Source organism: Pedobacter rhodius, assembly GCF_027213645.1.
Classification (GTDB): Bacteria; Bacteroidota; Bacteroidia; order Sphingobacteriales; family Sphingobacteriaceae; genus Pedobacter; species Pedobacter rhodius.
The window spans coordinates 173,015-230,685 of the sequence record NZ_JAPWGL010000006.1 but is presented as its reverse complement, the minus strand read 5'-3'; the positions used below and the strand labels follow the sequence as shown (position 1 = coordinate 230,685).

Here is a 57,671-nt window from a genome sequence, read left to right as displayed (position 1 = left end):
ACAATTCCTATCTTCATTATAAATGCATTGTTGTCACAGCAAATGTAACCCAATTATATCTAATTTATATGTAAGGCAATTGCAATAAAAACATGCCCATTCTTTGAAATATTAGCCGTAAGATTTACAGATTATCTAACTTCTAATTTTGATATTGTTAAATAATTATTAATCTGCAAATCTGTAACAACTCAAACCGATTAAACCAATCCGATGATATGCTTCACAGAAGATTTTCAAGGCTATCGGCGAGGAATAATAAGGCATGTATGCTAATTTTCGAGGAAAAGTCCCTGCCTGCGTGAATTACTTAGACTTTTTCATCTCCTCTTTTATCACAAGAAATAACTCATTTGGCCGTTGGGTACCAATGAAATATTCAAGCCCATCACGATCGGTCAAAACAACAGCATCTTTCCCGGAAGAATAAAAACGGATGGTACCTTTTGTATGTAAATTATAGACAGGATTATTAAAAAAATACCTGCTATAGGTTGCTTTTTTAACATCAACAATGCTATTTAAATCGATTTTAACCCGTTTGGTTGTCCACAGCCCGTCGAGAATTAAACTGCCATTATCGACCACAATTTTATATTGAATTAAAAAAAGCAGCAACATGGAAACCCCAATGATGCCGAAGCCAACCACCAGGAATAAATCCTGCGTATTATCCCGGTCGCGTTCGTATACATAAGCCGCAAAACAGAATGCAGCCAGTATGAGCCTGATGAAAATGCGGACATAATCTCTGCCTATGTACTGTTTTTCGATATATGCGTACCTGCTTTCCACTTATTTAATTTTTGAGTTCGAATATAGCAACTTTTTTTGTTGACTTGGTTAATTTGTAACGGTTATCCTGCCGCATCCCTGCAATCCAAATGATTTCTCCGTTTCCATTAACCAAAATCGGAATATTTGTTTTTAAATGCAAAGGCACTTTCTCATCGATAAAAAAATCGCTCAGCTTTTTAAACCCTTCCATTCCTAATGGTATAAACTTATCTCCGTTTTGCCAGCTTCTTACAATTAACGGGAATTGTAAAACACCTGCATCAATAAAAATCTTATTCTTATCTGTTTCAAACTTCAAATCTTCAGAAAAAATAAGCTGAAATTTATAATCATTAAATTCGAAACCGGAATGGTTTGAATGAATAATTTTATGCTGATGTATTTCAAAATTCAGCTTACTGATAATTAAATTTTCGCGGTCTATTGTTGCCTGATGACTTGTGCTAATAAATTTAATCCCACTTTGCTTATCGAGCGAATTGATAATTTCTTCGACCACGCTTTCCATAAAATCATACTTTTTAAGCAGTTCGAAAAGCAATAGCTTTTGCGGGGTTAATAATTTTATTTTTTCTAAAGAAATGTAAACTGCATCTGCCTTTTTAACAATAAGCTCTTTGGCAATTTGTTTTACCTGCAAATTCAAAAACGTTTCAATTTCTGCAAATCGTTTAATATTTTGATTAAACGTATTTTCCAGATTGGGATTAATATTTTGAAGATGCGGAATGACATGCAGCCGCAATTTATTTCTGATGTAATTCGAACTGAGATTAGAACTATCTTCAACAAAGTCAAATTTGTTTTCTTCAACCAGCTGGTTTATTTCTTCTCGATTTAAGAAAAGCAGCGGCCTTATCAACTTATCACGCTTGGGCAAAATACCATGTAAACCGCTAATTCCGGTTCCTCTGACTAAATTAATCAGCACGGTTTCTACCGCGTCGTTCTGATGGTGCGCTAGAGCAATAAAATCATAACCTTTGTCAGCTCTTATTTGTTCGAACCAATTGTAGCGCAAATCTCGGGCGGCCATTTGGGTAGATATTTTATTTTCAGCAGCATATTTTTTTGTATCAAAATGCGTTACATAAAATGGCAGATTCAGGGAAAAGGCAAGCATTTTAACAAAGAGTTCATCCCGTTGCGCTTCATCTGCCCGTAGATTAAAATTACAATGTGCTACACCAATATCAACTCCCAAAGCTTTAAAAAGATGCAGCATTAAAACCGAATCTTTTCCTCCGCTTACGGCTAATAGAATTTTGTTACCCATAGCAAACAGCTGTTGCTGTTCAATAAAATCCTGAAATCTGATTACGGGTAACATCCACCAAAAATATTTAATTTTAACCGGTTTCCAACCTTCGGAACAAAAAACTAACTTTGTAAGGTGCAAAAAATATTTGTCTTTCTTCTTTTCCTGGTTTGCCCCCTGTTATTATTCGGCCAGCAGAAAGGTTCCATTATTAAGATTGTTTCCTCTGACAGGATTACCGGAAACATGAAGTTAAAAGTTTCATATTTAAAAAATCCTGTTTTTCAGCAAGACAATGCAACTTTAACCTGTGATAGTGCCGTTTTTTATACGGAACGAAACTATTTTGAAGCTTATAAAAATGTTCATATCCATCAGCTAACAACCGATATTTATTCGGACGAACTTCAATATGACGGCAATAAAAAACATGCTCATTTAACCGGTAATGTTAAAATGGTTGATCCGAAAACGACTTTAACAACCAATGTTTTAGATTACGATATGGTTGCCAAAATCGGGACGTACACCAATGGCGGCAAAATAGTAACCCAGGATCAGGGCGTAGTGTTAACCAGTAAAAACGGCTATTACTTTAACAACAGCAGCGACGCCTATTTCAGGTATAATGTTGTTGTGGTTACACCGCAAAGTACCATTAAATCGGATACGATGCGGTACAATGTTGATTCAAAATGGACTTATTTTTATGGACCAACCAACATTAAAGGGAAAGACGACAATTTGTATACCGAAAATGGCGCCTATAATACGCTGAGTGAAGATGCTTATTTCGGAAAAAAGAACTTATACACGCAGGATACCAAGTCGCTGAGAGGCGATAGTTTATATTACTACGGTAAAATTGGTTATGGTAAAGCGGTTAAAAATATCGTTTTCACAGACAAAAAAGATGGTACAAAAATGTTCGGAGATTTGGGCTTCTACTATAAGATAGATCAACGGACACTTGTTACCAAAAATGCTTACGTAGATTTAATTTCAGGAGATTCTGTAACAGTTAACAAGAAAAAGCGACCTGATACCTTACGCCTTGGTGCCGATACATTGGAGACTCAAATGGTGCTGCAAAAAACATTAAAGCTCATTCCTAAAATATCCATTAAAGCAGATAACGAGGTCGGAGAAGATGAAGATGAAACGCCTAAAACACAGAAAAAAGCAAACCCGGCCGTACTAAGTAACGCCGATAATAAGGCGAAGAAAACTGCTGTTCGCAGCGGAAAAGAACCTAAGCGAAAACGTGATGAAAAATCACCTGAGCAGAAGTCTTTGGATATTCCCGATAATTTAAAGGATAGCATTAAAACTAAGATCGATTCTGCGTCCTTAAATCAGGGTAAGGCAAAGGCAGATTCACTTCTTAAAAACGCTTCAAGGGCAGTCGATTCCTTAAAGAAAAAGGCTATAGGCAATCTTCCAAATAAGTTGCCAAAAATTAGTCCTGATAGTTTACTAAAAAAACTACCAAAAAATTCTAAAGACAGCTTAAACAAACAAATTAAAAATTTGAAACCTGATACGACTGTTTTTAATCCCGCCGATACGGTTACGACTCGTGTAATCAGGGCCTATCATAATGTAAAAATTTTTAAGAGCAATATCCAGGCAAAAACCGATAGTTTATTTTACACAAGTGCCGATTCCACGCTGCGCTGTTATGGAAGTCCAATTATTTGGTCGGAAGGTTCTCAAGTTGTTGGTGATACCATTTATGTTCAGTTTAAGCAGAATAAATTAAATAACCTGCAGGCTTTCCGAAATGCATTTTTGGTGAATACGCCTGCGGATTCGCTCCGGTTTAATCAAATTAAAGGCCGGTATATGACCGGTTTTTTCACCGACGGAAAGCTTAAAAACCTATATGTAGATGGAAATGCAGAAAGTATTTATTATACTCAGGACGACAGTACAAAGGTTTATAAAGAAATGAATCAAACTTTAAGCAGCCGGATTAAATTTGTTTTCAAGGATAATGATATAGATGATATTATTTATATAAACAGTATTGAAGGCGCGCTTAATCCTGAAAATAAAGTTTCGAAAGATAATGTACTTAAAGGTTTTTCATGGAAACCTAAGGAAAGGCCAAAATCTAAAAAAGAAGCTATTGGCGCTTCAGGAAATAACAAACCTAAAGCGAAACCTAAAGTTCCTGTGGTAAAAACACCTGCAAAAACAATAGCGGGAAAAACTGATGCCGGTAAAATTCCAGCAATTGTAAAACCAGCCATCCCTAAAGTTGTTTCAAAAGCAGATTCTATATTAAACAATAGTATTAAACCGATTCTTCCGAAAAAAGACTCTACGAAGGTAATGCCAACAGGTTTGATTAAATGACATAAAAATCTAGGGAGATAAAACGCTGTGGATCTCGTCCTTTCGATCCGATAGCTATCGAATCGGGAGGATGATTCGGTTAGTCGTCTTGTCGAGCGAAACCGGGAAATCTTGAAAATAAATTGATGATATGTGACGACACAGATTACGGAATGAGCAGTGATCTGTATGAGGCGGAACAACAAAGCAATCTTTCCTGTTGTATCTGATTGCTAACCCTTACGAAAAAGAACGTTTCACGCCAGTGCACAAAATCCAATGCTTCATTTTGCTGGAGTAATCCACGATATCATTTCAAAAAAACCATCATTTTTTGAAGTGCTAAAGCTCTATGACTGATTTTGTTTTTCTCAACCATATCCATCTCTGCAAAGGTAATTGTATATCCATCAGGTTGAAAAATCGGATCGTAGCCAAAACCTTTAGCACCGGATAATTCCGTTCTGATGGTGCCATTGATTACACCCTCAAACAAATGATTTTTTCCGTTCTGCATCAGAGAAATAACCGTTTTAAATCTTGCCTTCCGGTTGCTGATGCCTTCGAGTTTTGCCAGCACCAGGTTAATATTTTCCAAGCTATCGCGGCTACCGGAATACCTGGCAGAATAAACGCCCGGCTCGTTGTTTAAAGCCTCTATTTCCAGACCGCTATCATCCGCAAAACAATCCAGGTGATAATGCTCAGCAACATAGCTGCTCTTTAGTGTTGCATTCCCTTCGAAAGTATCGGCCGTTTCAGGAATATCTGTAAAACAACCAATATCTTCCAGATTTAAAACTTCATATTGACCATTCAAAGCCAGGCGGATTTCTTCCGTTTTATGTTGATTATTTGTTGCAAAAACGAGTTTTTTCATAAAAAGGTAAAGGGATTATGTATGATGGAAAATGTATAATGGGAAATGGAAATCAGACCCAACATCTAAATGCTTGATACTCATACCTTACTACTTGATACTAGATACTTGATACTATTTAATTTTCTGAAGATTACCCCAAAGTGATTTTTTTGCAGCTATATCACTGTCCAAAGCATGCAGGTCTGGGGCAAAAATTATTTTAGTAGATTCATGAAGTATAATTTCTCCGGCCCAGTTCAGATTTAATTTCAGGTGCTTTGCCTCAACACCAAAAGCCAACATAAGTCCGGGCTTAAAAAACTGGTGCAATTCGATAAAGTCTGTTCCGGGATAATTTGCATAATTAACTAAGGCAAAATCAGGTGTAGCCAGGTCAATTGCTTTTACAATTTTCCTGAGCAATTCCCGCCCTTGTTCTGTGCTGACATCGTTAGTAGAATCATTTACTAAAATTAATACCGATTTTCTATTTCCCCCTAAAAATTTATAGGTTCTTGGCACTTCCGGAGTTTCAACAACAGGTGAAATTTCCGCGTTCTGAACGTAATTTTTTACGTCTTCAACCAGTTTATCCTGTTTATTTCCTTCAGTTTCAACAATTAGAGGTGCTTCAGCGGCATCATTTATTTCAATAGCTGATTTAGACAAAACAGCCTCTAAAGTCACGTCAGATGCGTTTTTTACCGTTTTATCTTCAACCAGAAAAACATCTTCAGTGAAAAATAATCGTAAAGCATTTGCATTGTTGGTAACCTGACTTTCCATTCGTATTTTTGCCGTATAATAATTTCTGTTAAAATTAGTTAAATATCTTATAATCGCCCTGCTAATTGTTACTTTTATCCTTTAAAATTTATAGAACCTTCTGTGTGAGAAAAGCTTATTGCTTGTTTGTTTTCAGTTTGTTATGCAGTTCGTTATTTGCACAAAACGTAGCCATAATTAACAGTAAACCGATTAGCAGCAAAGAGTTTATGTGGGCTTATAAAAAAAGTCATAACGGCAGCAGCACTACAGATTATAATGACTTACTGGCTTATTTAAATTTGTACATCAACTTTAAGTTAAAAGTATTGGATGCCAGAGAAATGGGCCTGGATAAGAATATTAATTATCAGGAAGAAGTTAAATCCTATGGCGGTGCATTAGAAACACATAAAAAAGTTGTTCATTCTGATAAAGACCGTGATTATTTACTTAATGAATACAGAGAAGGTGTACTGATGTTTAATGTTTCTGAACAAAAAATATGGAACAAAGCCCAGGATGATGAACAGGGTCTGGAAGATTTTTACAGGAAGAATAAGCAGAATTATAATAAGTCCCTTAGCGAAGTAAGAGGTGAAGTTATCGCCGATTACCAGCAAAAACTGGAAGAAAACTGGCTTAACAGCCTTCGAGAAAAGTATTCCATAAAAATTAATGAAAACGAATTGAGAAAATTAGCGAAACTATAATTCCGGCTAATTAAACCATTAGTATTAAATTTGCAATATATAATAAACAGAATGAAGAGAATTTTTTTAGTAGTAACTGCTTTGGTTAGCTTGTTTTTAAACAGTTATGCCCAAAAGAATAACATAGATAAGGTTGCTGCTGTAGTAGGTAATAATATTATTTTACTATCTGATATCAATCAACAATATACACAATATTTGTATCAGGGCCGGCCGGCAGATCCAAATATTAAATGCATGATTTTACAGCAAACGTTAACACAAAAACTCCTTAAGCAACAGGCTGAAATCGATTCGATTATGGTTGATGATAGCCAGGCAGATGATGAAGTGAACAGACGTATGCGTAGCATGATGCAAAGGGCGGGCGGGCAAGAACGTTTAGAGCAGTTTTTAAATAAGTCTGTTTTGCAGTATAAAGATGAAATGAGGCCAAGCGTTAAAGATGAATTGGTGGCTCAGAAAATGCAGTCTAAAATTACAGAGCACATTAATGTTACGCCGCTTGAAGTTGAAAAGTACTTTAAATCTTTAGGCGACAGCCTTCCTGAGTTTGGCACTGAAGTTGAAATTGGAGAAGTTATTTTAAACCCTCAGCTTACCAAGGCGGAAAAAGAAAGATTTCACGATAAAATAGAAGCTTTACGTTTAAGAATTAAAGGTGGCGAGGATTTTGGTGCTTTGGCTAAAGCTTATTCAGAAGATCCCGGATCGGTTAGCGATGGTGGTGATTTGGGTTTTTTCGACAGAAACCAGATGGCAAAAGAATTTACAGCCTGGGCGTTCAAACTTAAAGCAGGGGAAATGTCTCCTGTATTTGAAACAGAATTTGGTTACCACATTTTGCAGGTTATCGAACGTCGCGGAGAACAGGTTCATGCGCGGCATATTTTAATTGTTCCTAAAAGCACTCAAGGCAGTTTAGATCGCACCAAGCTTCATGCAGACAGTATCTATAATAATGTAATTGCCAATAAAATAAGCTTTGCTGCTGCCGCAAATTTGTATTCTGATAATAAGGAAACCAAGTATAACGGCGGTATGATGCTGAACGCAGAGGATGTACAGTCAAGAAGTACTTTTATTCCGATAGAAAAATTAGATCCTGCGGTATTTTTAGTTATCGATACCATGAAAGTTGGCAGTGTTTCAAAACCACAGTTATTTACAGCTGCTGATGGAAAACAAGGCTACCGCATTTTATACCTCAAATCTAAAATTCCACCACATAAGGCTAATTTAGCGCAGGATTTCCCAAAAATAAAGGCTGCTGCCCAAAGTGATAAAATTAATCGTACTTTAAGCGAATGGTTTGAAAAACGTCGTGAAAGTACTTTTATCAAAATTGATGAAGAATTTCAGGATTGCAATGAATTAAAAATCTGGACAAAAAACAAATCCGAAACGAAGTAACCCCAATGCAGTATAAGAACGAAGTAGAAGCTGTAGATGCGCTTCATCAGTCTTTCAACAACATAAAAGCCGAAATAAGCAAAGTTGTTGTCGGACAGGATGATATCATAAAATCTGTTTTAATTGCCATTTTTAGCAACGGACATTGTTTATTGGTTGGCGTACCCGGATTAGCAAAAACTTTACTTGTACAAACGGTTGCATCTGTTCTGGATCTTGATTTCAACAGAATTCAATTTACGCCCGATTTAATGCCAAGCGATATTATCGGTGCAGAGATATTAGGAGAAGACAGGCACTTTAAGTTTATTAAAGGACCTGTTTTTTCGAACATCATTCTGGCTGATGAGATTAACCGTACACCGCCAAAAACACAGGCTGCTTTGCTTGAAGCCATGCAGGAAAAATCGGTTACCGCAGCCGGACAAACGCATATTTTACCAAAACCATTCTTTGTTTTGGCTACTCAAAACCCCATTGAACAGGAAGGTACCTATCCCCTGCCCGAAGCGCAGTTAGACCGTTTTATGTTTAATATTCAGTTAAATTATCCTGCTTTTGCAGATGAGTTAACGATTGTAAAAAACACAACCAGCAATAAAACCATTCAACTGCAAAAAATTATTCATGCAGATGACATTCAATATTTCCAAAAATTAATCCGCGATATACCGGTAACGGATAACGTTTTAGAATACGCGGTTAAACTGGCGGCGAAAACTCGGCCGAACAGTGAATTTGCGACCGAGGCCATCAACAAGTACATTAGCTGGGGTGCCGGCCCGCGTGCTTCTCAATTCCTGGTTTTAGGCGCAAAATGTCATGCAGCCATATCAGGAAAATATGCACCGGATATTGAAGATGTACAGGCTGTTGCCGAACCTATTCTCCGCCATCGTATTGTGCGTAACTACCGTGCAGAAGCTGAAGGCCTATCAATTGAGAAAATTATTAAAGATTTGTTGTAATCTCAGCTTAGAATTCAAAGTCAAATCTTTATATTTTAAAATTGTTATTATCTTTACCACACAATTACAAAGCATAAACTTTTAAATCAAAATATTCGATATGTCAGCGCACGATTCACACGCACCAGTTCAGCAAACAACAGGCATTTGGGCTTTACCATTAACCGCATGGATTCTGGTTTTGGTATTGGTGGTTATTTTCACCAGGCCAATTTTTCATCATGAAGAAGAAGCTACTTCATCTCATGAAAAAACAGAAATGCCGGCGCACGAAAAAAATGAAGCTGCTCCGCATCACTAAGCTAATTTAGAAACCTATATAAAAATAAATGCGCCCTTAAAACCGGCGCATTTATTTTTTTATGGCATTTTGTTATCGAATCTGGTTGATTAAATTGGGATAATCAGTAATCACGCCATCTACCCCAAGGCTCATAAAATATTTAATTTCCTTAACCGTATTAACCGTCCACGGGATAATTTTAACGCCCATTTCGTGGCAGCGATCGACTAACCCTTTCCCAACCAATACTGAATACGGACTATATATTGTTGGCTTAAAACCTAGTTTTTCAATATAATCTTCAAAAGGTTCTTTTTCATCGATAAGCAGCGATGTTTGGATTTTAGGATATTTTTCGTGCAGATATTGTAATGTCCGCATATCAAAAGATTCGATAATTACTCTTTTGGAAATCTTTTTAGCATTTATAACGTCCATTATTAAATCAACAAATTCTGCAGGTTCGGGATGGAATTCATTATCGCCGTTTTTAATGGTTTTAGTTTCGATGCTGTAAACAGGTTTAGGCAATTTGTGTTGCTTAACGTATTCTTCTACTTCATCAATCGTTTCGGTAAGTAATGGTTTGTAGGCGTTAAATTTCATCTGACCAGGAAAGCGGGCGTGAACCTTACTACCAACATCAAACTTTTTGATTTCATCATAATTCATTTTATAGATGTTGAAGTTTTTCTGGTTTTTTAAGGTGATTGCCTTTCCGTTAGGTTGAAGTGAAATTTCATTATTGAAATAAGGCTCCTGCGATAAAACCACTTGTTTATCTTTAGAAATTACAGCATCCATTTCTAATGTGGTAACGCCTAAATCTAAAGCTTTTAACATTCCCTGAATTGTATTTTCGGGCATAATCCCGCGTGCACCGGCTTTTCCCTGTACATCGAATTTTTGTTTTTGTGCCAAAACCTGTAGGCAAATAAAACTCAGGGCGAACAGAAGGTTTAATTTTTTATTCATGAAATTGAAACGTAAATCGATTAGTTTAATTTTTGAAGCGCAAGGCAACTCTGTTTATTAAATTTTTTCCCGCTTTGGCTATATCTCTTCGCTATGCTCTGAGAATGCCCCGCAATCGGGGCAAATGTGAAAGTACATTGCAATAAATAAACCAAATGCTTAAAATAAAAAAAGGGCTTCTTTTTTACGGAGCGCCCTTTATAAAATTCACATTAAATATTATCTGTCTGCCGGTACAAATGCCTGAACGATTAGGTTCCAGCTGGCATCAGCCGCTTTTTCATAAATGAATACATAGTTAAAGCTTTCCCTCAAATCAGCTTTATAATCTACCGTTGCAACCCCATAGGTATAAGCTAAATCGCTTCCCAAAGCTTTATCAACACCGATTGTTTTTAAATTAACTTTACTAAACATTCCATTAAAAAAAGAAAGGATTTTCCCTTTACCCTCAATGGCATCGTTACCGGGAAACAATAAACGGGCATCATTCGTTAAGAAGCCGCCAAATGCCGCTATTCCGTGTGTTTTCAGAAACGTGTTTAATGTTTTTTCAGTTGTCAGAATTACATCTTTACCGGCCTTCTGATCCTTTTCGTTAAGGAATTTAGGAATGAAACGATCTTTAGGTTCTTCAAATCGAGTGGTTGTTTTTGCAAGGGTTTTATTACTTTCTGTACCTAAATCTATTGCTAACTTCCAGGTGCCGTTTTCTGCCTTCCATATAGACAGGTACTGGCCATATTTTTTATCTGCTCCTTTTACTTCATAAGGGCCTGTAGTAAAACCCAAATCGCCGCTGCGGGATACTTTTGCAAAATTTGGTTCCCAAGATACTTCATTCAAGCCTTTTGTTTGCCCGGCATAAAAGGTTTTTGCATTAACGGGATTTGGCCTGAATACTAAAGTATTTGCAGAGGAATATTCAATATAGGCATCCTTATCACCTTTTTTTGCAATCGATTTTGCAAAATCCTTTTCAGCATTAACAAGAGATTTTGTCGTTCCGTCACTTTTTTGTGCAAAGGCACTTAAAGTTAAAGTAGCCGCTACAATACTTGAGATTAGTTGTTTCATTTGTTGTTTTTTAAGGTGTGTCGAATATAAAGTTTTCTTTTAGGTGCGCTTATAAAAGTAATTAACAATTGCACATTCTACTTTTCGCGATAAATGGTTTCGAGTACCGTTTGCCCGGTTGCTTTTAAGGTATTTCTGTCGATATTCGCCAAATTATCGAGCTGGGTGTGCCAGTTGATGTAAAAACCACTATTATCATTGTAGTGAATAATATCAATTGAAGGTATACCTGCTTTGTTCATCCAGAAATGATCGTCAACCAATCGGCCACTGGGAATGCTTACAAAATAGGATGAATAACCAATTTCGCTGCCAATATTCCAGATCTTATTAACGATCTCGGGCGCCGATTGTCGGGAGATTTCATCCTGGGTAAATTGTGCGTTACCACCGCCTACCATATCCAGGTTGATGCCATATATTGCTTTATAACCTGTTGCTGCGGCATTTTTTGCCCAATATTGAGAGCCTAAACACCAGGTTGTCTCATCCGGGGTTTCATCGTTCGCCTTGCCATAATCTTCCAAATCCCATAAAACGAAGTCGACCCCTACATCTGGTTGCTTTTGCTGAATCTGCCGTGCCATTTCTAAAATAACCGCTACCCCGCTTCCGGCATCGTTTGCCGCATCGAAAGCCTTTGTATGATTTGCAGGATCAGTATCCTGATCAGAAAACGGACGGGCATCCCAATGGGCAGTAACTAAAATCCGGTTCTTTTTCCCGGGGTCAAAACTCGCCAGAATATTTTTCAGCTGGAAGCTTTTACCATCGTAAGTTGTGGTTTTAGCACCCTGCATTTTTACATCAGCACCGAACGATTTCAGCTTTGCAACCAAATAATCAGCACATTTTTGATGTGCGACGGAACCGGGAACCCTCGGCCCAAAATCTACCTGGGCTTTGGTATAAGCAAAAGCACTATCTGCATTAAATTCCGGTGAAACTAACTTAATTTCGGGAGTAGTATTTCCCGTTTCATCAGGAGATTTTTTATCATTCCTACATGCCTGAAAACTGATTAAAGCAATTATAGGCAGTATTAAAAGTTTTTTATTCATTTTTTTTCTAAGCTAAAAGCGGAAAGACTAAAGCTCAAAGCTTAGCCTTAAGCCTTGCTCCATGTTGTGCCTTCTTTGCTGTCTTTAAGTTGAATGCCTAATTCCTGCAAGCCAATTCTAATTTTATCTGATGTGGCATAATCTTTATTTTCCTTAGCTTCCTTGCGTAAACCGATAACCATTTCCAAAACGCTGTTTAATTCCAAATTGCCTGATTCTTCATCTTTCAGGCCCAAAATATCGAAAACAAAATCCCGGATCAAAGCTTTTAATTTCTCTAATTCAATTGCCGAAATTTTGCCTTTACCATCATAAACGGTATTGATAATCCGAACCGCTTCGAACAATTCGGCGATTAAAACGGGACTGTTAAAATCATCATTCATGGCATTGATGCAGTTCACTTTTAATACATCGATATCGAATTCATTTTGCTCGGAAACAGTTAATTTATCCAACAGATTTACCGCGGCCATTAAACGCCTGAAACCTTTTTCTGACGCATCAAGGGCTTCATTAGAAAAATCTAAGGTGCTGCGGTAATGCGCCTGCATCATAAAGAACTTAACCGTCATCGGGCTATAACCTTTTTTCAGTAAAGGGTGATCGCCTGTAAACAGTTGCAAAGGAAGAAACCCATTGCCTGCCGATTTCGACATACGTGTTCCGTTAACGGTAAGCATATTGGTATGCATCCAGAAACGGGCCGGCTGGTGATGACTGCAAGCTTCTGATTGTGCAATTTCGTTGGTATGATGTGTTGCCGCTAAATCCATTCCGCCACCGTGAATATCAAATTCAGCGCCCAGGTATTTAGCGCTCATTGCTGAACATTCAATATGCCAGCCCGGGAAACCCATTCCCCATGGCGATTGCCACTGCATTAAAGTTTCCGGCTTGGCTTTTATCCAAAGTGCAAAATCCAATCGACCACGTTTTTCATCCTGTCCACCCAATTCGCGGGTGTTGTTCAGCATATCTTCCAGGTTGCGGTTGGTTAAAATTGTATAGTTATATTCTTTGCTGTACTTTTCTACATCAAAATAAACATTACCGCCAATTTCATAGGCATAACCATTTTCGATGATTACTTTAATCATCTCAATCTGCTCAATAATATGGCCGGTAGCGGTTGGCTCGATGCTTGGCGGCAAGGTGTTAAACATGCGCATTACATCGTGAAAACCGAGCGTATACTTCTGCACAATTTCCATTGGTTCCAGCTGCTCTAATTTCGCACGTTTTGCAAATTTATCGTCGCCTTCGTCTCTATCCCCCTCCAGGTGACCTGCATCGGTTATGTTGCGCACATACCGCACTTTATAGCCCGAATATTTCAGGTATCTGAAAATTAAATCGAACGACATAAACGTGCGGCAATTGCCCAGGTGTACATCGCTGTAAACGGTTGGTCCGCAAACATACATCCCAACATTGGGTGCATTTAAGGGTTGAAAATGTTCTTTTTTACGAGAAAGCGTATTGTAAAGCTGTAAGCCGGTATTCATATTGCAAATGTAATATTTACCAGCGGAAAGTTTGGGAAATGGTTAATTGTTTAATTGCACAAACTGCTTAATTGACAATTCACAAATTAAAAGAACCTCTCCCCTTCATCCCCCCTCCTTGAAGAGAGGGGGCTGGATGCAAATATCTAACGCAAGTCAGTAAATTAAATGAGTTTGATAAAGTTACGAACTCTAACATGCAAATTGCCTATCAGACTTGGTAACTTTAAATCAAAAACTACTTAAGCTTCGCTTTAAATACTTTTTCCAGTTTTTCCAGTTTTGGTAAAATTACCAGGCGGCAATAAGGTGCATCCGCATTGTTTTTGTAGTAATTCTGATGATAGCTTTCTGCAACGTAAAAAGGTTTTGCCGCTTCGATAGCCGTTACTACTTTTTTACCATAAGCATTTGTAGCATTTAACTCGGCTTTATATTTCTCTGCCAGTTCTTTCTGATCTTGTGTATGGTAAAAAATCACGGAACGGTATTGTGTGCCGCTATCTGCACCCTGACGGTTCAATGTTGTCGGGTCATGGCTTTTCCAGAAAACCTCCAGCAAATCTTTATAGGTAATTTGTATTGGGTTATAGGTAATTTCCAAAACTTCAGCATGACCGGTAAAACCTGTACAAACTTCTTCATAAGTTGGATTGGCAACTTTGCCCCCTTCATAACCCGATTTTACAGAAACCACACCTTTAAGTTTCTGGAATATAGCCTCTGTACACCAGAAACAACCCATACCAAAGGTTGCCTTTTCAGTTTTCTTTCCTTGCGCATAGGCCTGATTTAAAGCGAGTACCGACAATAAAATTAAAATTATTTTTTTCATGTTGTGTGTTTATAATTTTTCACCATTGAAACCAAATATTCTATATTTTTTGTGTTTCTGAGGCTAATTTCTAAATATATTACGAAATACGCTTACCTAAAGTTTCTATCCGTTTAATAATGGATTTGGCATGACAATCGCAATATATTGTGAATTTTATATTAATGTTAATAAGTTAAAGTGTTGATTTTTAAAATTTTAATCGGTTAATTCCCTCCACCTAAACACTTATTAACATTTCTTTTTTAAATTCGTATAACATTAAAATATAAAATTATGTCTACACCTTATATTCCGTGTTTAGATTTAGGTTCTTACATCAATGGAACTGAAGAAGAACGCAAAAAGTTTTCTGATGAGCTTGGAAGAGCTTTTAACGATTCGGGTTTTGTAACCATTACCAACCATGGTTTAAGTCAGGAATTAATCGATAAGCTTTATGAAAACATTAAAGCGGCTTTCGCTTTACCTGTAGAAATTAAAAGGAAATATGAAAAACCCGAATTGGCAGGTCAGCGGGGCTATACAAGCGCGGGTAAAGAAACTGCCAAAGGCGCTAAAACACCCGATTTAAAAGAATTCTGGCAAATCGGGCAGGAAGTTACCGATGGCGACCCGGTTAAAAATGAATATCCGGACAATGAGGTTTTAGAAGAATTACCTGATTTTAATAAGGTTACCGGCGATATATATAAAAAACTGGAAGAAAACGGTACACATCTTTTACGTGCCATTGCGACTTATTTAGAATTACCGATTGATTATTTTGACAAACACGTTCACAATGGAAATTCGATTTTAAGGGGTATTCACTACTTCCCTATCGAAAATCCGGAAACCATTCCCGATGATGCCGTACGTGCAGGTGCGCATGAGGATATAAACCTTATAACTTTATTAATTGGTGCAAGTGCAGATGGATTGGAGGTGTTAACCCGCAGTAACGAATGGTTGCCGATTAAAGCACACCATACAGATATCGTCGTAAATGTTGGCGACATGCTGCAACGCTTAACTAACAACAAGTTAAAATCGACTACGCACAGGGTGGTTAACCCGCCTCGCGAATTGATGAAAACTTCACGTTTCTCGGTACCTTTCTTTTTACACCCGCGCAGCGACATGGATTTGACGAGTTTACCCTCAACTATTGATGCCGAACATCCGAAAGTATACAGCGATATGACGGCCGGCGAATACCTTGATGAAAGATTACGGGAAATCGGGTTGAAAAAATAAGTTTTAGCCGGAAGTAAGGGGTCGGAAGTCAGAAGTCTAATAACAGATAAAATCTAATAAATAATAAAAGCACCGACTGAAAACCGGTGCTTTTTATTTGTCAAAGATTATATTTGTTTATGCATCCACTTTAACTAATACATTCCGCTGAAAATTTATCTATGTTAACAAGCTCCTTTTCCAATCAAGACTATCTAAGTCTGTTTAGCCTTTTCAATTCAATTTATCCGCTCAGCGAAGAATTGAAAGCTGCCATTATAAAAAATAGTGAGGTAATTGAAGCGCATAAAAAAGTGAAACTTTTAAGTGTGGGCGAGCGAAGCAATACCATCTATTTTATCGTAAAGGGCGCTGCCAGAATTTATTATCTCAACAAAGAAGGCAAGGAAACCAATACCTGGTTTTTATTCGAAAATGAACTGTTAATATCTGTTTATAGTTTTTATACCGGCAACCCAAGTTTCGAATATATTGAGACGCTAGAAGATTGTAAACTGATTGCAGTTAAACGTGATAAGTTAGATGAAATGTATTTAAAGTATATGGAATTTAATTTTTCAGGCAGAAAGCTCACTGAATTTTACCACATGCGAAACGAAATGCAGGCCAATGATTTACGGATGTATAGCGCAAAGGAACGTTACGAACATTTAATTGAGCGCAATCCGCAATTGTTCCAAAGGGTATCACTCGGCCATATCGCATCGTATTTAGGTATATCCCGAGAGACACTTAGCAGGATTAGAAAACAAAAATGATTTTTTGACTTTTGTCAAAAGTTAGACAATTTTTTCAAGGTAATTTCATGTATAAAATAAAACGCCATGAAGTTATCATCAAAATTAAATCCAATCTCATTTTTGTTATTTGCATTAACGCTATTTGCAATTGCCATATCAATCCAATCTTGCAAAAAAAATATTCCTGATGATTTAAACCATCCACCAAAGGTTTTATCTACTTCTGAACATAACTATCAAAAAAGGCTAAATGCGATAAAAGAATTATTTATTAAATTGAATTTACAAGATAAATTTAATCCAAAGTCAGAAAATAAAATTATATGGACTCCTGATTGGAATCATCCTTATTCCCAAATTGTTAATGACAGTGTATCTTATGTGTTTTATAGATTAATTGCTGAGATAACTATCAATAATAAAAGAATTGAAGCAAACCAATCGGGTTCAGCATCATATCTTGTTGTGAAAAACGAGCGAGAATTTTATCGCGGGTTTTACTATCAATCCTCATTAAAAGACTCATCAAATTTAGGTAATAAAATTTCAATAAAACATTTCACAGGAAATCTTATATTGTCAAATCTATTAAACAACCGATCATTTCTTATTCGTTATAAAGAGGGTAAAGCGATAGATAATTTCAATAAAGAACAAAAAATAGCCAGCCTAAAATTAATGGGAAATAAACCTTCAATATCTTATTGGAGTGTGCAATGCCATACAGAAATTAGATTTTGTATATTCGGTTCTGATGGTTATAGCTATTGTGGCGGGGGAGTCGATCTTATATTTAGCGAAAATTGTCAATGGCCTACGCCTCACTGCGGCGTAAGTTATTCACTATTAGACTACAGCGATGTTCAGATTTGTGAAGATATCTGGTTTCCTGATCCGCCAGAGCCTATTGATACAGGTGGCGGAGATTCAGGAGGTGATGGTGGTAGTGCAGGTTCAAATACAATTCCGTCAGATCCATATTTACCTGGGCAAGATCATGAAGCGATAAATCCAAAGGATTATACTAAGTGTTTTGCTAATATACCTGATGCCGGAGCAACCTATAAAGTTATTGTTCAAGTTTTAGAACCAGTTCCAGGAACCTCACTTAATTATGGATTTGTAAATGGAGTCGGCCATACAGCAATAACTCTTATTAAACAAGGAAGTAATGGAATTAGGGTAACCCAAACTGTAGGCTTTTATCCAACGACCAATCCATTTCATAGTCCATCCAAAATAGTCAATAATTCGAATCAAACAGACTACACAATCAGAATGATATTTGACATGGGAAGTAACGCAACAGATTTTAATAAAATTTTAAACGGTATAGAAAATCCTCCTTCAGATTATGATTTGTTGGAAATGAACTGTACTGTCTTTGTAGTCGGGATATGCTCTTCAGGCGGAATTTCTTTACCAAATGCCTTAACGACAGTTGGGGTTGCTGGAGCAGGCGGAATAACAACATCAATGACTCCGGGAGGCTTGGGATACGGCATGAGAAATGCTCATTCCCAAGGAGATAATAGAGTTTCTTCTGGCCCAACTTCTACAGGCAACAACCCTGTAAGTAATGGACCTTGCAATTAATTAAAATAAAAAATGGAACAAGATATCGAAACGCAATTGAAACAATTTAGAAAACCCTTGTTTATTATTAATGGAATCTGTTTAATTATGGGTATTTGGTTTACGTACAAACATTACTTTAAAAATGACGGTAAGGGAATTGATGAGGTATTCTATTTGCTTTCAATTTTCACTTTACATAGTTTTTTTGGATTAATAACACTTATGAAAGTTAACGATACAAAAACTTGTAAAAATTGGTTAATCGTAACAACTATTTTTATTTTATTATCTGCTCTTTTTGTTGAAATAGAACTTATGAAATGGGTATCTTTTATGATGATAATTCCATTTTCAACTTACTTATTGCCGCTATTTTTAAAAAACCAAAAGACAATAATTAATCTCTTGAAGGCATCGTTTATTTTCGCCATCATCACTTCAATATTGCCAATTTTTGCATTTATAATGTCAGTTATATCATTAATAATTGGATTGTTAAATCCAGCTTAAGAAAGGCATTTTTTAATTATTGGAAATAAGACTGGCGAAAAATGCTCAGCCTTATTTTTTGACTTGACTGTTTTATTTGTAAAAATTTAAAAGAGGAAAAAGAATTAATTTCTACTTATTAATCAATTATGAATAAATAACTATTGAAAAGCCAGCGAATTGCCAGCTTTTTGTTTTAACTTCTGTCAAAAACTTGATGATTTTAAAGTTGTAAGTTTATATTAACTAAAATAAAAAAACAAGTTAACATGATGTTTAAATTTAATTATTATCGAAGTACTCAATTTATTTTAATACTACTTCTAATTGCCACAACTTACATAGGAATACCTATAAATGGTGGAGAAAAAGGTTGGATTTATGTAAATGGTTTATTGCAATATTTTTACGCTAAGCAGTTTAGAATATTTCATAATATGCCATCAATTTTATATTCATTTTTCACTTTCTCAGTTTTATTAATAAATGTATTATTATATATTACACCTATATTTATTTTCACCAAATACAATAAAATAGGATCAATCTACATCCCCGCAATATTTTTATTATTAACACTTGCTTATTTTCCACTAATGATAATCCTTCTTATTCCTTATATTTTAATTTGGTTAGCCTTATTTATTTACTCAAAGTATACTGTGGATAAAAGCAAATAGTTTTTACCTTAACTCAATGAAAAAAATCTATTTAATCAATCTCTTCCTGTTCGTAAGTTTCGCTTCAGCATTTGCCCAAAGCCAAAACATTAAAGATTTATATTGGGATTATACGCTGATAAGAATGGCGCAAAACGATAAGGCAAAGGCCATCGCGGTTACCTCAGAAGTTCTGAAGCGTTCTTCAGAATTAAAGGCAAAACAAATTGCCAATGCAACTTATCATTTAGGCCGGCTTTATGAGGAAACTAACCAGATGAACCTGGCTGTTCCTTATTACGAAAAAAGCATTCAATTAACGCCTGGTTATTATGTGCCATACCTTGCTTTAGGAAATTATTATTTTAAAGATTGCCAGGAAATGGTAAAAAAAATGAATGCTGCTGCAGATGCAAAAAATGTCGTAATATATGGTAAACTTGTTGAAGATTATAAGAAGCTTTCTGCAAAAACAGCTGCCTATTTAGAAAAATCTTATGCCTGCGATCCGGATGAATCGACTAAAGGTATTATACTTTATCTCTATCAGTCTTCCAAAAATACCGAGGCGCTTAAAACCTTTGACATAAGGGTAAAAAAGCTTTCTGAAGGCTGTATAACGTTGTTGGATGATGAGTAAACCTCCAAAAGTCGTCATTTCGACCGCAGCGGAGAAATCCCAAAGCTTTAGTGATAAAACCCATAGTAGTAAGATTGCTTCGTTCCTCGCAATGACGAAAGAATAAAACAAGTTTAAAAGATCTCTCCATTTCGCTGCGCTCCAGTCGAGAGGACGACACTATTTTATTTACTTCCTCGATTCATCTATTGCCTTATTCACCACATCCTGAATCCTTCCCCTGATTTTTAGGTTTGATAATTTATCGGTTACCGTAGGATTGACACGGTTTGACAGAAAAACGTAAACCAGTCCGCGGGATGGATCAACCCAGATACAGGTTCCGGTATAACCCGTGTGTCCGTAGGTTTGCGGCGACGCTAAGTCAGATGGATAATGTTTTGTGGTATCCGGATCCCAGCGGTCGAAACCCAAGCCCCGGCGACTAACCGCTGATTGTTTTGAAGTAAACATATCAACTGTTGCGGCTTTAAAGTATTCTTCACCTCCGTAGGTGCCACGGTTTAACAACATCTGGTAAATTATGGCCAAATCATTTGCGCTGGCGAACAAACCTGCATGGCCTGAAACGCCTCCTGCCAATGCTGCCCCCTGATCGTGCACATAACCAACTAATAAGGTTTTCCTGAAATATTTGTCATCTTCTGTAGGGATAATCTGATCAGCTTTGAAGCGATTTCGCGGTAAAAACCCTGCTGTTTGCATGCCCAAAGGTTTGTAGAAATTCTCGTACGCATATTGATTCAGCGGCTCTTCACTAATGTGTTCCACGATATCTTTCATCACATACATACTGATGTCGCTATATACGTATTGTCCGCGGGTTTTTATCGGCGAATTTAACATTTTAGGCCACATAAAATCTTTGAAAAAATCTTTTTTGATGTAGTAATTATCTGCAACTTTTGTAGGGAAAGCTGCGGAAGAATCCCGGCTGTAATCACCTGTTTTAACATAATCGTGAAAAGGAATATAAGGGATAAAGCCGGCCTGATGCAACATTACCTCGCGAACCTGAATGTTATTCATCGGTGTCGTTCTGGCCTTAGGAATATAAGCACCAATATTTGTATCTAACTTCAATTTGCTTTCTTCGAAAAGACGCATAACGGAGGGTGTTGTTGCCGTAACTTTTGTAACAGAGGCCAAATCGAAAATATCTGTTACTTTATCCGGCAGATTCGAATCGTAAGTATGCTTGCCGTAGGCTTTGTTAAAAATTACTTTACCATCTTTTGCGACCAAAACCACCATTCCCGGTGCAGCCCGCTGGCTGATGGCCTCGGCAGCAATGGCATCAATCTCTTTCAAACTATTCGAATTTAAACCAGCATCTTCAGGCACGGTATATTTTAACCTGGTAGCAATAGTAGTGTAACCCGATCCCAGCTTATATTTAGCGGAAAAAGCAGAAGTAAGTTTATTTGTTGCCGCTATTCCACCAAAAATATACTGCGGAACAATTGCAGCGGCATCAATAGAATTTTGTGCGGTATAAATAATCGGTGATTTTAGACCATCAAAAGATTTTAAACCTGTTCCATTTCCAAAATAAGAAATGATTACAGATTTACTCTTGCTGATGCTGCTGATAAAGTTAATATATTTTGCCTTCGTAATATGCTCATCATCAATTGAAACCAGAATGGTATTAAAATATTTCAGGTCATCTTCCAAATCGTTTAAATTTAAGCTGTCTTTATAAGAATCGGCAGAGAAGGAAGTTATCTTATCATATTTGTTGGCCAGGCTGTCAAAAACAGAACTATACGCAAAACTTAAACTTACCGAAGCAATGTTCTTTTTATCGAGCGATTTTAAGGGAATAACGGTATCCTGGTTATTTAATAAAACTGTTGACTTTGATATGGCATTGGCAATAGCAAGTTTCTTCTCATTTGAGGCATGTTCTTGCGCACAAGCCATCATACATAAAATATTAAAGAAACTTGCTACCGTAATGACAATTAATCTATTTCGCTTCATATACTTTTTCTCCGTTCAAATAGGTTTTTAAAACTTTGGTTTTTAACAGGTGCTGCGGGGTTGATTTTAAAATATCATTATTGAGCATTACAAAATCAGCAAGTTTACCAATTTCTAAACTGCCTTTCTCTTTTTCTTCAAAATTCGCTTTCGCCCCCCAAATGGTCATTCCTTTTATGGCTTCTTCGGGTGTTAAAGCATTTTCCATCTGGAAACCTCCTTTCGGGAAGCCTTTAGCATCTTCGCGTACCGTTGCTGCATAAAACGTTAATAACGGATTAATGTTTTCAACAGGAAAATCAGTACCCAACGGAATCCAGCCATTCTGTTTAAGTAATTGCTTATAAGCATAAGCATCTTTTAATCGCTGAGCACCTAATCTTTGTCCGGCCCAGTACATATCGGATGTAGCATGCGTTGGTTGCACCGAAGGAATAATACTTGCTTTACCGAATAAATCAAAATCGTTCGAATTAACTACCTGAGCATGTTCAATTCGCCACCGTTTATCGTTTTTACCTTTTAAAACTTTGTTATAAATATTGAGCATAACCCGGTTTGCAGAATCGCCGATGGCATGTGTACACATTTGAAAATTATGCGCCTCAATTTTCGCAGCAACGTCTTCGTAATGTTTTACATCACTTAATAAAAATCCCGATTTCTCCGGCATATCGGTGTAAGGTTTTAATAAACATGCGCCACGGGAACCTAGAGCGCCATCTGCATACACTTTAAATGCCCGAACATTTAACCGGTCAGTTTTTATGGCACCGCGTTTAAACAGGTAATTATAATTTTGTTCAGCATCAGAAAGCATCACATATAAACGCATTTTGAGCTTATTTTCTTTTTGAAGTTTCTCAATAAAATCTACTGCTTCAAAGCCCAATCCGCAATCATCAATGGTTGTTAAACCAGCTGCAAAGCAATTTCTTTGTGCATCCGTTAAAATCTTTTCTGCAAGTTTTGCATCAGGTGAAGGGATTTTACTTTCAACCAACCCAACGGCATTATCAATTAATACTCCGGTAAGCTTACCGTTTTTTGTTAGCATATCGCCACCCGTTAGTTTTTGTTCAGCTTTAATCCCTGCATCATCAAATGCCTTTTGATTTGCAATTGCGGCGTGACCATCGATACGGTTTAGAAATACCGGACGGTTTGGAAAAAGTTCTGTCAGTTTTTCGTTAGTAGGAAATGCTTTATTAGCCCAATCGTTCTGGTCCCAGCCGTTTCCGATTAACCAGCCATCGGGATGTGTTTTAGCAAAATCTGTTAATCGTTGAATCACTTCTTCCCACGATTTTGTTTCGCGTAAATCGGCCGTTTGCAGGCTTTGTCCATAGCCAAAGAAATGCGCATGCGCATCTATAAAACCGGGATATACTGCTTTGCCTGCGGCATCAACTTCTTCAGCTGCACTATATTTATTTCTGATTTCATCGCTTTTACCAAGCGCAAGTATTTTACCATCTTTCACAGCAAAGGCTTCTACGATATCGAATTTTGAATTAACGGTATAAACTTTAGCGTTGTAAACGATTACATCGGCCTTTTCCTTTCCACAAGAAGAGAGAAAAATGGTTATAATTACTGCGTAGATAAATGATTTCATATCGATAAAGATAGAAAATTGTGTCAAAACCCCGAAGGTTTTAAAAACCTGTGAGGTTTACTTAAAATTTTTTACGACAATCAATTCACTCTACTGGTTGGTGTCTCACCAAGCAGCTAAGTCAGTTTTCGGTCGGTGAGACACCAACCGGTAGTTGAAAATTGTGTCAAAACCCCGAAGGTTTCAAAAACCTGTAAGGTTTATTTAAATTTTTTAACGACAATCAATTCACTCTATTGGTTGGTGTCTCACCAACCAGCTAAGTCAAGTTTCGGTCGGTGAGACACCAACCGATAGTTGAAAATTGTGTCAAAACTGCGAAGGTTTTAAAACCTGTAAGGTTTACTTAAAATTTTTAACGACAATCAATTTTATGTATTTATCCACAGTCATTTATCTGTTGAGTTTTAAACAAAACGTATTCCTTTAGCTTATTTTGCATAATTTAGCGAATTCACATTGCCTTCATACATGACTGATATTATTCACCTCTTACCTGACGCTGTTGCCAATCAAATTGCTGCCGGAGAAGTTGTTCAACGACCTGCTTCTGCAGTAAAAGAATTGCTCGAAAATTCTATTGATGCCGGTGCAAGTAAAATTCAATTGGTGATAAAAGATGCAGGCAAAGCATTAATTCAGCTGATTGATAATGGCTGCGGTATGAGTGTTACCGATGCCAGAATGTGTTTTGAGCGCCATGCAACATCGAAAGTTAAAAAGGCCGAAGATTTGTTTGCCATTCGTACAATGGGTTTTCGCGGTGAAGCCATGGCTTCGATAGCCGCAATTTCACAGGTAGAAATGAAAACCCGCAGGCATGAAGATGAAATAGGTACCTGCATAACCATTGAGGGGGCATTAGTTACTGCCCAGGAACCGGTAGCCACATCACCAGGGACACAAATAGCCATTAAGAATTTATTTTTTAATACGCCCGCGAGGCGAAATTTCTTAAAAAGCAATCCCGTTGAAATGCGCCACATTATTGATGAATTTACCCGTGTTGCATTGGCGCATCCAGGTGTGTTTTTTACGTTACATCATGATGGAACAGAAATCTTCAACCTTCCGAAAGGCAATTTAAAACAACGTATTGTCCATATCTTCGGCAACAACTATAATGAACGTTTGGTTCCTGTTGAGGAAGACACAACGATAATTAATCTTAAAGGATACATTGGCAAACCCGCTTTTGCAAAGAAAACCAGGGGTGAACAATTCTTTTTTGTAAATAACCGTTTCATTAAAGACCCATATTTAAACCATGCGGTAAGTTCGGCTTTTGATGATTTATTACCTGATGACAGTTATCCGCTTTACGTTTTATTTATTGAGATAGATCCGGCGAAAATTGATGTGAACGTTCATCCAACAAAGACCGAAATTAAATACCTGGATGAAAAATCTATTTACGCTATTTTAAAATCAGCCGTAAAACGTTCAATCGGAAGGTATAATATTTCACCAACTTTAGATTTCGATCAGGAAACCGGTTTCAGCAATATGATTTCGCCAAAAGCAGTAGAAGATATTGTGCCACCGAGTATAAATTTCAATCCTGATTTTAATCCCTTTGCTGCTGAACCCGGTTCAACATCCGGTTATTCATCATCACCAAGAAATTATGAGGCCAAACCAAGTGCAAAAAACTGGGGTTCGCTTTATGAAATCACCAAAGAGCCGGTTGTAGAACAAACATCGTTTTACGCCGATGAAACAGTTTTAGAAACCAGGCAAAAGCAATACATGCAATTGCATAACCGGTACATCGTTTCGCAGATTAAATCGGGCTTAATGGTTATTGATCAGCAAATGGCACACGAGCGCATCCTTTACGAACGTTTTCTTATTCACCTCGACGATAGAAAAGGCGCATCGCAACAAAGCTTGTTTCCGCAAACCATAACGCTTAATGCCAACGATTTTGAACTGGCCAAAAGTTTACTGGATGATATAAAAAGTTTAGGATTTGATGTTCGCGAATTTGGCAAAAACACTTTGGTTGTAGAAGGTATCCCGGTCGATTTAGGCAGTTCAAACATTAATGAAACACAATTGTTTGAACAGCTGATTGAAGGTTTTAAAAATACCCAGCAAGAGTTAAAATTAACCAAACGCGATAGCCTGGCCAGAAGCTTAGCAAAAAACAGTGCCATTAAAGCCGGTACTGCTTTAAGTCAGGAAGAAATGAACACCCTAATTGATGAACTTTTTGCCTGTAAAACACCTAACTTTAGCGTAAGCGGAAAACCGATTATTCAAACGATTACCTTAAGTGAGCTGGATAAGAAGTTTGAAAAATAAAATGAAACTGAAAGCTTAAAGCAAAAAAAAGTAAAATAAATGAATAGAATACATATTCCGCCAGTTGTTAAAAATTTACTAATTATAAACGTAATTTTTTTTATTGGCACATTGGTTTTCAGGCCAAACGGTGGCTATCCTTTTGTCGATTGGTTTGCTGTTTATTATTTCGATTCTCCTGATTTTAAAATATGGCAACCGATTACTTACATGTTTATGCACAGTCCGGTTGATTATTTTCACATTATTTTTAACATGTTTGCGCTATATAGTTTTGGTAGCTTGCTCGAAAGCCGATGGGGTGCAAAGAAGTTTATTATTTTTTATTTTGTAACAGGCCTTGGTGCTTTGGCCCTACAATGGGCTGTACAGGCTTATGAAGTTTATTCGGTTGTTGGCCATGTAACTTTCGATGTAACGCAGAATTTAGCTGCGCCGCAAGATAAAATTAAAATGATGGGCGAAATTTACTATGGACCAATGCTTGGTGCTTCAGGCGCAATTTTCGGCTTATTAGTGGCATTCGGCATGCTTTATCCAAATGCAGAATTACTGATTATGTTTATCCCGGTACCGGTAAAGGCTAAATATATTATTCCCATTTATATAATTATTGAACTAGTTTTAGGCGTTGGCAAGTTCGCCGGAGATTCAGTGGCCCATTATGCTCATTTAGGCGGCGCATTAATCGGCTTCATTTTAGTTAAAGTATGGAAAGATAAAGACACATTTTACACGTACTATGAATAACAATATTTTCAAGGATTTAGGTTTTAAGGTATTCCGTTCTGGTAATCCGATATTTTTTTACATCGGTTTAAATGTTATTTTATTTCTGATTCCTGCTATAATCGGCATTTTTGTGTTTTTAAGCGGCAGTTCAATAAGTTTTAATACCTGGCTATTTGAATACGTAGGCTTACCTGCGAGCATTTCGAAACTACCAGAGCGGTTTTATACATTTTTCACATACATGTTTTTTCATGCCGGTATATTGCACATTCTTTTCAATATGCTGGGGTTATATTGGTTTGGAAACATCTTTATGAATTTCCTGAAGGGCAGGCAATTTCATTTTGTATATCTCGCAGGAGGTATATTTGGGGGCTTATTTGCTGTAGCGTTTTTGAACCTATTCCCTGTTTTCTCCGGAGGACTTTTTAACGTTAATATTATTGGTGCATCTGCAGCTGTTATGGCAATTATTGTTGCCGCGGCAACGTTAGTACCTAACTACACCATCCTATTATTTTTATTTGGCGAGGTAAAGATAAAATGGATTGCAATAGTTTATTTCGTTCTTGATTTCTTAGCCATTGGCTCTACAAATGCCGGCGGCAGCTTAGCACACATCGGGGGTGCACTATTAGGTTTTGCTTATATAAAAATGCTGCAAAATGGAGCTGATTGGAGTAAGATTTTTCAAAAAAAGCCAAAATTAAGGGTTGTAAAAAATGAGCAGCCAATAAAAAAGCCTACTTTTAAAGGTGTTTCACAAAATGAAATTGATGAAATTTTAGATAAGATATCTAAATCAGGTTATGATAAATTAACAGCTACTGAAAAAGAAAAATTGTTTAAAGCCAGTAAAGATTAAATGCCTAAGTCAAAATCTAAATATACTTTTTCCGACAAAATATTTTTGCCTTTAACAATTGTTTCGGCGGTATGTCTATTGCTCGGAACCCTTGCCGGAAGTATCGATCCACGCAGTAATTTTTTATTTGCTTATTTCGCTCTGGCCTATCCTTACTCGCTTTTTGTAAGTATTTTATTTTTAATCTGGTGGGTTTTAAGAAAAAAATGGGTTTTTTCTATCCTGGTTTTGTTTGTTATTGCAATCGGTTATAAAACAATTCATGCTACGTTTGGCTTTGGGGGTGATGAAGGCGGCACAGAAAAGGCAGAGGGTTCCATCAGAATGATGACTTATAACGTGCACAGTTTTAAGTTATTTGGAGAAAACAACACAATTCCCGTAAAAGAAAAAATGCTTCAGGTTGTTAAAGATCAGAATCCTGATATTATCTGCTTTCAGGAATTTTACACCAGACGAAAAGGAAATTTTAATACCATAGACAGTTTAAAAAGACTTTTAAAAACCGATTATTATTATTTCCGCCCGGCTGGAAATAATGATTATGAGGCTTTTGGATTAGCGATTTTTTCAAAATATCCGATAAAAGAAAAAGGAGAAATCTTATTTGAAGCCTTTGGCGACAATATGAGTATTTATACCGATCTGGATGTCAGGGGAAAAACAGTCAGGATTTTTAATGTTCACTTTCAATCCATAAGTTTTCAGCCGCAGGATTATCAGTTTATTGATCAGTTAGTAAAAAAAACGAGGGGCAAATTATATGCCTCCAGAAGGATTTTAAGAATGCTTAAATATGCATTTGTTAAAAGAAGCGAGCAGGTTGATATTATGAAGAAAGAGATGGCCAAATGTAAAACCCCTTATTTGATTGCCGGCGATTTTAATGACACACCGGCTTCCTATACGGTAAATCAGGTTACAAAAGACCTCAATAATGCTTTCATTAAAAAAGGTTCGGGTTTTGGCAAAACCTACAATGGAAAATTTCCGAACTTCCAAATCGATTATATTGCAACCAGCAAGGATTTTGATATTCTAAATTATCAAATCACCAAAGCTAAATTATCCGATCATTTTCCTGTCAGAACAGATATAAAATTTACAGATAAAAAATAATATCCATTCCTCATTTCTTCCAAAGATACGGCGTGCTTTATTACCATACATCAACAAAGTCTATTAATACTATTCGCATATTTGTTTTATAAATTGAAAATAAAATATATAAAAATATGAGTTTATTAGAAGCTTTGAACTGGCGCTATGCCGTAAAAAAAATGAATGGTCAGCCTGTTGAACAAGAAAAGGTAGATAAAATTATAGCTGCAGCGCATTTGGCGCCAACGTCGTCTGGCTTACAGCCATTCAAGGTAATCGTGGTAACCAACCAGGAGCTGAAAGAAAAAATTGCACCCATTGCATTTAATCAGTCGCAGATTATAGATTCGTCTCACTTATTAATTTTTGCAGCATTTGAAGACTATACTGAAGAAGATATTGATGGATTTTTCAGCTATATGAATGCCGAACGCGGCTTACCGGATTCGGTGACAGATGCTTATAAAGCACAGTTAAAAGGAATGATTTTAGGAAGACCGGCCCAGGAAAACTTTAATCATGCTGCCCGCCAGGCTTATATTGGTTTTGGTATGGCGCTGGCAGAAGCGGCTTTATTAAAAGTTGATGCGACACCAATGGAAGGTTTTAACGCCCAAGCACTCGACGAACTTTTAGGTTTAGATAAACATGGCGTAAAAAGTGTTACCCTATTGCCATTAGGCTACCGGGATGAAGCTAACGACTGGCTGGTTAATCTGAAAAAAGTTCGCAGACCGTTAAATGAATTTCTGATTGAATATAAATAGAAAATTCTCATCCTAGAACACGTGTTAAAGCCGCTTTTGTACATAACAAAAGCGGCTTTAATATGTAAAAAAATGTTAAACCTAACCGCAAGCTATGTGCTCTCTTTATAATTGGATATATTTACAATCTTTGTAATTAATTTCCTGTTCATGAAGATTTTTAGAATTTTATTAATAATTATTTCTTTTTTATTCGCTGTAAACTTTTCTTCATCAGCCCAAACTGATACCGTAAGTATTAATACTATTATTTCAAAAACGAACAAGGTTTTAACCGACTACCCGACTGAGAAAATTCATATTCATTTTGATAAACCGTATTATGCCGTTGCCGATACCATATGGTTTAAGGCTTATGTTACAGAAAATCAAAATTTTCTCTCCGGAATCAGTAAAATTGTGTACGTTGATGTTATCAATCAACGCGATTCACTGATTGAAACCGTTAAATTACCTTTAACCGGCGGTTTAGCAGAAGGTAATATTCCATTATCTATGGAACGTTATAAACAGGGAAATTACCATTTCAGGGCTTATACAAACTGGATGCTGAATTCAAGTGACCCTGCTTTTTTTAATAAAACATTTTATATCGGTGAAGCAATTGATAAGGAATTAAAAACCCATATCAGTTATAAAAATCTATCGACAGATAAACAAGAAAAGATAGATGCCCGTGTTCAGTTTAAAGACATCAACAATAAGCCTTATGCAAATAAGAATGTAACCTGGCAGGTGGTTACCAGCTATACTTCTATCGCAAAAGGAAGAGGTACTACTGATGCGAATGGCTACTTAACCATCAGTATGACGGCTAATCAAAAAGCAGAATATCAATTACAAAAAGGCGAACTGATTACGAGTATTAATACAACGGATAAAGATGTTGTTAGCAGTACCTTCCAACTCAAAAATGCAATCGTTAATAAAGATTTTCAATTTTTTCCTGAAGGAGGAAATCTTATCGCCGGCTTATCTAACAAGGTTGCTTTCAAAGCAATAAAAAGCGATGGTCTTGGCATAAATGCTAAAGGTATCGTAACAGACAGCGAAGGAAAGCAGGTTGCAACTTTCACTGCGCAGCATTTAGGCATGGGCAGCTTTAGTTTTTTACCAGAAGCAGGCAAAATCTATAAAGCAACGGTTACTTATTCGGATGGCACAACCCAACATGTTAACTTACCAAATGTGCTAGCCTCCGGCATTAAGATCAGCGCCGACAATACAGATGCAGAAAACATCGCTTTAAAAATTGTTTCAAACGATAATTTTTTCCAGGCAAACCAGGGCAAAAAATTCTATCTGATTGCACAAAGCAAAGGCGTAATTTGCTATGGTGCAAAAACGACACTCTCAAATAAAGAATATGGAACAGCAATACCTAAAAGCAAGTTTCCATTAGGTATAACTCAGTTTACCTTAATGGCAGAAGACGGAAAACCTTTAAGCGAAAGGTTAATTTTTGTCCAAAATAAAAGTACATTGGCTTTGGCCCTAACCAGCCCGGTTGCAACGTATGGAGCAAAGAAAAAAGTTAAAATAAACCTTTCTGCCAAAAAAGATGATTTACCGGTTGAGGGTAATTTTTCCGTATCGGTTATTGATGAAACAAAAGTTCCGTTTAATGAAGACGGCGCGAGTACAATTTTAACAAGCCTCCTGTTAAATAGTGATGTTAAAGGCTATGTTGAAAAACCTAATTACTATTTTGGAACTCCCGATGCTAAAAAAGCTTCTGATTTGGATATACTTTTATTGACGCAAGGCTACCGTAGTTACGCTTACACTGATATTTTAGAAAATAAGCTTCCAAAAATCACTTTCCTTCCTGAACAAGGAATTGAGGTTTCGGGGATTTTAAGAATGTCAAATGGCATTCCTGTTCGTAAGGGTGCGTTACTTTTAACCATTCCCGATAAAAGGTTTAACCTGGAAGGTACAACCGATCCGGTAGGAAATTTTAAATTTTCAAACCTTAATTTAAACGATTCATCGAAGGTTACCATTACAGCCAAATATAACGTAAATTATAAAAACATGACTTTAAGCTTAAATGGAACGCCTGTACCCAGTATAAGCAGAAACTTTAGTGCAGCCGACGAAGTACTGAACATCGACAGCACTTTAACAACCTATCTGGATAACAGTAAAAAGCAATATTCTTATTTGCATACCTTAAAAGATGTTACCATTAAAGCGGCAGCTATACCTAAAGTAAGTCATAAAGATTACCCCGCATTAACAGGTTTATCTGCAATGGCCGACCATGAAATTACCGGCGATAGATTAACGGGCTGTAACCTGCTTATAAATTGTCTTCAAACCATGGCCACCGGAACAACCTTTATAGATAATATCTTCTACGTTACAAGGGATTATAATCAGGGAAATAAAACACCTATGGGTATTTTCATTAACGGAATGCTGATGGACGTAAATCAGTTAAACGCCATCGACCCTTCAACGGTAGAATCTGTCGAAATCTTCTTAAAAGATGAGCTTGGTTTGGTTAACAGGGCCAATAGTATTAACGGTGTAATTGTAATTAATCAAAAGAAAGCACCTAAAGGAACCAAAATTTCCAAAAGCCAGCTGATGGATATGTTGCCAAAAAATTATGAAGTTACTTTTTCCCCTCAGGGTTATAATAAAGAGCGTCAATTTTATGTACCTAAATACGATATACCTGCTAACCTGAACAGGAACGATTTAAGAACAACCATTTACTGGAATCCAAAAGTGGTTACTGATAAAACCGGACTTACCTCATTCGAATTTTTTAATGCTGATGGCAAAGGCCAGTATAAAGTAGTTGTTGAGGGTATAGACGGAAATGGGAATATCGGGCGATCAATTTTCAGGTACATTGTTAAATAACCATTGTTTAAGCCTAAAGAAGAATTTGTGTATTGCTTTGACAACGTTAAATATCGCATTAGAAAGCGCGTTGTCAAAGCTGGCGTCTTCACGCTAATGCACAATCTAACGCTCCAGTTTACAATAACGTTCTAAAAAAGTAATCATAGATGATTTGGTTTAGTAGAAAATTGCTTGTTTATTGAAGAAATTGTTGCTTTCTCATATATCCACAAAATAGATTAAAAGTGAAGTCTTTTTAAAACATCCTAGAAAGAATCCAGGCATCGGATCAGGAAGTCAGAAAATACACGTTTAAGCCAAGAGTTTTCAATCATCATTCGTTACAAACCAAAAACTTACAGGCTTACATAATATAACCCGCTTACTTTTGAATTTATTTACATTTGGAAACAGCCCGCTCCATTCACGCAATAAAGACTGTTGATTGCTAATATATTGATCATTTAGATTTAACCCCATTACAGGTATAACAACCACACAGTTTTTATAATGGCCAAAAAATGTTTGTTCAGCAATAACGGATTTTCTTATTTGATTGATATCCATAGCATTTCCCAATTCTACGTCTTCAGTTTTAGAAAAATAAATAGAGTCTATCTTTCCTAATTTATTAACAGAAACACTTATAGAAAATACGAATGCTTTTTTTATAAAAGGGTTGTTCATATAGGCTTCTTTGAAACCAATACCGAGTTTCAGATTTTGTTTTGATAAATCGACGATTTGCGCATAACAAATTTGAGTTATTGATAATAATAATAACCCGACTATTAATGTTTTCTTCATAATTATTTCAGTTTACACCAATTATACAATTAGTTACAATAGCTACCCAGTTTATCATATCTATCTTTGTCGCTATACTTCATTAATATCTCCCCTATCATTATTTTATTTTCATTACTAAGTAAATCGAAAAATGAGGTTTGTTTTAAACCACCCCATGATAATGCCCAGGCATCTGGGTCTGATAGAGTAGGAAATAAACTTTTGAGAGATGTCTTTATTTTATCAACAAAATTTTGCGCCATATACTCGTGTTGAGCGGGAACTAATATCTTTCCCTGTGAATCTTCAGGGAAAAGTTTCCTCAACTCTGCATGTACCATTTCATGATAAATTGTAGCTACAGCATATTGTTCCGATCGTACGCCGGCAACATCGGTATCCCTGCATAAAGCAGGAAAGCAATATTATGGGCTTACAAAGTGAACTTCTCTTTTGTTAATTTAGATTAAAAGTTAATGATTATTTGAGAGATGAAGTAAACGAATATACAAATAAAATTTAAGCCAAAATTGACATGGTACTTACTTTAATAAGGAAATATACTACGGTTCAAAATACCTGATGTGGTAACTTTTCGCCCTTTAAACCTGCAATAATATTTCTGGCGACTAAATTTGCCATTGCGCTTCGGGTTTCTGCTGTTGCAGAACCAATATGGGGTAAAACAGCTACACTTTCCATATTTAGCAGTGGGTTATCAGCATTCATTGGTTCAGGATTGGTAACATCTAAACCAGCACCCCAGATTAACTTTTCATTTAAGGCGGTAATTAAATCACTTTCGTTATGAATTCCGCCTCTGGCTGTATTTATAAAAATGGATTGGGGTTTCATTTTTTCAAAAACTGACAGGTTAAATTTACCTTTGGTTTCCGGTGTTAATGCGGTATGAACAGACAGTACATCACTTTGTTCGAGCAACTCTTCAAAAGAAACATATTTTGCACCAATTTCATTTTCTGCTGCTTCGTTTTTATGCCTGTTATGGTAAATTACCCGCATCCCGTAGGCCCCAATACATTTTTTCGCCATTTCAAGTCCGATTTTCCCCATACCAAAAACACCTAAGGTTTTGCCGTTCAGTTCGATACCGAGTTCTGGTGTGGGTTCATAGTTTTCCCACTGTCCTTTAATTATTTTCTTATGCAAATAGAAAGCCTTTCTGGATACGGCAAGCATTAATAAAAAAGCCGTATCGGCGGTAGCACCGCTTAAAACGCCCGGGGTATTTCCTATCGGGATATTTAACTGCTTTGCTATCTTAATATCTACATTATCAAAGCCAACAGAATGCAGGGCAACGACCTTTAAATGCTTGCAGGCATTGAGAAAATCTGCATCAATTTTATTTGGGCCAACACTTACCAAGGCATCAAAACCCTGGCACACCTCAATTAACTCGCCCCTATTGATTTGCCTGTTTTCTTTCCATTGGGTGATAGCTATATTATTTTCTTTTAATAATTCAATTCCACTTTCGGCTATATTGCCAGTTATAAAAACTTTCATACCAATATTAACAGCGAAATTTTAAGGATGTTCTAATTATATTAAGGCACAACAATGCTTAATGTTTGATAGGTATGCGCACTAAAATAGCCTAGTGCATTATTTGAAATATTAGAAGTTGGATTTGCCGGCGTTGTACCTTGATTCGGACCGCGACCGGATTGCTCGCTTAATGCATACCAATAATCGAATATATTTGAATCGATACACTCCATTTCTACCCTTACTTTGTCATTGCTATTCAGTTCGTCGCTATCGTTATTATTGTTATTGGATTTAAAAAATAACTGTATCCGAAGTTGATTTCCATTGGTAAGGCGATCGTTCGATACATAAAAACGCTGAGAAAGGTAATCGTTAACATATAAATTAAAATGATAAAAATTGGTTTCACCGATTGGATCTACCAGATAGGCCGCAGCAGTTTTTCGTTCGTTTCCAAAGAAAGAATTTACAATTATACCAATAGAATCTAACTTTACATTATTAGGCATTTTCGAACTTGCTGTATAATTTTTTCCTTCAGCAGTTACATCTAAATTGTAAGTAACGCCAGAAACACCCCGCATTCTGTTCGTATAAATTCCAGGGGCGGTTTCGGAGAAAATATAATTGTTACCTCTGCTATCCGTAACTTTTACGCTTGCCCCGGAAACGGTTGGAAATACGAGTGCATCGCTATAACCAATGGTTTTGGTTATTTTAATTTGCTGTGTAGTTAATCTGTCGGTAATTTTTCCTTCAATTACGATTTGAGGTGGCGCATTATCCGTATCTATAGTGATAATTTTTTTGCATGAAGTGAATAACAAGCCTAAAAATGAAAGATATATAAATAGTTTTTTCATGTCGGTTAAAATTTAAAGTTCCAGGTTACCGAAGGTATAAGTCCGAATAAGGATGTTTGTTCTGCCACGGTTCTGCTTGTATTGGTGGGATCGGTTTTAAACTCGATAGAATATGGATTTTTTCGAGCCAATACATTATAAATTCCAAAATTCCAGCTCGATTGATATTTACCCTTATTTTTACCTTCCAGGGTTGCGCTAACATCCAGGCGCATATTGTAGGGCATTCGCCCGGCATTTCTTTCCGTATAATAATAAGCGGTTTGACCGCCGATTGTGTAAATACCTGCCGGAAAAGTTACGGCATTTCCTGTACTGTAAATAAAGCTTGAGGAGAATGTCCAGCGTTTACTCATATTATAGATACCAACCAGCGAAACATCATGTGTTCTATCCTGCCTTGCCGGGAAATAGTTGCCATTATTTAATTCCGCAAATTTTCTTTCCGTTCTGGATAAAGTATAACCAACCCAGCCATTTAGTTTGCCGAATTTCTTTTTAAAAAACAACTCCAGTCCGTAGGCTCTTCCCGAACCATAAAGCAATTCTGATTCTATATTTGAATTCGCCAGTAACTGGGCTGCATTTTTATAATCGATTTGATTTTGAAGCCATTTGTAATATACTTCACCAGAAAATTCGTAATTATTATCTTCGAGATTTTTGAAATAGCCAATTGCAACCTGGTCGGCAATTTCAGGTTTTATATTATTACTACTTAACACATATTGATCAGTCGGTGAACTTGAAGTTGCATTAGTTAAAATATGAATATTTTGTGTGTTACGGTTGTAAGACGCTTTTACTGAATTTTCCTCATTGAAAAGATAGCTTACTGAAAACCTCGGCTCCAAATTCAGGTAGTTTTTGTAGAATTTCCCACTTTCGACATTCTCTGTTGAAGTAATATTTCCAGCCGCATCATAAGTACTGAAATTCCCCGGGCCAAGCAATGAAAATGCTGCAACCCGAACACCATATAAAAAATTAAGCTTTTCGGTTGCGGCCCATTCATCAGATACATAAACGGCACTTTCCAATCCATAACGTTTTTCTTGCGTTAAGGGGTTAACCTGCGATTCTTGCGTGGTTGTAATATCAATTGGTGAAATGCGGTGGTGAGTTGCATTTAAACCAAAACGAAGGGTATGTTTATTGCTGAAATACTGGAAATCCTGTTTGAAATTAAAATCACGAACTAACGATGTAGCCTTAAAATTTGTAACATCATTTAACAACCGAACGGTATAATTATAGTTGTTATAAATTAATGAAGTGTTGGAGAAAAGCCTGTCGCTAAAAATATGGTTTAACCTCAAAGTTGTGGTTACGTTTCCCCAGTTATTCTCGAATAAATCTTTAACACCAATATTATCCTTACCAAAATAACCCGAAAGGTATATGGTATTTTTATCATCAATTTTATAATTCGCCTTTGCGTTAATGTCGTAAAAATTTAGCGTGCTGCCATTTACAGATGAATCGGGTGAAGCTTTCAAAAATAAATCGATATACGTTCTTCTAAAACTGACCATAAAGGAACCTTTATCTTTAACAATTGGTCCTTCAGCTTTTAACCTCGAAGCAATCAAACCAATTCCGCCCTGAAATTTGAATTCCTTGTTGTTGCCATCATCCATTTTAACATCTAAAACTGATGATAAACGACCACCATATTGTGCCGGCATGCCACCTTTATATAAGCTAACATCTTTAATGGCATCGGCATTAAAAGTTGAAAAGAAGCCCAGTAAGTGTGATGAATTGTAAACAACGGCTTCATCTAAAATGATCAGGTTCTGATCGGCAGCACCACCACGTACATAGAAGCCGGTATTTCCTTCACCGCCCGATTTTACACCAGGTAATAACTGAATTGTTTTCAAAATATCCTTCTCGCCCAGCAGAACAGGGATGGAATTTAGAGATTTCATATCTACCCGTTCCAATCCCATTTGTGCGCTCTTAACGTTTTCATTTTTACGATTTTTAGCACTAACCGTAACCTCTTCTAAATCATTAGCCGTTTTAAGTTCTTCATTAAGTTTGATGTCTTTATTTAAGCTAATGGCCTTAGTAGCAGAGATATAACCAGCATAGCTGATGATCACCGTATAATCGCCTTCAGGCTGTGTTAAAGCATAATAACCATAGGCATTGGTTGAGGTAGCTACTGTAGTCTTACCGCTTAATTTGACGGTTGCACCAATTAAGGTTTCGCCGGTATTTGCATCCCGGATTGTCCCGCTCAAATTATATTTATTTTGAGCTGAAACAACTTGAAAAGAAAAAAAGAAGAGTATAATGGATACGTAAAACTTTATGGGCATACCGGCTAAATCTGATTGAAACCAAATGTACAAAATACATGTGTTTTTCTATCAGTCGGTTAGATTTAATAAATTATTATTCTAAGATTAATCGTAACAGCGGGTAATAATATCATTTTACTTTAGCTTTCATTTTATCAGATAAGGTTTGACTGCTTTCTCCCAGATTGCATAACCGTCAGGATTCATATGCAGCATATCGTCAACAAATAATTCGCTTCTTGATTTCCCATCCTGAAGCATTCTAGGAAAAATATCAATAAACGAAGTGTTCTTCTCGCCGGCCAAAAACTTTTTGATGAGTTCGTTCGATGCAACAGCTTTATCCCTGAATTTATCCCGGCTTGGGCTTGGCTTTATGGATATGTAAGCGATAGGGGTAACAGGCAATTTAGCCCTGATTGCCTTATACAACGCGACGGTTCTGTTTAGTACCGTATCAGCAGTAACCTTATCATTAATAATATCGTTTTCGCCTACATACAACACAATTTGGCGTGGCTCGTAAGGAAAAACAACATCATTAAGATAAAAAGTAATGTCATTTATTACGGCACCACCAATTCCACGATTTAGCGCATTGTATTTAGCGAAAACCTGCGTCAGGTTATCCCATTTTCTAATAGACGAACTGCCCACAAAAAGTACCGGATGAACAGGTGGTTTAAATAGCTGATCGTACTTTTTTATGGTTTGTACATCATCCCAAAACGGTGGTTTCGTTTGGGCAGCTATTGAAAGTATAGAAAAATAGAGAGTAGTAATTAATAATATGATTTTTCTCATTGCAGGTAAAATAATAAGATTGCAAATTCGGTAATAGGATTGTGTTTATCAAGAAATGATATAAAATTTCCTGCTGATGCACGCTGATTTTACTTTCTAACCCCCAAAAAATTGAATCACATTTCTTTCTAAGATTCCCGAAAATCTGCGCTCCTTATCTGCGAAAATCTGCGGGAGAAATAAATACAAATTTTTCCGCTGATGCACGCTGATTTGAAAACCGCTGATCTACGCTGATTTTACTTTCCAACCCTAAAAATTGATTTTTTTTAAATCCCCGAAAATCTGCGCCCCTATCTGCGAAAATCTGCGGGAGAAATAAATATAAATTTTCCCGCTGATGCACGCTGATTTGAAAACCGCTGATCTACGCTGATTTTACTTTCTAACCCCAAAAAATTGAATTAAATTTCTTTCTAAAATCCCCGAAAATCTGCGCTCCATATCTGCGAAAATCTGCGGGAGAAATAAATACAAATTTTCCCGCTGATGTACGCTGATTTGAAAACCGCTGATCTACGCTGATTTTACTTTCTAACCCCAAAAAATTGAATTAAATTTCTTTCTAAAATCCCCGAAAATCTGCGGGGGAAAGAAAAATAAATATAATCCTCAATTCTTATCTATTGAAAAATAAACTACAAATTATACTCCAAATAGTTGTAAATTCAAATAATTGGATAATCAATATGACAGAGAATGAAATAGCTTACGCAATAAGAGGGTGTATTTTTAATGTTTATAATACTTTAGGACCAGGATTATTGGAGTCTGCTTACGAAGCTGCGTTATGCTTTGAATTAACTAAAAAGGGTTTAAATTTTACTGCTCAGGTCGGTTTACCAATGATTTATGAATCAATTAAGTTAGATGTAGGCTATCGAATGGATTTGATGGTTGAGAATAAAGTCATCGTAGAAATAAAATCCGTTGAAAATATTATGAATGTTCACCATAAACAGGTTATAACTTATTTAAAATTATCAGGCAAAAAGTTGGGACTGCTTGTAAACTTCAATACAGATGATATTTCTGGATCAATAATTAGAAAGGTGAATAACTTATAATATAAAGAAGTTCCCGCATATTACGCTGATTTTACTTTCTAATCCCAAAAATTGAATTACGTTTTTTTTAAAATCCCCGAAAATCTGCGCTTCTTATCTGCGAAAATCTGCGGGAGAAATAAATATAAATTTTCCCGCTGATGCACGCTGATTTGAAAACCGCTGACCTACGCTGATTTTACTTTCTAACCCCCAAAAAATTGAATCACATTTCTTTCTAAGATCCCCGAAAATCTGCGCTCCTTATCTGCGAAAATCTGCGGGAAATAACCCTTCCGTTATCATACCTTAACCAAAAAGGTTTCCGGCATTTCTGCGGCTTTCAGCATAAAGTTATGAAGATCGTAATTTTTAACAAAAGGTTTAAGATGCGCTGAACCCGGACCAAACATCGTTAACTCCACATAGTCGCCGGTGTGGTTCATTCCGGCCCACTGCACATCTGTATATTTGCTTAATATCTTGCCATATTCATAAAAAGGAAGATTCGATTCATTGTAAAGCTGACCCGGAACAATATCTTTAAAATGAACAAGCAGCGACTTCACATCTTCAGGTTTCATTTCAAAACCCTGATTTTCCTTTATCAAATCGATAATTTTCTGCTCACTGAATGATTGGTTCAATTGTGCCAGCAGCCAGGTATTGCTATGCTTAAAATGCTGAAGGCTATCAAATTTCTTATTCGCTTCATCTGCATAAAATAACCCGGGATTCGCATTTCCATGATCAGTTGTGATGATAACCAATGTCTCGCCATCCTTTTCTGCGAATTCAATTACCTTTCCAACGGCCTCATCGAAAGCCAGTTGATCGAAAATCAAAGCACTTAAATCATTTGAGTGCGCAGCCCAATCTACCTTACCACCTTCAACCTGTAAAGCAAAACCCTCTTTATTATCTTTCATAAGTTCAATGGCCTTCATCGTCATTTCTGCTAAAGTAGGTGTTGTTTTTATGAGTTCCTGATCATGTAAACGATCAATTTCATATGGCATTCCATCTTCTGCAAATAAACCCAGAACGGGTTTTGATTTATCAAGCGTAAGCATTTCTGATCTGTTTTCGGCAACCTTATAACCTTGCGTTAAATATTTTGGGATCAGGTTTCCACCTGCTCTTTTCGCTCCGAAATATTTATGTCCGCCACCCATCATTACATCGAATTTTAGCCCCAGGTACATTTCAGCAATGATATCTTGCCCGCCACGATTATCAATATTGACACAAAAACCGGCAGGTGTAGCGTGGGTAATCGGAACCGTGGTTACACAACCTACTTTTTTACCCTTTTCTTTAAATTTTTGCAAAATTGGCTGAGGTTTTTCACCATTCATCCCTACATTAAGCGAACCGTTTTTAACCCGCATTCCGCCACCCCACGATGAACTGGCCGCAGCAGAATCTGTAACGACTGAACTTGCAGAAGCAGTATCCATTAAAGCCCTAACCGCTTTGTTATCCCGATATAAACCCAGCCATTTACTACTTCGCCCAAAGATACGGGTTGCATATAAATCTGCCATATTAAGCGTTCCGATACTCATACCGTCGCTTACCATCATAATAATATTTTTGGCTTTCTTAGCGCCAATAAGTGGTCTTGCGACAACATCTTGCAAACCGACAAAAGGCAGGCCTAAACCGGCAAAAAACCCACCTTTTAACAATGCTCTTCTGTTCATATTTTTTATTTTTTGAATAATGGATTAGCCCTGAAATATTTTCCGTCAGCGAAGCTGACCACATAATCCGATTTAAAATGAGTGCTTTTTTTATAATAATCTGTCGTGATAATTTGAGCGCCTGATTTGCATGCAGCTTCAAAATCATTCCGGTCATTTTTCCTGGCTTGTTTGGTATCAGCATCAGCCCGAGTTCTGATGATGTATCCTTTTTTTACAAGTACAGGAATCTGCGGGTCATTTGGATTATTTCTGATCATTAATGCGGCTTCAGGGGTTCCGGCATCAGCATTTGCAAATAGCACCCTGCCTTTTAATGACGGGTGACCTTCAATATAGACCGACCGCTTTCTGCCGGTTGCATCCAGGACAAAAATAAATTTTCCCTTAGCCTGACTGAGCTTCGGCCAGTTCTGATCCAGCACCGCTTCCTCTAAAGTTTTGTACTTCCCTCTTACTAAATCAGGTATAATAAGATGTGCTGCACCCAGATTTTCAAGAATTACGGCATCCAGTTCATCAAAAGTTTTACCTGTGAATATTTCAGGTTGTGTAGAAGCTTTACGCTTTGAAGAATCATCCTTCGCTTCTAACGTAATAAAAACAGGTGTATGATTAGGATTGGCTTCCGACCAATTTCTGAGTTGTTGCAAAGCCGATTTAAGTGTAAGCGCTGAAGATCGAAAATCTAAATCAGGAACATGAAGAACCTTAAAGCCAGGCTGATTCATTTCACCGCCCTGATCAAAACCAGGTTGCCCCTTAACCTGATCCAATCCCTTTGGATGCGCGTACTTACCACCTTTTTCATCGGCATAAACATCAATTTCCAAATTCCGAAGGCCCATGTCCAATTGTTCGGGCAGGCTGATGTGTTCGTAATCGAGGCTATTGGCTGCAGCAGAGTCAGCAGATTTTATAACCCGAAATAAGGCCGGATCAATTGCCTGTTTGTAGCTGTTGTGCGAACCGATTACCTGAATCTGGTTTATGGGTAAATCATCCTTTCTGGAAATTAAGGCTATTGCCGGCAGAACCAGTAATAAACCAACACAGGTAATCAGTCTCATAATTATTTGTTTTAGCGTGAATTTTAGTAGCCAGGATTCTGCTTTAAATTAGAATTTAATTTTAATTCATTTGCCGGTATCGGATAAATTCTCCGGGTCACATCTTTATTCATAAAAAGTACATCGTTTGGCAAAGGATACTCTGTTTCGAATTGACCGAAGCGGATTAAATCGTTTCTTCTCCAGGCTTCCCAGCTAAACTCACGGGCCCTTTCATCAAGCAAAGTAGTTAAGGTTATGCTTGTTGCAGCTGCAGCACCCGCACGACTTCTTATTTTATTTAAAAGCACTAAGGGTGTTTGCAATTCGCCATTAACTGTTGTCGCGGTGGCACCTCTTAAAATAGCTTCCGCTTTCATAAGCATTACATCTGCTAAACGAAAAACAGGCATATCGTTTCCATTTAATCTTGTTGCCTGGATGGCATTTACATCAGGCCAGTACTTAACCGAACGCACGCCTTTCGCCTGGTCGGCAACCGTGTTACCCAGATCCATTGGCTTACCTGGTTTTAAAATTAAATCTGGTGTAATCTCTATTTGTGTGGTTGTACCTGCTACAAATACCGGCTTGGTTAAATCGGGTTTACGATTGGCATCAGGTGCATATTGTTTACCAATTAACCAAAAGCTATTCCGGATATCATTGGTTAAATTAAACCGGTTGTAATATTCAGGTGTTGTACTCATGGCGATACTGAAACCTACATTAATACCATAAGCTGCAGCCAAAGCAGGGTAAAACCCAAACCTTGTCATCTGGTTGCCGGGAATCTGCTGATCGTAAGGAATTGCAAAAATGGTTTCATTAATCTGCGGTCCGTTATTTACATCGAAAATATCACTATACTTTGCATCCAAAGCATAATTGGTGTTTTTTAAAATATTATCTGCCATTACAACTGCATCTGCATACCTTGCTTTTCCGGTGTAGACTTCGGCATTTAAATACATTTTTTCTAATAATGCATAAGCCATCGCTTGCGTTGGCCTGCCATAAACAAGAACACGATTACTGTTATCCTTTACCGGCAGTTGTGCAACTACGGCTAAAAGCTCTTTTTCAATAAATTCGAAAACTTTTTCGCGGGTTTGATTGCCCGGAAGCGTACTTACCGGGAACGCATCAATTATTGGCACATTACCATATAAATCCATCATAAAGTAATAATATAAAGCCCGCATGGCTTTTATTTCTGCTAAGCTGCTTGCCTTATTAGCATCAGAAACTGAAGATTCGTTGGTTAGGTTAATTAAACGGTTACAGTTATTGATTCCGCCAAAACCCCATTGCCAGATGTCTCTCACATTCGGATGGTCAATTGTCCAGGTATGGTAATGAAGCTGACGATACTGTCCACCATCATCAAAGTTTCCATCGCGGGCCGGAATAATTGCCGCATCCGTAGAAAGTTCCTGCATTCTCCAGTAGGGCACGCCATATTGAGAAGAAAGGTTGGAATACATGGTGCCGAAAAGCGCCGCATAATCTGAATTGGTATAAGGAAAATTATCTTTAACGTATTGCGATTCTACATCGACATCGAGCTTGCTGCATGATTCGAAAATCATTAAACAGGCCAGAATATTAAATAAAAGGATAAACTTTTTCATTTTCGTATTTTTTAGAATGATGCACTTACACCAAAACTGAAGGTTCTTGTTTTAGGATAATAATTATTGTTATCAATGCCGGGCGTTAAGCCGCCGATGTTAATTTCCGGATCAAGGCCGCTGTATTTGGTCATCACAAAAAGGTTGTTTGCGGTAACATATAATCTGATGGCTTTAATTGAAGGCGTTTTAGGTTTAATGGTATAGCCCAACGTAGCATTATCTAAACGCAGGTAAGAACCACTTTCCAGAAAACGGTCTGAAATCAGGTAAGCATTTATATCGTTAAATGATTCGCCAAGGGTAAATCGGGGAATGTTTTGAAGTTTAGCATCAGCCGGGTTATTTAAGGATGCTTTTGTGGCATTTAAAATTTTGTTACCCAATACACCGCGAACCAGGAAATTTAAATCCCAGTTCTTATAACTGAAACTATTCACCCAGCCATAAATTAATTTTGGTTGTGCATCACCTGCAATTTTTGCATCTGTTGTTAGGGGCTGGGTTGCAATGGTTTGTCCGGCGGCATTAATATATGTACTTACCCCTGCAGCATTTTTGCCTGCATAATTCCATAAATTAAAAGTACCCAGGGCAAACCCAGGCTGAATAAGCTGACTAAAATTACCAGATTGCCCCTTACCCCCAAGCTGCGCAGTTTGAATAGCCGCTATTTTATAAAAATCATCTGATAAAGTTTGAACAACATTTTTATTATGCGCAATGTTAGGCGAAGTTGTCCATTTAAAGTTATCGGTTTTAACTGCGACGGCATTTAAAGCAAACTCTATACCTGTGTTTTTAATTTTACCAACGTTTGCAGTAATGGTTGGCAGGAAAAATTGTGTTGTAGACACCTCATAACGATCGTAAATCAAATCAGAAGTTTGCTTAACATAAAAATCAACAGAACCTGTAATTCTGTCTTTAAATAAACCAAAATCTAAACCAATGTTGGTAGTTGCCGTACTTTCCCATTTTAAGTTAGGGTTTTCATTCCTAACCGGGCCAATTGCATTGCTAATATTTCCGTTGTTTAAGAATTTGTTACTTCCTGAAAGTGTACCGTAAATCAATAAAGAAGAGAAAGCATCGAAACCTAAACTATTACCCGATACACCATAACCTGCACGAAGTTTTAAATCACTTATTACCGGAACAGCCTGCATAAATTCTTCACCAATAATTCTCCAGCCGGCAGATACCGCAGGGAATAATCCCCAACGATTATTCCTTCCAAATGCTGATGAACCATCATTTCTAAGTGATGCCTGGAAAAGATACTTTTCATTATAATTGTACTGAACCCTGCCATAATAAGATATTAACCTCAAAGTAGATATTGGTGCGTTATTAAAGGCTATTTGCGAAAGCAAAGTCGGGTTAGATAGAAACAGGTTATTGTAACCTAAATTATCATTAGAAAAATTTTGTGTCGTAACGCCAAAACCATCGTTGGTGCGATCTTCCTGCCATGAATAACCGCCAAGCAATTTCAGGCTGTGTTTACCAAAAGTTTTATCGTAATTGAAATAACCTTCCAATACCTGGCTTTTGTTCAAAACATCAATTTTCTGTGCTTGTCCGTTTACGCCTCTCGCCAATCCCGACTGGCTATTTAGATAAGTGCTGTAATTATTCTGGTCTCTTTGTGAAGAAACACTTGCTGTAAACCTCAGCCCGTCGAGAATATTGACCTGGGCCATACCATTAATTAATGTTTTGTTGTTCAGGTTATCGATGCGATTGTTATCTACAATCGATAATGGATTACGCGTACCACTTCCGGTGCGGTTGTAATTTTCTTTATAGGTGCCGTCTGTGTTAAAAGGACTAACAGTAGGCAAGTAAAAAAGCATATTCGGCAAAGCCTGCGACTGATAAATATCACTGCTTTTCGAATTACTGTTGGTAATGGTTAAGCCCAGTTTTAACCTGTCGTTAAAAAATTTCTGATTTAGATAACCTCGTACTACAGTTCTTTTTAAAGAGGTGTTTTTTAAAATCCCCCTATTATCAAGGTAATTTACACTTGCGCCATAATCAGAAGATTGACTTCCGCCACCATAAGAAAGGTTATGATTCTGCGAATAACCTGTTCTTTCCAGCAAAGACTGCCAATTGGTATCAGATCCATCATCGTCAACTGGGTTTAACGTTTGTTTATTATCGGCCAGGTATTGCCTTAATTCAGGTGCTGAAAGCATATCGTATTTTTTTGAAACCTTTTCAACAGCAGCATAACCACTATAAGATAAACGGGACTGACCATTTTTGGAACGTTTTGTCGTCACGATGATTACCCCATTCGCCGCCCTTGAGCCATAAATTGCGGTTGAAGATGCATCTTTTAAAATATCGATGTTTTCAATATCAGAAGGTGCCAGTAAATCAATCGAAGCGCCGGGAACACCGTCAATAACATAAAAGGGTTCTTGCGCAGCACCCTCCCTTAAAGTAGACGGGCCACGTAAAATGGTTGAAGGTTTTGCATTCGGATCGCCGCTTTTGGTAACATTTAAACCGGCTACTTTACCTTGTAAAAGCTGTGCCGGATTAACCAATACGCCCTGGTTAAATTCTTCTGATTTTATGGAGGTAACAGCGCCTGTTAAATCTTTTTTATTTGCAGTGCCATAGCCAATTACCACAACATCTTTAAGGGTTTGATTATCGGGCATCAAGGTTACATTTATGCTGGTTTGATTACCAACGGCAATTTCTTTAGCTAAACCGCCAAGCATAGAATAGATAAGCACATCGGTATTTTTGGCCTGGATGCTGTATAAACCATCCGAATTGGTCGCTGTTCCCCCGGTGCTTCCTTTTATTCTTACAGTAACCCCTGGAACAGGTTGGTTGGTTTCGTCGGTAACTTTACCGGTAATCGTTTTATTTCCCTGAGCAAAAATATTTAGTGAGCATAATAGCAAGAAAACAGCAAAATACTGCCATCTTCCAATCAAAGACAAATAACTGAATTTGTAATTTTGTTTCATGAATGATTAGTTATGGTTGTTTGGATAATGCATTATTGGCAACCACAAACTGGCGCTTTAATGTGCCACAAAGATGAACCTACGAGATTAGGAATTTTGTCAGGTAGGATTATGAAATTGTTAAAATATGCTTCGCTATTTAAATAGAATATTAAATGATTCGGGGTCTTTAACGACTGAAAGAGCATAATTTAACAATGAACTAAACAAGTAACTGCGTACCAGTGCTTGGCGGCTGTAAAAAAGAAACTGCAACCGAAGAACATCTTCTAAGCGAAGACAACCTGACGGTATGCCCTACCGGAGCAGCATGTAACTTTTTGTATGCCGATAATGCCGGAATGGATGGTATTAAAATACTTTTGACTACAGGCCAGTACCGTGTTTTCTGGGCGCATACGAGCATCGACTATTCAGCCTTTTCCCTTTATATGATGGCACCGATGATTGGCGATAGCTTCATCCTAACAAAAGAAAATTTCCTGGCGGGCAAGGTAAAATATCAGAATAACTGCGCCACCTGCTTTTCGACTTCAATGTTGCCTGTTGATGGTAAAATCATAGGCAGAAGATTGCGAGCTGGAAATGGCCTGCCAGAAAGATGGCTTATTGAGGCAGATATTATTTTTCTGGCAAATGGGGCATCCATCCCTGCTCAGCCTCTTCATTTAAAACAATATTACCTTCCTGCGAATTAAAACTGGCAAAAAAAAAACTTAAAATTTATTTGTAAAACACAGCAAGAGTTACAAAACTGCACCTCTTGCTGCTAATTCAAAAATTCTTTAGCTTTAATAATTACGGATTAACCGCTAATTCCTTACCGGCCAAATCTTCCCATTTATAAAAATGAAATGTTTTATCATCACTCATAGCCACCAGTAAACCGTGTTTGAAATCCGAGTTTAAAGGAACGGATACAACATCTATTCCATCGGTTTGATTCGCCGAGTATTTAATCGTGGTTAACAGCGGGTGCTGATTAGGTGACTTGTTGTTTCCGGTTCTGCTGTATACCTTCAGCTGTCTTGAACCCTGGTCAGATACGAGTATATAACCTTTATTTCCGGCTGTTTTATAAACAGCAATTCCTTCGTTATCAACAGAGAAATCGCCCTGTCCGAATAAAGCCAGTTCTTCATTTCCCTTAGCCGGGTCCGCATAATATTTGCGTACGCCAAACTGCTCATCACAGTAATACACGTAGCCCAATTCATTATCAACCGCTATAGCCTCTATTTCTTTCTTGCCGCTATATTTTCCAAATTTCCGAACTAAATCTGCTTTTACACTTCCCTTTCCATCATCAGTTAATAAATACTGCCAAAGATAAGAGCCTTCTTTCGGTCCGGTTTTGCGGCCAACAATTGCATAAATCTTGCCATCCGGAGCGGTGTACATCGAAATACCCATCAAATCGCGAAACTCCTCGCCGGTTTCACCAACAAAAACTGGTATGCCGCCATTATCAACCGGCTTCATATCCGGCAATGCATAAATCCTGAGTTTATGCGTATAACGTTCTGTTGTTACGGCTATATCTGTTTTTTTACCCTCAAGCGGTAAACCATAAGCTATATCAACGTTATCCGGTCTGTTCAAACCTCTGATCGTTTTCGATTTAATAATCTTACCTTTTAAATCGAAAACGTATAAACCACCATTGGTATCTTTATCTGTACCGATGACTAAAGATTGGGCGGGATCGACCGGGTTTACCCAGATTGCCGGATCATCCGTATCAAAATCTACCGGTTCTGATACATATAGTGGTTTTACTTCGGCGCTATCTGCTTTTTGCGCAGCGCCGTTACAGGCAATGGTTAAACTTAAAATTGCAATTACTGCAAGGTTTAGGATAGTATTATTTTTCATTTTAAATTTTAGTACCGTAAGCGCCTACAAATGTTGATGGTGCCGGTGAGGTGTATGTGATACCATTTTTCATTACAATTCCGGTTTGGTGGTGACGGGTAAAATTAGTTATTCCCTTACCTAAAGCCGGTGAATTTCCCTGTAAATGAAAATCCCAGGTGGTGTTGAAATCTGCATTGGTAACCGAAGTATTTAAAGGGTAATTCACAAATTTCGGATCGTTTTCACCTGCCACTTTACTGATAACATCGTTTTTACCACCGATAACATCACCTGTTGGCTGAAATTGATTCACGGTAGTTTGATCATAACCATAATACCAGTTATTACTATATGCAGAGCGGGAATCTTCCGGCTTTTTAGGGTCTCTTTTTACACCAAAGCGGGTATTGGCAAAAAGATTATTATACAAATCTGCACGTACAGTGCTTTCCAGCCAAACCGATCCGCCTTTTGCTGTAGGCCTTCTCCACCCCGTATTGACCATCGTATTGTTATAGGCAATAATATAGGTTTGCGGTGTTTTATCGCCTGAATTTGATAGTTTTAATGCATTTGTATTGGTACTGTAAACCAGGTTATACGCAATATCTGCCAAACAGCCCGATTTAAAATTCATGGCCTCACCACCGGTTACCCCCGTTGTGTAGAAAACATTATTGGCAAAGATGATTTTTCCGCCTTCAATATACGTACAATCCTCCTGAAGGTTTCTGAATATGCTGTTTTGCACCACTAATTTTCCTTTGGCATTAGCAAACCAAAGTGCAGGAAGATTTTCGCCGGCTACCGCTTTATACAATCCCATTTTAACAGATGTAGAAGCATCTGATGTAGTAGAACCACCATATTCGATAATCGTATAATCCAGCACCAGTTCCTCACAGGTAGGGCCAGCCAGTATACCACCCCAGAGTTTACCAAATTTCTTTTGTGCGGTTTTGTAAAACTCATTCACCGTAAATTTGATGGGATTGGTTGCGGTTCCCAATGCATACAAATTACCTTTTACAATAATTTCCGGCTTGGCAACAGTATCCATCAACACGGTTACACCTTCTTCGATGGTTAACGATTTGCCTTCAGGAATAATGATATCACCCTTAATTACCTGGGTACTACCTTTCGCCCAAACGCCGGAAACCTCTCCGATAGCCGACCCGTCAACAGCAGTTGTATCAACATTAATGTTGGCTTTTTCACATCCTGCCAATGCAAGCAATACAAGGATGAGCAGTTTAAAAATCTGATTCGATTTCATGTTTTTATCTTTTTAAAATTTCAATTAATTAAACTTATACCTAAAGCCAACAAGATAGCTCTGACCGTAATAATCACTTCTAACCAATGTACGTCCATCGTTTACCAAATCTTCATTGATTTTGTTATTCTCCGGATTGGTTCCTTTTATAAATAACTTTGTTGGTGTATTTAAAATGTTGTTTGCTTTTACAAAAATACTGATACCGCTTTTAAAACGTTTCTCTGCTGATGCATCCATTTGTATAAATCCTTCCTGCCATAAATCGTTATTTAAAAATTGAGAGATGGTATTGATACGCGGACCTGTGTAAGCGCCGGCAACCTGAACATCCCATCCTTTTTTTGTATCCTTAAATAATAACGATACGTTTCCGATGTGTTCCGATTGGCCATAAAGCGGACGTTCCTGGTCAACAGAAAGTGCCTGAATATCGCCCGTAGCCGGATTAATTTGTCTGATGGTTTTTGGCGTGGTGATTCTTGAATGGGTATACGTATAATTTGCCTTGATACCGATTTTACTGAAATATTTGATATAATCTACCTCCGCACCATAGTTATTCGCTGTACCAAAATTGCCTGGTGTATAGTAAATATCCTGTCCGCGAACGGCATCGGCCTGGAAAGTATATTCTATCGGGTCTTTTATTCTTTTATAAAAGGCACCCACTAACAATTGCTCAGATGCACCCGGGAAAAGTTCGTAGCGTAAGTCGAAATTATCAGCTAATGCACGTTTTAGGTTAGGATTACCCCGTTCCTGAAATTCCTCATTTACCACTTTACCTGGTACAATTTCATAGAAACCTGGCCGGTTAAGTGCTTTATAATACGAAGCATGCAATTGGGCCTTTTCAGTTAAAAAGTATTTAGCCGTTAAGCTTGGCAAAACATCTGTATAAACCTGCTGTCCTTTTGGAAAGGTTTCACCCGCAGGGAAAAGTAAGTTATAACCCTGGTTGGTATGTTCTACCCTGGCACCACCAATAACCTCAAGCTTTGCCGAAGTATATTTAAACATTCCATAACCAGCACTAATTTTTTCAGATGCATCATAAGTTAAGGGGTTCGCTACCGCACCTGTCGGGTTGGTTACGATTAAGTTTAAATCGGTATAATTCTGAAAATCTACACCATAAACTTTATTCGCATCTGCAGCACTTGGCGCAAGTGTATAATTGTTAAAGAAACTGCTTCTTTGTTTATCGCGATATAAACCGCCGGCCATTATATCCAGCTTGTTGTTTCCAAGGGTAAAGCGATAAGTCAAATCAAGATATCCTGCTAAATCCTCATCGGTATTACGTTCCCACCTGCGGTTAACCGGTGAAGTATTAACTAAGGTAGTTCGCCTGCTTTGAAAATTTTGCTGTATACCATTTAAACTGATGCTTGTGTTTTCCGGAACATCATTTTTAGCCGACGAATAAACCGCAGACCATTGTACTTTAAATTTTTCATCAAAGAACTTATGATCGCCATGTAAAGTGCTGTTGTAAATCTGTTGCTCAGTTAAACGGCTTCGGGTGTTGTAAACCAATTCTGCGTTTCCGTTAGTTGGGTTGTAAACGCCGTTATAAGTAGTGGTTACTGCATCCCTAAGCTGGTCGTTTTTAAGGTTAACATAAACATTGTAAAGGCTTAACTGATGGTTTTTATTAAAAACATAATCTACTTTTCCATGTAGGCCTGTACGTTGCTGCTGCTCAGAAAACTCCCTGTAACTTTTACTGGTAATTACGGCATAAGCGTCTGTACCGTTTACCGACGTGTTATAGAAAGTACTGTTGCTGCCACGATAGGTATTCTGGTAACTGCCAGCCAATACAACGCCCAGTTTATTATCTAAAAATCTTTGGCTTAACGATAAACTTCCGATTAAATTAGGTAAGGGATTTTTGTATTTATAGTCTAGCGTTCCTTTTGTAAAATCGTTTTGTGTTGCGTTATAATTCTTCCCATTGATTTCATAAGGCGATTTGTAATGAATATCTGATGAATTAAAACCTGCAAATTTTCTATCTAAAAATAATTGGCTATACCCTGTTGACAGGTTTGTATTTAACTGAAATTTGCCCGGCGCATTTTTCATCACCATGTTGATTCCGCCACCAATAGCATCGCCCTCTAAATTTGGTGTTAATGTTTTATAAACCTCTAAGCGATCTAATAAATCTGATGGAAAAAGGTCTAAAGGAACGTAACGGTATTTGTTATCCGGACTTGGAATTTTAACGCCATTAACCAGTGTATAGTTATATCGTTTATCCATACCCCTTAATATGGCGTATTGGCCATCGCCATTGCTGTTCCGCTCAATAGAAACACCCGAAACACGCTGCATTACATTGGCCACGGTTAAATCAGGCGAAATTTCAATTGCCCTGCCCGAAACAATATTCATTATTTGTGTAGAATTTTTCTCCAATCGCCTTGCGCCCTGATCAGTAGAACTCACTGCATTTGATTTGATGGTAACATCATCAAGGTTTTTAGAATCACTCTCCATATAAAACTTTAAATGATCATTATCTTCCTTAACCACAACAATAGTTTTTGTAATGGTTTTATAAGTAATGTAACTTACGCTGATTTTAGCTGAACCCGTTGATACGCCTTTGAATTCAAACGTTCCATCCAAACCGGTATTGGTTACGCGCCTCGGGCTTTCGAGTACAACTGTTGCACCTACTATTGCTTCACCGGTTTGCTTATCATAAACATGTCCTTTTATTTTTGTAGCGTTGGCCGTGCCCGCACAAAAAAGAAGAAAAAACAGAATTTGTAAAAGTTTATTCATTGTGTTTGGTAATGTCTTTTATTTATCGACGATGCAAAGGTGTATACACGATTTCAAATCGAAAAATTATTGGGGTTACATAAAGGCAACACCGTTACAAAACGCATATATGAAAAGGCAACAACAATAATTAAATACCTGTTTATCAATTCATTAATTAATATTAAAAGCGCCGTTATGCTTTTATTAACGTTACATTAACAAATTGTTAAGTCGTAAAAAAGTGGCAAAAACAGTAATTTTTAGTTATTAATGTAACGCTTACAGTCCCTGAATAAAAACGGATAAATTTTCACCTTGTGCCAGATTTAGCTTTTTTCGCAGCCTGTATCTGGATACCCTTAAGCTATCTGTTGAGATGCCCAATAAAGTAGAAATATCGCTCGACTCTAAGTTCATTTTTAATAAGGCAATCAGGCGCATATCGGCAGAAGTAAGTTCATTACTGAATTTTTTAAGGTTCTCCAGAAACTGGTGGTGTACCTGCTCAAAAGCAAGCGTAAATTCTTTCCAGTTGCGTTCGTGGTTAAAGCTTTGATTAATTTCTGCCAGGATTTGATTCATTTGTTTTTTCTGGTCACGCTTATCATCCTTTACCATGGCCTGTAAAGTACTTCTGAGGTTTTCGAGAAACTGGTTATGTTTAATCAGGTTTAAGGTATGCGTAGAAAGTTCACGGCTTCTAACTTCCAGCAGCTGCTTCAGGTTTTGTTCTTCCAACTGAAGATTTTTGAGTTCAAGGCTTGTCAAATCATGCTCAATAGCCTTTTGTTTGGCCAGCTGCTGCTGATTTCTTAATTTAAAGCGTTGCCGGCTGAATATACCGAAGCCTACAATAACCAATAAAATAACAACTATCGTCGCGGAAAATGCAATAATTCTATTGATTTTTTTGTCGTTCTGCAACTTATTTATTTCATCAGATTTTTTATTAATGTCGTATAGCACCTGTAAAAAAGCAACCTGCCTTGCGCCGTCTTCAGAGTATAAATCAATTGTATACTTGTAACCCAGGGTAACATAATGATAGGCACTGTCCATTTGATTCAGCAATTCGTAGGCCTTACCCAAATCTCTGCAACAAGCAGCCAATTGATACATATTGCCCATCTTACCAGCCAGTTTCATAGCCTCTTTTGTTTGGATGATACTTTCACCGTATTTTCCGGTTTTGCGCAAAATATCCCCCAGGTTGTTGAGCACTTCGATACTACCAAGTTCATTATGGGCGGATTGATATAGCTTAAGCGATTTTCTGAAATTCAGGGTCGCTAAATCATACTTTTCCAAATCTTCGTAGATGCTGCCAATATTCTCATAAATTTTTGCCGAATTACTTTTATCGTTACTCTGCTCATTTATCTTTAATGCCAGTTTCTGATAGTAAAATGCGCTGTCATATTGTTGGCGCTTTTCGTAAAGCTGACCGATATAGCCGAAAATAGTTGCCTGTCCTTTTGCGTTATTTAACTTTTTATATATGCCAAGCGCAGAACCATAGCTATTCCTCGCTTTATCAGGCTGCTTCATATAATAATACAACACGCCAATATCAACAAGATTAGCGGCGAGCGACAAGGGTTTATTGTTAACCGTGAATAATTTATCAGCCTTTAAGAAGAATTCTAAAGATTGCCTGAAATGTCCCTGCCTGTAACATACTTTGCCCATTTGTTGTAAACATTGCCCCTCCAGGAACCCGTCATTATTTTCAATGGCTTGTGCATATATTTTTTTTAAGGCGATGAGCGATTCAATTGGTTTATTAGCTTTATTATCAGGGAATTCGCCCAATTTTTCATCCTGAGCAGTTGCATTCAAAACACTGATAAAAAAGATCAAACAGATACAGATGTGCTTTATCATTTATATGGCCTTATAAATAAAATACTGGACAAAGAAAGAAGGTGCATGTTAAGTTAAAGTTAAGTTAATCACTAAATATTAATTTTCAACCTTTTTATGCATACAGTTATTACAGGCTATCTTAAAATAGCATGCTGTTTAGGGCAAATAAAAAAGCACAACCCTTAGATTGTGCTTTTATAAATTTATTTCTGGCATTAACTCCGGTGGAATCCTTTGTGTTTAAGATAAATCAATAAATCGGCAGGTCTGTCGCTTTGTAAAATTGATGGCTGCTTAGCGATTAACCAGCCCCAGCTTTCCTGTTTTTGATTTTCTTCAACGGCCCGGTCATCATCATGGCCGCCATTTAAGGATGGCCACAAACTGTTTAACCAAATTACCTGTTTTTGTGCAATTTGCAGAATTGTATTCAGGTTCTTCAACGTATCTGTGTCGAAAATCGGCTGGATGATACATTAACAATTGCCTGATTCAGCGTGCCTGTTTACTGCAAAATTTTAAAAACCAGCTTTAGGTGGTCATTACCTTTATCAACATTGATGATAATTTTACCTTTTGCGGCGAGCATCATTTGATAGCAAGCCTATCTCGAAATATTCAACGATGTTGTAGCCGACCTGCGAAGCAAGCTTGAAGACCATTGAAACTATAAAAGCTGCTGAAAAAAGAAGCAGAAACAAATTATTAGATAAATTTATACAGGCTCTTTATCGTAAATTTGTTATTGCATCATAAAATCCCGAATAATGACTTTAGAACTTTTTAAAGCATCTTTAAAATCAGACAATCCCGAAAGCAGCCTGTCTGCACAATTAAAAGCACTCTGGTACGATGGCAAAGGCGACTGGCATAAAGCGCACGAACAAGTTGATCATTTAAATGATACATCTTCAGCTAATGTACATGCTTACCTTCATCGTAAGGAAGGCGATATCTGGAATGCGGATTACTGGTACCGGAAAGCGAAATTAACACGTCCTGAATTATCTTTAGAACAAGAATGGGAACAACTGGTTTTACGCTTTTTATAAAGGAACTGTCGTGCTAAATGTTATTAAAAAGTAAGAGGTCTATTGCGCTACCAACTGAGCTAAAGAGTTAAATTTTACAACTAACGTGCAAAAAGATTTTTGTGACCCCTCAGGGGTTCGAACCCTGGACCCACAGATTAAGAGTCTGTTGCTCTACCAACTGAGCTAAGGAGTCGTTTTTAAAGCTAATATAATTAAAAAAGTAACATCATAATACTTCATCCGATCAGAAATTAAGGCATTATCATTCTACCTTGACCGGAATTTACTTAAGCCGGTTAATTTTATGAAACTTGATATAATTGCGTTAAAACAGAGGTTAAACATAGATCAAATATAACAATTGCCTGTTACTCCTTTAATTAAATGCCCAAGCCTATACCGGCACTTAACATTCCATAACCACCTGAAAACCCATAAGCTCCATATATACGAACAACAGGCAGCTTCACCTGAAACCCAACGTCGCCCCTGAAAGTTTTTAAAAAAGTCTGTTTAATCTGAAAAGGGTCTGAATAGGTGATATACGCTAATTGGTCATCCTTGATACTATTTACTACAGGAAAATTGCCGCTCAAACCGATTTTTGCTCCGGATACACTATAACCCGCAGAAACGAATGGGGTGAAAAAAGAGAACTGCTTTGAGATTGTTGCCTGAAACAGGTAATTATTAAAACTGGCATACAATTCCTGTGTAGAGAAATCCGCAACCTGGCTGGGATCTTCCGGTATCATCCCATCCATGGGTTGCAGATTTAAAGCCAAGCTATACTTTAAGTTGTAGTAGCCAACCAATACAGACAGGTCAAATGGCGTGTTTTTTATGTTTTTCAGAACAAAATCCCTGACCAGGTTGTACTTAAAGCCAAAACCAAATAAGGAAACAGAACCAAAACGCGAACCTAACTTTATTTTAGGTGCCGCCCTTACCATAATCTCGGTATTGGCAAAGAAACCGGCGGTAAGCTGAAGCTGGGGCGTGGGGATAACATTTCGAATTACTGCGCTAGGTAATTCAAAGCTAATGAGTTTGTTATTATTGCCATCGAATAAATCCATCCAGGGTCCGTTATTTTTTGTGTCGCCTGTAAAGGTAGGACTCAGAACACGGGTGGGGTCTGATGGCCTTAGATTTGTTGAAAGGCCTATCTGGGTAACATCAAAAAATTGCTTTGAAGATGGAACCAGCGAGCCGGTAGCCATCACTCTTAAGTCAAAATGCAAGGGGTCGAGTGTTTCTGCAGTATTGGTCCAGCCGCTGTTCATACCAAGACCGAAGCCATACAATAAGGGCTTGGTATAAGCATCCACAAGTTTTTCTGCATCTGCAGGCCCCGACCTGATTAACTGTTCAAAATTCAGTTGTGCTTGAAGGTTTTTTGAAAACAGTAAGATAATAATTAAAACAGGGATTTTCCTCATGGTTTAAGCTTCGGTAATGTTTTTTATAAATACATTATGCCAAACCGAAATACCCTTAAAATGTTTGCTGCAATTGAGCTTAAACTAAAATAGTTTAAAAATCCCAGGGTAATAATCAAAAATGAACCAGGTTGAATTTACATTATAACAGATAAAATAACAATTCGAAAAAAAAAGATGCCTGTCAGCTGCAGCAATTTTAATATTGCTGATTCTTTTGCTGTTTAAAAAAAGTAGACCATTTCATCCTTTTAGT

Annotated in this window: 47 protein-coding genes and 1 tRNA gene (1 of these 48 cut by a window edge); 19 read left to right on the top strand and 29 right to left on the bottom strand. The window is 37.3% G+C overall.

What is annotated here, in order from left to right:
* From bshA to tilS, 3 genes are all read right to left on the bottom strand, one after another.
* On the bottom strand, nucleotides 1-17 hold the 5' portion of the coding sequence (bshA, locus tag O0931_RS19270) for an N-acetyl-alpha-D-glucosaminyl L-malate synthase BshA (protein ID WP_269417121.1). The gene continues 1,126 nt to the left of window position 1, outside the view; 17 of the gene's 1,143 nt are visible here — the first part of the coding sequence; its start codon is at nucleotides 15-17; the stop codon falls past the left edge of the window.
* A 289-nt stretch (nucleotides 18-306) separates the two neighbouring features.
* A complete protein-coding gene (locus O0931_RS19265; protein ID WP_269417120.1) occupies nucleotides 307-795 on the bottom strand; it encodes a hypothetical protein in 489 nt (162 codons plus the stop codon).
* A gap of 4 nt (nucleotides 796-799) precedes the next feature.
* Nucleotides 800-2,128 (bottom strand): tRNA lysidine(34) synthetase TilS, encoded by a 1,329-nt coding sequence (gene tilS, locus O0931_RS19260; RefSeq protein WP_269417119.1) that lies wholly within the window; start codon nucleotides 2,126-2,128, stop codon nucleotides 800-802.
* Between the two features lie 63 nt (nucleotides 2,129-2,191).
* Here tilS and O0931_RS19255 point away from each other — a divergent pair, with 63 nt between their 5' ends.
* Entirely contained in the window at nucleotides 2,192-4,417 is a 2,226-nt protein-coding gene (locus tag O0931_RS19255) for an OstA-like protein (RefSeq protein WP_269417118.1), read from the top strand.
* Nucleotides 4,418-4,706: 289 nt separating this feature from the next.
* On the opposite strand, the gene O0931_RS19250 is transcribed toward O0931_RS19255, so the two are convergent.
* Both O0931_RS19250 and O0931_RS19245 read right to left on the bottom strand, forming a co-directional pair.
* A complete protein-coding gene (locus O0931_RS19250) occupies nucleotides 4,707-5,276 on the bottom strand; it encodes a non-canonical purine NTP diphosphatase (protein WP_269417117.1) in 570 nt (189 codons plus the stop codon).
* 114 nt (nucleotides 5,277-5,390) lie between these two features.
* Nucleotides 5,391-6,044: a hypothetical protein gene (locus O0931_RS19245; protein ID WP_269417116.1), complete on the bottom strand. Its 654-nt coding sequence runs from the start codon at nucleotides 6,042-6,044 to the stop codon at nucleotides 5,391-5,393.
* Between the two features lie 104 nt (nucleotides 6,045-6,148).
* On the opposite strand from O0931_RS19245, the gene O0931_RS19240 reads away from it, so the two are divergent.
* From O0931_RS19240 to O0931_RS19225, 4 genes are all read left to right on the top strand, one after another.
* On the top strand, nucleotides 6,149-6,736 hold the full coding sequence (locus O0931_RS19240; protein ID WP_269417115.1) for a hypothetical protein: 588 nt from the start codon (nucleotides 6,149-6,151) through the stop codon (nucleotides 6,734-6,736).
* A gap of 51 nt (nucleotides 6,737-6,787) precedes the next feature.
* On the top strand, nucleotides 6,788-8,149 hold the full coding sequence (locus O0931_RS19235) for a peptidylprolyl isomerase (RefSeq protein ID WP_269417114.1): 1,362 nt from the start codon (nucleotides 6,788-6,790) through the stop codon (nucleotides 8,147-8,149).
* Between the two features lie 5 nt (nucleotides 8,150-8,154).
* A complete protein-coding gene (locus tag O0931_RS19230; RefSeq protein WP_269417113.1) occupies nucleotides 8,155-9,117 on the top strand; it encodes an AAA family ATPase in 963 nt (320 codons plus the stop codon).
* A 100-nt stretch (nucleotides 9,118-9,217) separates the two neighbouring features.
* Nucleotides 9,218-9,418 carry a hypothetical protein gene (locus O0931_RS19225; RefSeq protein WP_269417112.1) on the top strand — a complete coding sequence of 67 codons (201 nt, stop codon included), beginning with the start codon at nucleotides 9,218-9,220 and terminating at the stop codon, nucleotides 9,416-9,418.
* Between the two features lie 72 nt (nucleotides 9,419-9,490).
* On the opposite strand, the gene O0931_RS19220 is transcribed toward O0931_RS19225, so the two are convergent.
* The 5 genes from O0931_RS19220 to msrA all read right to left on the bottom strand — a co-directional run bounded on the left by O0931_RS19220 (nucleotide 9,491) and on the right by msrA (nucleotide 14,856).
* The gene (locus O0931_RS19220) at nucleotides 9,491-10,375 is read right to left on the bottom strand and encodes a glycerophosphodiester phosphodiesterase family protein (protein WP_269417111.1); all 885 of its coding nucleotides are present in this window, start codon (nucleotides 10,373-10,375) and stop codon (nucleotides 9,491-9,493) included.
* Between the two features lie 219 nt (nucleotides 10,376-10,594).
* Nucleotides 10,595-11,452 (bottom strand): nuclear transport factor 2 family protein, encoded by an 858-nt coding sequence (locus O0931_RS19215; protein WP_269417110.1) that lies wholly within the window; start codon nucleotides 11,450-11,452, stop codon nucleotides 10,595-10,597.
* A gap of 77 nt (nucleotides 11,453-11,529) precedes the next feature.
* A complete protein-coding gene (locus O0931_RS19210; RefSeq protein WP_269417109.1) occupies nucleotides 11,530-12,513 on the bottom strand; it encodes a M28 family peptidase in 984 nt (327 codons plus the stop codon).
* Nucleotides 12,514-12,560: 47 nt separating this feature from the next.
* Entirely contained in the window at nucleotides 12,561-14,021 is a 1,461-nt protein-coding gene (gene cysS / locus O0931_RS19205; RefSeq protein ID WP_269417108.1) for a cysteine--tRNA ligase, read from the bottom strand.
* A 238-nt stretch (nucleotides 14,022-14,259) separates the two neighbouring features.
* The gene (gene msrA / locus O0931_RS19200; protein WP_269417107.1) at nucleotides 14,260-14,856 is read right to left on the bottom strand and encodes a peptide-methionine (S)-S-oxide reductase MsrA; all 597 of its coding nucleotides are present in this window, start codon (nucleotides 14,854-14,856) and stop codon (nucleotides 14,260-14,262) included.
* A gap of 276 nt (nucleotides 14,857-15,132) precedes the next feature.
* Here msrA and O0931_RS19195 point away from each other — a divergent pair, with 276 nt between their 5' ends.
* The 5 genes from O0931_RS19195 (at nucleotide 15,133) to O0931_RS19175 (ending at nucleotide 20,201) form a co-directional block, all read left to right on the top strand.
* Nucleotides 15,133-16,095, top strand: coding sequence for an isopenicillin N synthase family dioxygenase (locus O0931_RS19195; protein WP_269417106.1), 963 nt, complete (start codon nucleotides 15,133-15,135; stop codon nucleotides 16,093-16,095).
* 161 nt (nucleotides 16,096-16,256) lie between these two features.
* Complete coding sequence (locus tag O0931_RS19190) at nucleotides 16,257-16,853, top strand: Crp/Fnr family transcriptional regulator (RefSeq protein ID WP_269417105.1); 597 nt, start codon at nucleotides 16,257-16,259, stop codon at nucleotides 16,851-16,853.
* Between the two features lie 66 nt (nucleotides 16,854-16,919).
* On the top strand, nucleotides 16,920-18,431 hold the full coding sequence (locus O0931_RS19185; protein ID WP_269417104.1) for a hypothetical protein: 1,512 nt from the start codon (nucleotides 16,920-16,922) through the stop codon (nucleotides 18,429-18,431).
* Nucleotides 18,432-18,443: 12 nt separating this feature from the next.
* Nucleotides 18,444-18,923: a hypothetical protein gene (locus tag O0931_RS19180; protein ID WP_269417103.1), complete on the top strand. Its 480-nt coding sequence runs from the start codon at nucleotides 18,444-18,446 to the stop codon at nucleotides 18,921-18,923.
* 675 nt (nucleotides 18,924-19,598) lie between these two features.
* Complete coding sequence (locus O0931_RS19175; RefSeq protein ID WP_269417102.1) at nucleotides 19,599-20,201, top strand: hypothetical protein; 603 nt, start codon at nucleotides 19,599-19,601, stop codon at nucleotides 20,199-20,201.
* Between the two features lie 168 nt (nucleotides 20,202-20,369).
* On the opposite strand, the gene O0931_RS19170 is transcribed toward O0931_RS19175, so the two are convergent.
* Together O0931_RS19170 and O0931_RS19165 are read right to left on the bottom strand one after the other, a co-directional pair.
* Nucleotides 20,370-22,187: a serine hydrolase domain-containing protein gene (locus tag O0931_RS19170; protein ID WP_269417101.1), complete on the bottom strand. Its 1,818-nt coding sequence runs from the start codon at nucleotides 22,185-22,187 to the stop codon at nucleotides 20,370-20,372.
* Complete coding sequence (locus O0931_RS19165) at nucleotides 22,174-23,805, bottom strand: amidohydrolase (protein WP_269417100.1); 1,632 nt, start codon at nucleotides 23,803-23,805, stop codon at nucleotides 22,174-22,176. The genes O0931_RS19170 and O0931_RS19165 overlap by 14 nt, the downstream gene beginning before the upstream one ends.
* Nucleotides 23,806-24,276: 471 nt before the next feature.
* Between O0931_RS19165 and mutL the strand changes: the two genes are divergently transcribed.
* The 6 genes from mutL to O0931_RS19135 all read left to right on the top strand — a co-directional run bounded on the left by mutL (nucleotide 24,277) and on the right by O0931_RS19135 (nucleotide 32,454).
* Nucleotides 24,277-26,112 carry a DNA mismatch repair endonuclease MutL gene (mutL, locus tag O0931_RS19160; RefSeq protein WP_269417099.1) on the top strand — a complete coding sequence of 612 codons (1,836 nt, stop codon included), beginning with the start codon at nucleotides 24,277-24,279 and terminating at the stop codon, nucleotides 26,110-26,112.
* Nucleotides 26,113-26,151: 39 nt separating this feature from the next.
* Nucleotides 26,152-26,862 (top strand): rhomboid family intramembrane serine protease, encoded by a 711-nt coding sequence (locus O0931_RS19155; RefSeq protein ID WP_269417098.1) that lies wholly within the window; start codon nucleotides 26,152-26,154, stop codon nucleotides 26,860-26,862.
* On the top strand, nucleotides 26,855-27,709 hold the full coding sequence (locus O0931_RS19150; protein ID WP_269417097.1) for a rhomboid family intramembrane serine protease: 855 nt from the start codon (nucleotides 26,855-26,857) through the stop codon (nucleotides 27,707-27,709). Before O0931_RS19155 ends, O0931_RS19150 begins: the two co-directional genes overlap by 8 nt.
* A complete protein-coding gene (locus O0931_RS19145) occupies nucleotides 27,710-28,828 on the top strand; it encodes an endonuclease/exonuclease/phosphatase family protein (protein WP_269417096.1) in 1,119 nt (372 codons plus the stop codon).
* 116 nt (nucleotides 28,829-28,944) lie between these two features.
* Nucleotides 28,945-29,577, top strand: a complete 633-nt coding sequence (locus tag O0931_RS19140) for a nitroreductase family protein (RefSeq protein WP_269417095.1) — start codon at nucleotides 28,945-28,947, stop codon at nucleotides 29,575-29,577.
* A gap of 150 nt (nucleotides 29,578-29,727) precedes the next feature.
* Complete coding sequence (locus O0931_RS19135; RefSeq protein ID WP_269417094.1) at nucleotides 29,728-32,454, top strand: Ig-like domain-containing protein; 2,727 nt, start codon at nucleotides 29,728-29,730, stop codon at nucleotides 32,452-32,454.
* Nucleotides 32,455-32,763: 309 nt separating this feature from the next.
* On the opposite strand, the gene O0931_RS19130 is transcribed toward O0931_RS19135, so the two are convergent.
* The 6 genes from O0931_RS19130 to O0931_RS19105 all read right to left on the bottom strand — a co-directional run bounded on the left by O0931_RS19130 (nucleotide 32,764) and on the right by O0931_RS19105 (nucleotide 38,719).
* Nucleotides 32,764-33,243 (bottom strand): hypothetical protein, encoded by a 480-nt coding sequence (locus O0931_RS19130; protein WP_269417093.1) that lies wholly within the window; start codon nucleotides 33,241-33,243, stop codon nucleotides 32,764-32,766.
* Between the two features lie 29 nt (nucleotides 33,244-33,272).
* Nucleotides 33,273-33,566 carry a hypothetical protein gene (locus O0931_RS19125; RefSeq protein WP_269417092.1) on the bottom strand — a complete coding sequence of 98 codons (294 nt, stop codon included), beginning with the start codon at nucleotides 33,564-33,566 and terminating at the stop codon, nucleotides 33,273-33,275.
* A 229-nt stretch (nucleotides 33,567-33,795) separates the two neighbouring features.
* Nucleotides 33,796-34,755, bottom strand: a complete 960-nt coding sequence (locus O0931_RS19120) for a 2-hydroxyacid dehydrogenase (RefSeq protein WP_269417091.1) — start codon at nucleotides 34,753-34,755, stop codon at nucleotides 33,796-33,798.
* A 41-nt stretch (nucleotides 34,756-34,796) separates the two neighbouring features.
* Nucleotides 34,797-35,603 (bottom strand): DUF4249 domain-containing protein, encoded by an 807-nt coding sequence (locus O0931_RS19115; protein WP_269417090.1) that lies wholly within the window; start codon nucleotides 35,601-35,603, stop codon nucleotides 34,797-34,799.
* Nucleotides 35,604-35,608: 5 nt separating this feature from the next.
* Nucleotides 35,609-37,933, bottom strand: coding sequence for a TonB-dependent receptor (locus O0931_RS19110; RefSeq protein ID WP_269417132.1), 2,325 nt, complete (start codon nucleotides 37,931-37,933; stop codon nucleotides 35,609-35,611).
* Nucleotides 37,934-38,062: 129 nt separating this feature from the next.
* Nucleotides 38,063-38,719, bottom strand: coding sequence for a GDSL-type esterase/lipase family protein (locus O0931_RS19105; RefSeq protein ID WP_269417089.1), 657 nt, complete (start codon nucleotides 38,717-38,719; stop codon nucleotides 38,063-38,065).
* A gap of 626 nt (nucleotides 38,720-39,345) precedes the next feature.
* Here O0931_RS19105 and O0931_RS19100 point away from each other — a divergent pair.
* On the top strand, nucleotides 39,346-39,786 hold the full coding sequence (locus tag O0931_RS19100) for a GxxExxY protein (protein WP_269417088.1): 441 nt from the start codon (nucleotides 39,346-39,348) through the stop codon (nucleotides 39,784-39,786).
* A 281-nt stretch (nucleotides 39,787-40,067) separates the two neighbouring features.
* Here the strand turns inward: O0931_RS19100 and O0931_RS19095 are convergent, their stop codons facing one another.
* From O0931_RS19095 to O0931_RS19080, 4 genes are read right to left on the bottom strand one after another with little or no spacing between them, the layout of a single operon-like run.
* Entirely contained in the window at nucleotides 40,068-41,471 is a 1,404-nt protein-coding gene (locus O0931_RS19095) for an alkaline phosphatase (protein WP_269417087.1), read from the bottom strand.
* 5 nt (nucleotides 41,472-41,476) lie between these two features.
* Nucleotides 41,477-42,541: a phosphatidylinositol-specific phospholipase C1-like protein gene (locus O0931_RS19090; protein ID WP_269417086.1), complete on the bottom strand. Its 1,065-nt coding sequence runs from the start codon at nucleotides 42,539-42,541 to the stop codon at nucleotides 41,477-41,479.
* Between the two features lie 23 nt (nucleotides 42,542-42,564).
* Nucleotides 42,565-44,154 carry a RagB/SusD family nutrient uptake outer membrane protein gene (locus tag O0931_RS19085; RefSeq protein ID WP_269417085.1) on the bottom strand — a complete coding sequence of 530 codons (1,590 nt, stop codon included), beginning with the start codon at nucleotides 44,152-44,154 and terminating at the stop codon, nucleotides 42,565-42,567.
* Between the two features lie 11 nt (nucleotides 44,155-44,165).
* Nucleotides 44,166-47,153 (bottom strand): SusC/RagA family TonB-linked outer membrane protein, encoded by a 2,988-nt coding sequence (locus O0931_RS19080; protein WP_269417084.1) that lies wholly within the window; start codon nucleotides 47,151-47,153, stop codon nucleotides 44,166-44,168.
* A 224-nt stretch (nucleotides 47,154-47,377) separates the two neighbouring features.
* Between O0931_RS19080 and O0931_RS19075 the strand changes: the two genes are divergently transcribed.
* Nucleotides 47,378-47,851 carry a hypothetical protein gene (locus tag O0931_RS19075; protein ID WP_269417083.1) on the top strand — a complete coding sequence of 158 codons (474 nt, stop codon included), beginning with the start codon at nucleotides 47,378-47,380 and terminating at the stop codon, nucleotides 47,849-47,851.
* 100 nt (nucleotides 47,852-47,951) lie between these two features.
* Here the strand turns inward: O0931_RS19075 and O0931_RS19070 are convergent, their stop codons facing one another.
* From O0931_RS19070 to O0931_RS19050, 5 genes are all read right to left on the bottom strand, one after another.
* A complete protein-coding gene (locus tag O0931_RS19070; protein WP_269417082.1) occupies nucleotides 47,952-49,028 on the bottom strand; it encodes a phytase in 1,077 nt (358 codons plus the stop codon).
* Between the two features lies 1 nt (nucleotide 49,029).
* A complete protein-coding gene (locus O0931_RS19065; protein ID WP_269417081.1) occupies nucleotides 49,030-50,289 on the bottom strand; it encodes a right-handed parallel beta-helix repeat-containing protein in 1,260 nt (419 codons plus the stop codon).
* A 24-nt stretch (nucleotides 50,290-50,313) separates the two neighbouring features.
* A complete protein-coding gene (locus O0931_RS19060) occupies nucleotides 50,314-53,091 on the bottom strand; it encodes a TonB-dependent receptor (RefSeq protein WP_269417080.1) in 2,778 nt (925 codons plus the stop codon).
* A gap of 261 nt (nucleotides 53,092-53,352) precedes the next feature.
* Nucleotides 53,353-54,957, bottom strand: a complete 1,605-nt coding sequence (locus O0931_RS19055) for a tetratricopeptide repeat protein (RefSeq protein WP_269417079.1) — start codon at nucleotides 54,955-54,957, stop codon at nucleotides 53,353-53,355.
* A 197-nt stretch (nucleotides 54,958-55,154) separates the two neighbouring features.
* Nucleotides 55,155-55,400, bottom strand: a complete 246-nt coding sequence (locus O0931_RS19050) for a hypothetical protein (RefSeq protein ID WP_269417131.1) — start codon at nucleotides 55,398-55,400, stop codon at nucleotides 55,155-55,157.
* Nucleotides 55,401-55,706: 306 nt separating this feature from the next.
* On the opposite strand from O0931_RS19050, the gene O0931_RS19045 reads away from it, so the two are divergent.
* The gene (locus O0931_RS19045) at nucleotides 55,707-55,991 is read left to right on the top strand and encodes a hypothetical protein (protein WP_269417078.1); all 285 of its coding nucleotides are present in this window, start codon (nucleotides 55,707-55,709) and stop codon (nucleotides 55,989-55,991) included.
* Between the two features lie 102 nt (nucleotides 55,992-56,093).
* Here O0931_RS19045 and O0931_RS19040 read toward each other — a convergent pair.
* Nucleotides 56,094-56,166 (bottom strand) — tRNA-Lys (locus O0931_RS19040).
* A 187-nt stretch (nucleotides 56,167-56,353) separates the two neighbouring features.
* Nucleotides 56,354-57,415: a DUF6588 family protein gene (locus O0931_RS19035; RefSeq protein ID WP_269417077.1), complete on the bottom strand. Its 1,062-nt coding sequence runs from the start codon at nucleotides 57,413-57,415 to the stop codon at nucleotides 56,354-56,356.
* Between the last annotated feature and the right edge of the window lie 256 nt (nucleotides 57,416-57,671).

Excerpts from the sequence above, each read along its gene's own strand:
- tilS (WP_269417119.1), bottom strand. The coding sequence starts at position 2,128 with ATGTTACCCGTAATCAGATTTCAGGATTTTATTGAACAGCAACAGCTG.
- O0931_RS19250 (WP_269417117.1), bottom strand. The coding sequence starts at position 5,276 with ATGAAAAAACTCGTTTTTGCAACAAATAATCAACATAAAACGGAAGAA.
- O0931_RS19245 (WP_269417116.1), bottom strand. The coding sequence starts at position 6,044 with ATGGAAAGTCAGGTTACCAACAATGCAAATGCTTTACGATTATTTTTC.
- O0931_RS19235 (WP_269417114.1), top strand. The coding sequence starts at position 6,788 with ATGAAGAGAATTTTTTTAGTAGTAACTGCTTTGGTTAGCTTGTTTTTA.
- O0931_RS19230 (WP_269417113.1), top strand. The coding sequence starts at position 8,155 with ATGCAGTATAAGAACGAAGTAGAAGCTGTAGATGCGCTTCATCAGTCT.
- O0931_RS19225 (WP_269417112.1), top strand. The coding sequence starts at position 9,218 with ATGTCAGCGCACGATTCACACGCACCAGTTCAGCAAACAACAGGCATT.
- O0931_RS19220 (WP_269417111.1), bottom strand. The coding sequence starts at position 10,375 with ATGAATAAAAAATTAAACCTTCTGTTCGCCCTGAGTTTTATTTGCCTA.
- O0931_RS19215 (WP_269417110.1), bottom strand. The coding sequence starts at position 11,452 with ATGAAACAACTAATCTCAAGTATTGTAGCGGCTACTTTAACTTTAAGT.
- O0931_RS19210 (WP_269417109.1), bottom strand. The coding sequence starts at position 12,513 with ATGAATAAAAAACTTTTAATACTGCCTATAATTGCTTTAATCAGTTTT.
- cysS (WP_269417108.1), bottom strand. The coding sequence starts at position 14,021 with ATGAATACCGGCTTACAGCTTTACAATACGCTTTCTCGTAAAAAAGAA.
- msrA (WP_269417107.1), bottom strand. The coding sequence starts at position 14,856 with ATGAAAAAAATAATTTTAATTTTATTGTCGGTACTCGCTTTAAATCAG.
- O0931_RS19195 (WP_269417106.1), top strand. The coding sequence starts at position 15,133 with ATGTCTACACCTTATATTCCGTGTTTAGATTTAGGTTCTTACATCAAT.
- O0931_RS19190 (WP_269417105.1), top strand. The coding sequence starts at position 16,257 with ATGTTAACAAGCTCCTTTTCCAATCAAGACTATCTAAGTCTGTTTAGC.
- O0931_RS19185 (WP_269417104.1), top strand. The coding sequence starts at position 16,920 with ATGAAGTTATCATCAAAATTAAATCCAATCTCATTTTTGTTATTTGCA.
- O0931_RS19180 (WP_269417103.1), top strand. The coding sequence starts at position 18,444 with ATGGAACAAGATATCGAAACGCAATTGAAACAATTTAGAAAACCCTTG.
- O0931_RS19175 (WP_269417102.1), top strand. The coding sequence starts at position 19,599 with ATGAAAAAAATCTATTTAATCAATCTCTTCCTGTTCGTAAGTTTCGCT.
- O0931_RS19170 (WP_269417101.1), bottom strand. The coding sequence starts at position 22,187 with ATGAAGCGAAATAGATTAATTGTCATTACGGTAGCAAGTTTCTTTAAT.
- O0931_RS19165 (WP_269417100.1), bottom strand. The coding sequence starts at position 23,805 with ATGAAATCATTTATCTACGCAGTAATTATAACCATTTTTCTCTCTTCT.
- mutL (WP_269417099.1), top strand. The coding sequence starts at position 24,277 with ATGACTGATATTATTCACCTCTTACCTGACGCTGTTGCCAATCAAATT.
- O0931_RS19155 (WP_269417098.1), top strand. The coding sequence starts at position 26,152 with ATGAATAGAATACATATTCCGCCAGTTGTTAAAAATTTACTAATTATA.
- O0931_RS19150 (WP_269417097.1), top strand. The coding sequence starts at position 26,855 with ATGAATAACAATATTTTCAAGGATTTAGGTTTTAAGGTATTCCGTTCT.
- O0931_RS19145 (WP_269417096.1), top strand. The coding sequence starts at position 27,710 with ATGCCTAAGTCAAAATCTAAATATACTTTTTCCGACAAAATATTTTTG.
- O0931_RS19140 (WP_269417095.1), top strand. The coding sequence starts at position 28,945 with ATGAGTTTATTAGAAGCTTTGAACTGGCGCTATGCCGTAAAAAAAATG.
- O0931_RS19135 (WP_269417094.1), top strand. The coding sequence starts at position 29,728 with ATGAAGATTTTTAGAATTTTATTAATAATTATTTCTTTTTTATTCGCT.
- O0931_RS19130 (WP_269417093.1), bottom strand. The coding sequence starts at position 33,243 with ATGAAGAAAACATTAATAGTCGGGTTATTATTATTATCAATAACTCAA.
- O0931_RS19125 (WP_269417092.1), bottom strand. The coding sequence starts at position 33,566 with ATGGTACATGCAGAGTTGAGGAAACTTTTCCCTGAAGATTCACAGGGA.
- O0931_RS19120 (WP_269417091.1), bottom strand. The coding sequence starts at position 34,755 with ATGAAAGTTTTTATAACTGGCAATATAGCCGAAAGTGGAATTGAATTA.
- O0931_RS19115 (WP_269417090.1), bottom strand. The coding sequence starts at position 35,603 with ATGAAAAAACTATTTATATATCTTTCATTTTTAGGCTTGTTATTCACT.
- O0931_RS19110 (WP_269417132.1), bottom strand. The coding sequence starts at position 37,933 with ATGCCCATAAAGTTTTACGTATCCATTATACTCTTCTTTTTTTCTTTT.
- O0931_RS19105 (WP_269417089.1), bottom strand. The coding sequence starts at position 38,719 with ATGAGAAAAATCATATTATTAATTACTACTCTCTATTTTTCTATACTT.
- O0931_RS19095 (WP_269417087.1), bottom strand. The coding sequence starts at position 41,471 with ATGAACAGAAGAGCATTGTTAAAAGGTGGGTTTTTTGCCGGTTTAGGC.
- O0931_RS19090 (WP_269417086.1), bottom strand. The coding sequence starts at position 42,541 with ATGAGACTGATTACCTGTGTTGGTTTATTACTGGTTCTGCCGGCAATA.
- O0931_RS19085 (WP_269417085.1), bottom strand. The coding sequence starts at position 44,154 with ATGAAAAAGTTTATCCTTTTATTTAATATTCTGGCCTGTTTAATGATT.
- O0931_RS19080 (WP_269417084.1), bottom strand. The coding sequence starts at position 47,153 with ATGAAACAAAATTACAAATTCAGTTATTTGTCTTTGATTGGAAGATGG.
- O0931_RS19070 (WP_269417082.1), bottom strand. The coding sequence starts at position 49,028 with ATGAAAAATAATACTATCCTAAACCTTGCAGTAATTGCAATTTTAAGT.
- O0931_RS19065 (WP_269417081.1), bottom strand. The coding sequence starts at position 50,289 with ATGAAATCGAATCAGATTTTTAAACTGCTCATCCTTGTATTGCTTGCA.
- O0931_RS19060 (WP_269417080.1), bottom strand. The coding sequence starts at position 53,091 with ATGAATAAACTTTTACAAATTCTGTTTTTTCTTCTTTTTTGTGCGGGC.
- O0931_RS19055 (WP_269417079.1), bottom strand. The coding sequence starts at position 54,957 with ATGATAAAGCACATCTGTATCTGTTTGATCTTTTTTATCAGTGTTTTG.
- O0931_RS19045 (WP_269417078.1), top strand. The coding sequence starts at position 55,707 with ATGACTTTAGAACTTTTTAAAGCATCTTTAAAATCAGACAATCCCGAA.
- O0931_RS19035 (WP_269417077.1), bottom strand. The coding sequence starts at position 57,415 with ATGAGGAAAATCCCTGTTTTAATTATTATCTTACTGTTTTCAAAAAAC.